This window comes from Fictibacillus arsenicus (assembly GCF_001642935.1).
GTDB lineage: Bacteria > Bacillota > Bacilli > Bacillales > Fictibacillaceae > Fictibacillus > Fictibacillus arsenicus_B.
Map to the genome: position 1 here is coordinate 344,250 of NZ_CP016761.1, position 57,671 is coordinate 401,920.

The window sequence follows — 57,671 nt, forward strand, 5'->3', positions numbered from 1 at the left end:
AATCGTTCAGATTCTGCCGATTGCTCATCTCAGTCATGCACTGCGTGAAACGATGAACGTCGGGGCGTCATTCATGGATCTTGGAATGGAAGCGATCATTCTAGGCTGCTGGCTCGTTGGAGCATTTATTGCCGCAAGTTTTACGTTTAAGTGGGAGTAATTTCATAGAGAAAGAGGAGAAAAGATGGAGACACAAAACTTTAAAAATCATGCACGCATGCACCCGATTTATCATTATGTGTTGAGTTTGCTGGTAGTTGGGGGACTGATTGCAAGTATCGTTTATCTGTTTAAAGCGGAGGATACTTTTTTAGGTGTTGTTCTTGTAGTAATGTCACTGAGCTTGGCGGTTACATTTGCTCTGCTGCGTTTATATCCATTGAAAGCGCAAGACCGTGCCATTCGTGCTGAAGAGAACCTGCGTTATTACGTGTTAACAGGGAAATTGTTAGACGCGAAACTTACACCCGGACAGATCGTGGCATTGCGTTTTGCACCAGACAACGAGTTTCCTGGATTAGCAGAAAAAGCTGCTGCCGAAAACATGAAACCCAAAGAAATTAAACAAGCGATTAACAACTGGAAAGCGGATCAATACAGAATCTAAGGAAAAAAGCAGGATATAAGATAAAAAACGCGGCTCAACAGGTTGAATGTTACCTGTTGAGCCTTTTTATCGTGTTGATAAATATGAAAATCTGACACCTTGAGCGAAAATCAGTAGGTTAACGGCGGTTCGACAAGCATCTTGAGCGAAAACCAGCATGTTAAGGGCGGTTCGACAAGTGTTTGGAGCGAAACCCAGGCCTTTTTGAGCGAACGTGAAATAAATAAAAGAACACGTACCGTAAAATTGCCATTTACAACATGCAGGATAAACCGATTCTTATAAGGAATAACCGCTTTAGAATAAATTTGAAACTTTTCCCGTGAACAGTTCCTCTAATAGGTGAAAGGAGGCACGGACTTGCTAAATATAAATACGGTAATAAAAGCGATAAATGGAAACGAAGATGCATTTGAACAGCTGATTAAACAGGAAAGCGAAAAGTTATACAGAACGGCATATCTTTATGTCCGAAACAAAGAAGATGCGCTCGATGTGCTTCAGGAAACAGTCTGTAAAGCTTTTGTAGGAATTCATAAATTAAAAGAACCAAAATTCTTCAGTACGTGGCTTGTGAAAATATTAATTCGCACAGCTTATGAGGTGCTTCAAAAGAAAAGTAAAACGGTCTTAACTGGTGAGGCGTTTATACATAGCCTGACTGAAAATACGAGTCACAGCCCTGAAGAGGATCTGGACCTGACTAATGCCATTTCAACCTTGGATCAAAACTATCAAACGGTGATTATCTTATTCTATTTTCATGATCTTTCAATAAAAACGATTGCCGAAAAGATGCAGAAACCAGAAGGGACTATAAAAACTTACCTTCATAGAGCGAAGGCGGAACTAAAAGGTTCACTGGAAGGAGCGGGATCATATGGACAAAGAATGGTTTGATAGAAAACATAATGAAGAATTGCCGAGAGATGAAATCATGAATGCCATTCAAAATGGTATGAATGCAGGCAGAAAGATGAAACGCAGAAACAAAGTGAAATCCGGGGTAAAACTGTCCGCATGGGTCTCAGGAACAGCAGCATCTGTTGTGCTAGCTTCGGGTTTTGTTTTTTCCCCGGTCAATACAGTGTTAGCCGATGTTCCATTGATCGGAAAGCTCTATGAACAGCTGAATCTTGAAATCGGGAAAGAGTTGGCTGCAAGTAACCTAGTAACAGAAATTAACGAAAAAGCTACAAGTAACGGGGTCGATGTTACGGTAACGAGTGCTTTTTATGATGGAAATATTATCGGAGTGACGATTAAAGCTGAGGGTGAAGACCTTTCTTTAGAGGCAATGGATAAAGAACGCAGCCCTGAAACGGGTTATTCGTTAGCCGGAAGTGATCAAGAACAGCTTCCAGGCACAAGAACCGTACTTGAAAAAGTGAAAGACGGAAGTTATGTTGCTGCGCTGGAATTTGAATTGTCAGGTAAAGAATTGCCGAAGAATTATACGTTGCCATTAACGTTTAATCTTATGGCCAACAAAAAAGGTACATGGAAATTTGATATTCCAGTAACACAGCTTCCTATGAAAAAAATAGAATTAAATGCATCAGGAGCTTCAAAAGACGGTGCACACAAAATGGAATTAACCTCGCTATCGATCGGGAAGGCAACGGCGACGCTAGATTTCATGGTTTCCCATCCTGTAGACGGAGTGGAGGAAAGCGTAAATATAAAAGTATTAGACGATAAAGGCAGAAGAGTGGAGGTTCGGGGTGCTGGACGAGCCACAATTGATCAAAATGAATTATTAATAAAAAAACAGAGAGAAACTCAGTTAGGAAAGATAGAAGATGATGCTGAATATTTAATGGTTTATCCTGAGGTGGTAAGAGACGAAATGCCTATAATAGAACCATTAAATCAATCATTTCCTTATGAAGTCAGTAGCCTGAACGGTGTTTTTAAGGCAGTTGTCCGAAATATTGAAAAGAAGGGGAACGAGCTGGTTATTGATTACGAGATTGTGAGTAGTAATAATGAGAAAATAAAAGAAGATTGGTACAAACAGTTTGCTGATGGCATCAATTTAATTCAAACTTCTAAAGTTATCAAAACAGATGATCTTCAGCCACAATATAATCTTTTATCAGATAGTCCTGATTCATTTTTAGTTATTAATAAAAGCAAAGAGCTAGAAAAAGATCACTTCCGAACAACGTTTAACCTAGATAGAGTAAAGAATTTTAATATTGATGAGTATTCCTTAATGCTGCCATTTGGTAATCTGAGTAAAGATGAAAGAATTAAGCTCGAACCGATAAAAGTACAAATAAATTAATAAAAAGAGTGACCCAAGAGTATTTTTTTGTACTTTGGGTCTCTTTTTTTAATCAGCGCCTTTCATTATAGTGCTTTAAACATGTTTGGGAAGTGAATTTGGCAGACTGGAGGGTCTCGGAGCAAGCAGTTTGAGCGAAAAACTGCACTTTAAGGGTGGTTCGACAAGCATCTTGAGCGAAAATCAGCATGTTAGGGGTGGTTCGACAAGCGTTTGGAGCGAAACACGACAATGTTTGAGCGAACGTGAATAAATAAAAGAACACGTACCGTAAACTAGCCATTAAACTCATAAAAAAGAACTAACTCAACTAATTTGAGTTAGCTCTCCTCTTAAACAGTCTCTCGCTCAATCAACTCAACAGCGATTTCTTCATGTGAAACGGTCTCTCCATCCATGGCTTGAAAAAATAGCTTCCTTCCAACTTCAACAAGCGGTATCTCCAGTGTCGTAATATGCATGACTTTCGAGATAGGCTGGTTATCGAACCCCATGATCGCTAAATCTTCAGGGATAAAGATACCATGTTCCTTGCAGCACGTTAGAATTCCTGCGGCAACCTGATCACTCGTAACGAGGAGAGCGGTGGGACGATCTTTCATCTGCACCAAATCGGTTACAACCTTTTCTCCGTCTTCAAAATTAAAACACCCTGAAAATATGAAATCGGGATTGTAGGTTAATGAGTTTTTCTTTAAAAAGTCTTTGTAGGCTGCATCTCTTTGCTCGCTGTTCGTTCCAGACTGCCTTCCAATACAATACCCAATCCGTGAATGTCCTTTTTGATGAAGATAATTTAGAGCTGCAGAAAAACTCTTATAATGATCAACAAAAGTAGAGGAAATATTTTTTTCTCGCGCATCCTCACAAAGGACAATCGGTCCGTATTCAATAAACTCCTCGATTACCCTCCAGTCACAGATCCTCGAACAGATAATAAGCGCATCGATTTGCTTATCCTTTAACATGGTCAAAGCTTCGATCTCTTTTACTTCCTCATAATTCGTTTGGATCAAAACTAGTTTGTAGTTATTATTTAAAGCTGCATTCGCTATTCCTTCAATAAGCAATCCGAAATAGGGATGGTTTGAGAAGGGAACGACAACTCCGACCAAAAAGGTTTTTCCTTTACTTAAATGGACCGCATTAATGTTCCGCTGATAATTGCACTTTTTCATAGCTTGTCTCACTGCTTCGGCTTTTTCAGCACTCACATATGGATAGTTGTTAATGACTCGTGAAACGGTTGTTACCGATACTCCAGCCATTTTTGCGATATCTTTTATATTTGCCATACTCAGACCTTCTTTTATAAAAAAGTTTTTCTTGCTTTGAAACGCGTTTCATAAATTATGCTCGGCTTATATAGAAAAAGGAGGAATAAAACATGGTGATTTTAGCAGGTATCATGTGTTTGATTTTCTTGTGCGGATCTATCGTTATTTTGTCATTGTTTCCGATTTCTCTGCATGAAAAAAGTGGTTTTATAAATAAGAAATCAGAAAGAGAAGATGCTTTCAGCTATTTGTTTGATGTTTATGGCAAATCACACTTCTAAATTTATTCTAGTAACATTTGCAAACTTGTTCAACTCCATTGCCCTCTAAACTCCAATCAGTTAAACTGTAAAAATATTAAATGTTCGATTTTGGGCAGAATGAATGTAAGTACGAAATTGGAGAGTATGCTTAATGGAGATGGAAAGACAAGAAACATACGACATAATGGCGGTTTGTTTGTTGGCGGGAAAAATTATGCTGCAAAGCGGAGCGGAAACGTATCGGGTCGAGGATACGATGATGCGCATTGCAGCTTCTTTTGGTGCACATCAATCACACCCTTATGTAACACCGACGGGTATACTTTTTTCAGTTGAAGGAACCGAACCTACTAAAACAAAGCTGATTCGGATTATTGAGCGTACAACCGACTTAGAAAAAGTAGCGAGTGTCAACGGAATCTCTCGTAAAATAAGTGCTGGCGAGTTCACGATCGAGGAAGCTTATAAAGAGTTAAAGAAAATCAGTGAGTCAGGTTCTCCCTATTCCCTCTGGGTTCATGTTCTTGCAGCTGCGATTTCATCTGGCTGTTTTTTAATCATGTTCCGAGGGAGCTGGGGGGACTTTTTTCCGGCATTCGTAACTGGCGGTCTAGGATTCCTTTCACTTCTTTATTTTCATCAGCTCGTACCGATTAAGTTTTTCTCGGAGTTTTCTGCTTCACTGCTAATAGGCTTGCAGGCTCTCTTTTTTGTTTCAACGGGTATAGGCGGAGAGCTGGATAAGATCATAATAGGATCGGTGATGCCGCTCGTTCCTGGATTATTGATTACAAATGCAGTTCGTGACTTAATGGCGGGACACCTGATCTCGGGGCTCGCAAAAGGTGCAGACGCCTTCCTTACTGCATTTGCCATTGGAGCCGGGATTGCTGTTACATTTTCATTCCTTTAGAAAGGAGCGTTCACGATGACGATTATTGAACAGCTTATAACAAGTTTTATCGCGTCGGCGGCTTTTGTTATTATTTTTAATGGGCCGAAACGCTCATTATTTCATTGCGGTCTTGTCGGAATGGTCGGCTGGATTTTTTATTTTCTCTTAGAGGCTAATGGAATGGATATGGTTCTGGCGACTGTGATCGCTTCATTTTCGATCGCAATAGCATCTCAATATTTTGCTAAAAAGTATAAAACACCTGTCATCATATACAGTGTTGCAGGTATCATTCCGCTTGTTCCAGGCGGTATTGCCTACAATGCGATGCGAAACTTCGTTCAGAATGATTACAATCTCGCAATTAATTTAGCAGCAAAAGCTTTTATGATATCAGGGTCGATTGCGATAGGACTTGTATTTTCTGAGGTAATTAATCAGATTATCAGAAAATCAAAGTTAAAGTCGATCGTAAATAAGTCGCAGTAGAAAATAATGTCAATAAGATTAAAACCAGCTGAATAGGACAGCTGGTTTTTTGTATGTGTACAATTTCAATTACATTCTACTATGAAAATGGCTGTTATTGGGATTCAACTAGTAACTTGTACGCTACTAAAGATACAAATGTACATACTGGAAAGAATTTTATCTTGTATTCTCAGTTATCCTCATCTCATAATAGAAAATACCTAAGTGATGCATCCTGTCACAATTTGTAATCATTTACGATTTATCTTATAATTACAAATAGCGTTAATTTTCAGTCAAATACAAGGGGGTAAAGTTTTTGAGCAACTTTGAAACGTTTGTAGGAGATGTAGTGGCGATTCTTTGGAGTCAGCCGATGATTTATTTCTGTTTAGGCGTAGGGCTATTATTTTCTATTTTAACGAGATTTTTGCAAGTAAGGCACTTCAAAGAAATGATTAAGTTGATGATGGAAGGCAAGAGCTCTAAAGCAGGAGTATCCTCTTTCCAAGCATTAGCTATCGCGCTGTCAGGTCGTGTCGGTACTGGTAATATCGCCGGTACAGCAACAGCGATCGGTTTCGGTGGACCAGGTGCAGTATTTTGGATGTGGATGATCGCGTTTATCGGTGCATCCAGTGCTTTTATTGAATCTGCGCTTGCTCAAGTTTATAAAGTAAAGCAGGACGGCGAGTATCGCGGTGGTCCTGCGTATTATATTGAAAAAGGGATTGGCTGGAAGTGGTATGGAATTATTTTTGCCGTTTCTGCATTAGCAGCTATGGCGCTACTAATGCCTGGGATTCAGTCAAACTCCATTGCTGCTGGACTTGAAAATGCATTTAATGTTAGTCCTACAGTTACTGGGATTTTCTTAGTAATCATTTTAGCTGCCATTATTTTTGGCGGTGTAAAACGGATCGCAAACGTAGCACAATATGTGGTTCCGTTCATGGCGATTGGGTACGTATTAGTTTCACTTATTATTGTATCTTTCCATATTCCACAGATACCTGAAGTACTTTCCCTTATTTTCAGAAGTGCATTTTCTTTTGATTCTGCATTTGGCGGAATTGTAGGTTCTGCAATAATGTGGGGCGTTAAGCGCGGGATCTATTCAAATGAAGCTGGGCAAGGTACTGGACCTCATCCAGCTGCTGCTGCAGAAGTATCGCATCCAGCTAAGCAAGGTTTAGTACAAGCATTCTCAGTTTACATCGATACTTGGCTTGTATGTACAGCAACTGCATTTATGATTCTTTTTACAGGTATGTATAACGTTCAAAACGAAGCAGACAATTCGTTTATTGTTGAAAACCTGCCTAACGTAGAAGCAGGGACTGCCTTTACACAAGAAGCGATTGAATCTGTTCTTCCTGGTTTCGGTTCTGGTTTTGTCGCTGTTTCCCTATTCTTCTTTGCTTTTACTACAATCATGGCTTATTACTATATTGCAGAGACGAATATTGCTTACCTTATGCGGGGGCGTAATAATAGAATTCCGATGTTCTTGCTAAAAATTGTATTGCTTGGAACTACGTATTACGGAGCTATAAAAACAGCTGATCTTGCTTGGGCACTTGGAGATCTAGGTCTTGGTGTCATGGTTTGGCTGAACTTAATTGCAATCTTAATTTTGGCTAAGCCAGCTCTGGCAGTGCTGAAAGATTATGAAGAGCAAAAGAAAGCTGGACTTGATCCGGTATTCGATTCCACCAAGCTGGGCATCAAGAATGCTGAGTATTGGGAAGGCGGATATAAGGAATCAAAAGGAGATAAAGTAGAAAAAGTTTCATAATCTTTGCATCTAAGACGGGTCGTTTTTTACGGCCCGTTTTTTATTGGGTTTAAATTATGCACTTTTCAGGAATTCTTATAAAAAGACATATAACAGGAGTGGAGGCAGACCTTTGATTAATCTACTTAAAAAAGGAAACAAATCGTCCGGAATCGCTGCATTAGGAAACACTGTACTCGCTATAGCTAAAGGTATTGCAGCCGCAGTCAGTGGAAGTGGTGCAATGTTTGCGACAACACTTCACTCGGCAGCTGATGCTTTGAATCAGGGCTTTGTTTTTTTCGGGAGTGCCCTTTCGGAAAAAGAGCCTACTAAAAAGTTCCCAGCGGGCTTTGGGCGTGTTGTGAATTTATTTGTTTTAGTTGCGGTCATCGTAGTTTCAATTATGGCCTACGAAACCATTTTAAAAGGATGGAAGCTAATTCAAGATCCGCATCCATCAACGAATTTAATGCTGAATATCGGAATTATGATTTTAGCCATTTTAGTCGATGGTTTTATTTTGATTAAGGCGATGAAAGAGATCGTTCATGAGACTAGAAGCGATGCTGTAGGTTTTGGTATCGTGAAAGAGTCGTTTAAGAATGTAAGTTTAGCAGCGCCGCCAACTCGTCTCGTTTTTTATGAAGATCTAATTGCAACTTCAGGTGCTTTTTTAGCACTTATTTCAATTGTCCTTGCCGATCTGACGGGTGCTTATATTCTGGATGGAATCGGAACATTACTGATTGGTATCCTTCTTGTGGTTGTTGCGTTTAAACTCGGTATTGAAAACACAAGAGGGCTGATAGGTGTTGCCGCACCTAAGGTTGTAGAGGACAGAATTGCTGAAACCATCCTATCTGATAAGGATGTAGTAGATATAAAAGAACTTAGAATTCTTCAAGAAGGAAGACGATATCATGTTGAAAGCTATATTGAACTAAAAGAAGGGTTCACATTGGCAGATGCAGATGATATCAAATTCCGTGTTAGGGATACCCTCATGGAAGATCCTGATATTGGAGACGTCACGATGGGCATCCTGGAAACCGACCATGTCAAAACTTGGCCTAAAGAAGCGGAAATTGAAGTGAACGGACATGAAGATGATACTGAAAAAACTCGCTAAGCTTTATTAGCGGGTTTTCTTTCGCAAAAAAATAGGATAAGAAGTCGAAATAGTTAAATATTTTCAAGAAAAAGGATAGAATAATAGTAGATTGTTAAGTTCGTTAAACATCTAGGGAGTACGGGGGATATATCTATGTGGAAAGTATTTTCTTATTTAAAGACTTACCGGGTGGCTATAGCGGCTGCTCTATTCCTGACGCTTTCTGAACTGGCAGTGGAGCTGATGCAGCCGTTAATCATGGCTAAGATCATTGATGATGGAATTTTAAAAGGCGATTTAGAAGTGGTTAAGTTCTGGGGTGCGGTCATGTTTGGTCTCGCTCTGGCTGCTTTTGCTGCAGGGATCGCCAATTCCTTTTTCTCCGCGCATGTCAGTCAGAGCTACGGGTTCGATATTAGGCGGCGTGTATTTGAAAAGGTCCAGGCTTTTTCGTTCGTTAATTTTAATAAATTTCCGACTTCATCCTTGATTACGAGAATGACTCATGATGTTACACAGCTTCAAAATACAGTTTTTATGAGCTTAAGGATTATGTTAAGAGCGCCATTGCTTTTGGCAGGCGGGGTAATTATGTCGCTCATCGTCAATTGGAAACTTGCGATGGTATTGGTAGTAGCACTTCCTTTTCTTCTGTTCTTCTTAAGGTGGGTGCTTCAGACCGCAGGGACGATGTTTCGGGATGTCCAAGATAGACTTGATGGTGTGAACCGAGTAATGCGGGAAAATCTGATGGGGATGAGGCTGATCAAAGCATTTTTACGAAGAGATTATGAATCTTCACGATTTGAAAAAGCAAGTGATGATCTGAAAGTCCAGACGGTATCATCACTTCGTCTTATTGAAGTTTCCATTCCTGTGTTGCTTTTGGTTATGAATATCGGAATTCTAGCCATTCTTTGGTTCGGGAGCAGGCAGGTGAATCTTGGTGCGATCGAAGTGGGTGAAGTGGTGGCGATTGTAAACTATTCATTTCGCATCTCATCCGTTTTAACGATTATCTCATTTATTATTATGGCATTTTCACGTGCGAAAGCGTCTGCTCAGCGCATAGGAGAGGTGCTGGATACAGAGATTGATCTCATTGAATCAGAAGATACGGATCAATCGGTAACCCTACAAAAAGGTCATGTTGAATTTAAGAACGTTTCTTTTAAGTATCCTGAGAGCGATGCATTCGTATTGCAGAATCTTTCTTTTTCAGTGAAAGCGGGTGAAACGTTAGCCATCCTTGGCTCGACAGGGTCAGGTAAAACTTCACTGTTTCAGCTTGTTCCGCGTTTATATGATGTAACAGACGGGGAGGTCCTTGTCGATGGCAAAAACGTAAAGGCGTATCCTATTGACACACTTCGAAAAGGAATAGGTGTTGTTCCCCAGGAAGCTGTTCTTTTTACTGGTTCAGTACTTGAGAATATAGGCTGGGGGAAAGAAGGGGCGACGGAAGAGGAGATTATTCAGGCTGCAAAAGATGCACAAATACATGAGACGGTCGAGAAATTGCCGGATCAATATGAAACACGTGTTGGACAGAGGGGCGTGAACCTTTCTGGAGGTCAAAAACAGCGTTTGTCCATAGCGCGCGCGTTAGTTAGAAAACCGAAAATATTAATGCTAGATGACAGTACGAGTGCACTGGATCTGAAAACGGAAGCAAAGCTTTTAGCTGCTTTAAGAAGGTATTCCTGCACAACGTTTATCATTACGCAAAAAATCAGTACAGCGATGGAAGCCGACCACATTTTGCTTTTAGATGATGGCCGTGTAGAAGCTTGGGGTACGCACGCCGAGCTGCTTGAAACGTCGCCGCTGTATGTGAAGATCGTACAATCACAGTTTGGGGAGGAGGATTTCCAGTATGTCAAAGGGTTCAAACAGACCTCATCCACATAATCATTTGTTCGGAGAAAAAATGAAACCGAAAAATTGGGCAAGTACGGTAAAACGTATTGGAGGCTACTTTTCTAATCAAAAAGTGCTATTAAGCTTGGTATTGCTCATGGTGGTCATCAGCTCAGCGTTAAGTTTGCTAGGACCCTTTTTAATCGGTGTAGCGATCGATTCATACATCGTTAAAGAAAACGCAGAAGGTTTGACGAAGCTGTTAATCGGTCTGATCTTTGTCTTTATCGGACAGTCCTTATCTATTTGGCTCCAGAACTATTGGATGATCGGAATTGCTCAGCAGACGGTTTATCGCATGCGCAATGATTTGTTTAAGCAGTTTCACAGACTCTCGATTTCCTTCTTTGATAAAAGGCAGCATGGAGAGCTGATGAGCCGTGTGACCAATGATATTGAGAATGTCAGTTCCACGCTGAATAGTTCTTTTATCCAGGTGTTTTCAAGTATTTTGACCCTTATTGGGACGATCGCTGTCATGATTTATTTAAGTCCGCTGCTTACTATTATTTCTCTTTCCATCGTTCCGCTTATGGTGTTTGGATTGAAATGGATTACGAAAAGGACAGGTGCCAGGTTTAAAGAACAGCAAAGAAATCTTGGGGAAATCAACGGATATATAGAAGAGATTACTTCAGGTCAGCGTATAGTTAAATCCTTTTCGCAGGAAAAGAGAGTTATGGAAGAATTCATGGTGAAAAATGAGCGTTTGAAGGAATCTGGCTATTGGGCTCAGACTTTCTCTGGGTTTATCCCAAAACTCATGAACGTACTCAATAACGGAAGTTTTGCATTGATAGCAGGTGTGGGTGGTGTGCTGGCTCTGAACGGAAAAGTTTCAATTGGGGTAATCGTAATATTTGTTGAGTATTCCAGACAATTTACGAGACCATTAAATGACTTAGCCAATCAGTTTAATACACTTCTTTCTGCTGTTGCCGGTGCAGAGAGAGTTTTTGAGATTTTAGATGAGTCTAGAGAAGAACGAGATGAAGATAATGCTATCGAGCTTTCATCAGTAAAAGGGAAAGTGGAATTTCGTAACGTTTCTTTTTCTTATGAAGGTGACGGTAAAACGGTATCTGGTCTTAGTTTTTCTGTAAAAGAAGGTGAAACGGTAGCTCTGGTGGGACCTACTGGAGCCGGAAAGACAACAGTTGTTAACTTGCTTTCTCGCTTTTATGATGCAGATAATGGACAGATTTTAATCGATGGACATGACAGTAAGAACGTAAAAAGAAGCAGTCTAAGAAGACATATGGCTTTTGTGCTGCAAGACTCTTTTTTATTTGAAGGTTCAATCTTTGAAAATATCCGTTATGGAAGGCTGGGTGCTTCCGATGAAGAAGTCATTAAGGCGGCGAAACTAGCAAATGCTCACTCGTTTATTCAAAAGCTTCCAAAAGGTTATCATACGATATTAAATCAAGAAGGAAGCGGTATAAGCCAAGGGCAGAAACAGCTTTTATCTATAGCGCGGGCCATTCTGGCAGACCCATCATTGTTGATATTAGATGAGGCAACAAGCAGTATCGACACGATAACGGAGATGAAGATTCAAGAGGCTTTGCAGAGATTGATGACTGGCAGAACAAGCTTTGTAATCGCACATCGATTAAACACGATTCAGCAGGCAGATCAGATTCTAGTCCTTCATGATGGCGGTATCTTGGAAAAAGGAACTCATGAGGAACTTTTAAATCATAAAGGATTTTACCATTCTTTATATAACAGTCAGTTGAAACAAGAAGCTTAGTATAATAAAAATTACAACTTTAGTCGTATTAGAACGATGCTTTTGTCATATTATCAGGGCGATTCTTGCAGGAATCTCCCTTTTTTTGTCGTAATTATAGTACACAAGCCATTTTACCCAGGGAGTAGAAAATGATCATTGAAAAGCTGCTTTTGCATGTATTGATTGTTATTGCACCAGTACTGAGCTATAGCTTTTTGTTCGAAAGCAGAAAGATAGGAAAATCCCCTTATTTTTTAGGCATTCTTTATGGTGTATCTGCTTCACTTTGCATGTATTTTGCCTATTTTAATTCAGGATTGTATTGGGATTTGCGGTATGTTCCTTTAGTGCTTTCTATTTTTTACGGCGGACCTATCTCAGGGATTATTACGCTCACTGCTCTTTTAGCAACCAGAACGGTAATGGGCGGAGAAACGCTTTACTTAGGATACATAAGTGCATCAGTAGCCTGTATTGTTCCTTTTATTCTTTATAAGTATTTTTGGAGATTTCCTCCGCGAAAAAGAATTTACATGTCTATCATAGCCGGACTATGGCCTGCTATTGTCCAGTTGCTAATTCTTCTAAGCTACCTTTACATAAATAGTGAAGTTTTGCAGGTAGACCAAGATATTTATTTATACATAGCTGTTTTCGGTATTATTCAAATTTTAGCCGTCGTTTTTGGCTCTATCTTAAATGAAGCTGTCATAGAAAGAAACTTAATGAAAGATGAGATCCGGCGTTCTGAGAAACAGCACACGCTTGGGGAACTGGCGGCTTCTATTGCTCATGAAGTCCGGAATCCATTGACTGTAGTAAAAGGTTTTCTTCAGCTTATGGAAGGTGAAGATGAACGGCATAAGCATTACTATCCGTTAATTTTAAGTGAATTAAGCAGAGCAGAAAGTATTATAAGTGATTACTTGAACTTTGCTAAACCGGAGTTTAAAAAGATCGAGACTTTTTCAATAGCTGAATTAGTAACGGAACTAAGTATTTTATTAAATCCGTACGCATTAAAAGATGGTATTTCGCTTACGCATCTGATTGAATCGGATGTAAAGATTACTACAGACCGAAATCAGCTAAAACAGGCGCTGATCAATATCTTAAAGAATGCTGTTGAGGCAACCCCGAAAGAAGGACGTGTATCCATTAAGCTTATTCCTGAAGGGGAACAGGTTAAGATTATCGTTAGGGATACAGGAAAAGGGATGACTAAAGAACAGCTGTCCCGCATCGGCTCTTTGTTTTTTTCAACTAAACAGCAAGGAACTGGATTAGGAACGATGGTATCCATTCGTATCATAGAATCAATGGGCGGCAAGGTGGAGTATACGAGCAAGATTGGAAAAGGTACGAAGGTTAGCGTCGCGCTTCCTTTAATCAGCTCATTTGAAGAAGATTCGGTTTAAAAAACGCTATAAAGGGGAAAATGCTGAAAAGAGGTGAAGCAGCATGGATAACTTTATGGCAGATATTTTTCGTTTTTTAGGCGGCTTCTTAAACGTCAGCTTATTGTTAGTAATCATTATTGTTATACTAATCGTGCGTCAGACAAAAAAGAAAAAGCCGAAAAATCAAGAAGAAGACTATCTCGAACATAATAATGATCATTCAAAAGATAATAATAAGTAAAGAAAGCCTGCATATCGATTGCAGGCTTTTTTGGTGCGTTTAAGATTATTTAAGAAAGAGAACCATTAGTTCTTCATCATAATATGTCTCATCTACTCTTAGTGCTTTTTCTTCTTTTCCATATGTCGTGAAACCTAGTGAACTGTAAAGTCCTTTTGCTTTTTCATTGCTGGAAACCACTGTTAGATTTAGCTTCAAAATGTCGGGAATCCCTTTAGCATGGTTGATCGCTGCTGTTACAAGGGCTTTACCGGCTCCTGAGCGGCGGTTTTCGGGCTTTACATACATAGCAAAAATGTTCGCGCGGTGCTTCATTTTTTCGATTTTGTCTTGGACTAATGTAACGGTACCAATCAGGGCATCTTCCTGAAATGCTCCGAAAGTAAAATCACCATCACCTTTAAGCCTGTTGGCCACTTGTTCAATTGGATTTTTACGCTCTAGAGCTTCTTCGTAACTTGTTGCAAAAGCTTCAGGATGATTTTTTAGGGCCTCAAGACGCATCTCCCAATACGCTTCGGCATCATCTGGTGTGAGCAAGCGGATCTCCATGCAAATAACCCCCAATAATTGTTTTATTTGGTAGTTTAACACAAATGGTACAGAGGGTGCTATTTGAAATTTAGTTTTTTGAAGGCTGAAAATGAAATGGGTATCAATGAAAGCGTGAAATGGAGTATTTCTATAGGGTGTTTGCTCGGTTTTGGAGCGGGAAATAAATTGTTGGGGGTCAGTCCCCCTAGCGTGAGCTGTTTAGAAGATGTAAAGTGTAATGGTATGGTTTTTGCGGGAAGATAGGAATAACAGCAAGAAGGGAGGAAATGAACTTGGATCATCCTAAAGATCTCACTGAGAAACGGAAAACGGAGCATATTAGGATCAGTCTTCATGAAGATGTTGAGGGGAAGAACATTACAACTGGGTTAGAGAACTATCGATTTATACCGAATGCTTTGCCCGAGATATCTTTTGAGGATGTGTCTCTTTCTGCTTCTTTTTTAGGAAAATTGATGAAGACTCCCTTTTTGATCAGTTCGATGACTGGCGGTACGGAAACTGCGCTTAAGATAAATCAGAACTTGGCTATTGCGGCACAGGAAAGAGGCTGGGCGATTGGCCTTGGATCAATGAGAGCGGCGGTGGAGAAAGAGGAACTTGCTTACACTTTTCAAATTAGAAAATGGGCTCCTGACATCCCTGTTATTGCAAACATCGGTGCTGTCCAGCTCAATTACGGTTATGGGCTGGAGGAGTGTAAGCGAGCGGTCGAGCTTGCTGAAGCTGATGCTCTCGTTCTTCACTTAAATACCCTGCAGGAAGTATTTCAGCCAGAAGGTGATACGAATTTTTCTCATTTATTAAGTAAAATTGAAAAGCTTATTTCGGGATTGCCTGTTCCAGTTGGTATTAAAGAAGTAGGCATGGGAATTGATAAAGAAACTGCTGAGAGGCTGATATCAGCAGGTGCTCAGTTTATTGATGTTGCAGGGGCTGGCGGAACATCTTGGGTTCAGGTAGAGAGTTATCGTTCAGAAGATGCTGCAAGGAAAAAAGCTGCAGAAGCCTTCCTGGACTGGGGTCTTCCGACTTCAGAAAGCGTAGCTGCAGTCAGGGAAGTATCAAAAAAAATACCCGTTATCGCGAGCGGAGGGCTGAAGCATGGTGTTGATGCTGCGAAATCACTTGCGTTAGGTGCCGACCTTGCTGGATTTGGCCGCAGTCTGCTACAGTCAGCTGTTGAAAATGATGCTGAAGCTTTGATTTTACAAATGGACCGGATTGAATTTGAACTGAGAGCTGCAATGTTTGGGATTGGTGCCGCGAACATTGGCGAACTAAAAGCTACGAGACGATTGCTGAAAAAGTGATTAAAAAACCCATAAGAAAAAACGCTCCTGAAAAACAGGAACGCTTTTTTATTTTGGCTCTTCTCTAAAAGATTGTTCTTTTTCTTCTCTTCAATGAAAAGTTGATTGGAGCGCAAGGTGCGAGACTCCAGCGGGAATCAGCATGACAGGTGAGACACCTAATGGCACAAAGCGCCAAGGTGGCGCACCGCATGCCCCGCGGAAAGCGAGCATCCTGGAGCGGAAATCAACCACTTTCAAAAACAACAATTTTTGCGAAAACAGCCTTTATTTTTACTATTAAGTTGTTTTGTTTTCAAGTGTTTCTTCCATGTCTTCGAATTGGTTTTGCACTTTATTCGATGGATCTTTCGTTACTAAGCTGACAAGAATGACAGCTAATAAGCTTAAGAAGAAACCAGGAATCATTTCGTACACTTCAGCTTTCAGGTCTGGGAACTGTACCCATATTAAAACGGTAATGGCACCAACGATGATACCTGCTAATGCGCCCCATTTTGTCATGCGTTTCCAGAAAAGACTTAACAAAATTAGTGGACCAAATGCTGAACCGAAACCTGCCCAAGCATAACCTACAAGGCTTAGGATCGTATCGTTCGGATTTAATGATAACAATACCGCGATTACAGCAACCGTTAATACAGCGAGTCTGCCGATTAATACAAGTTCTTTATCAGAAGCATTCTTCTTTAAGAACTGTTTGTAAAAGTCTTCGGTTACAGCTGATGACGTAACGAGCAGCTGTGACGAGATTGTACTCATGATGGCTGCTAGGATAGCTGCTAATAAGAACCCAGTAATGAACGGATGGAATAATAAGTTCGCGAATTGAATAAAAACTGTTTCTGGATCTGCAAGGTTGCGATTTTGCTGTTCGAACCAAGCGATACCAATAAATCCTGTAAGCAATGCACCAATTATAGAGATAATCATCCATCCCATACCGATTCGGCGTGCTGCTTTAATTTCTTTTACAGATGTGATGGCCATAAAACGGACAATAATGTGGGGCTGTCCGAAATAACCTAACCCCCAAGCTAACATTGACAATAGACCAACAAAAGAAAGTCCTTTTGTAACATTGAGCAGCTGCGGATCTACTCCACGTACTGTATCAACCAGTGTTTGAGTGTCGCCGACTTCAGTAAAGGCAACAATGGGTACCAATACAAGTGCGATAAACATGATACATCCTTGTACAAAGTCAGTCCAGCTTACTGCTAGGAATCCTCCAAACAATGTGTAAGCTACAACAACTCCGACAGTCAACAGCATTCCAGTCATATAATCAAGACCGAATGCACTCTCAAACAGCTTACCTCCAGATACTAAACCTGCAGAAGCGTAAAGAGTAAAGAAGATGATAATAACAATACCTGATACAATACGTAAAATTTTCTGAGTGTCGTTAAAACGGTTTTCAAGATAATCCGGAATTGTGATCGAATCATCTGCTACTTCTGTGTACGTACGCAAACGAGGTGCGACAAGAATATAGTTCAGATAAGCACCGATCGTTAAACCGACTGCAATCCAAATACTGCTTAACCCATCTGCGAACATAGCACCAGGCAGTCCCATGAGCATCCATCCGCTCATATCGGATGCACCAGCAGATAATGCTGTTACTCCAGGACCGAGTCCGCGTCCGCCAAGCATGTAGTCAGATAGATCGGATGTTTTTTTGTATGCCCAGTAACCAATGTACAGCATACCAATCATGTAAATAATTAAAGAAATAATTACTTCAATTTGCATGTAAAAAAATCTCTCCTTTTCTTTTTTCATGAAATGGGTCACGTTAGTTTGCTCAACGGATAACAAGTTTATGAAAAAATTGACAGGTTGTATAAAACTAGAGCTTTTTGTTTGCAAAAAGAGTTTGCGAGGAGTGACAAAAAAACTTGAAGTCAAAAGCGCGGTAGAAAAACGCATAACAAACATTGCCGGAAAAAATGTTACCCGGCATCAACAACAAGATAAAAGCCAAGCCGAAAAAAATCGAAAATAGCGGCATCCGTTTTGAGCAAAAAACGTGCCCACTCCTTTTCAGAACATGTTTATCACTATAACAAAGATTGAGAAAAAACCCAAATGATAACCGAAAGATGCTATTCTAGCGCCTTTAAGCTACAATAGAAATTAAGAATTTTAGCTTAAGGAATGATTTCATTTTGAGTATTTTACTAGTAGAAAATTTATATAAAACATATGGAGAGAAAACTCTCTTTGATAAAATTTCTTTTTCAATAAGCGAAAAACAAAGAATCGGGTTGATCGGTCCAAACGGCACGGGAAAGTCTTCTTTGTTAAAAGCTCTGTCAGGATTGGACCCCGCTGAACAGGGCAGCATCACTCACGCAAACCAGTTTCAGATTGAATACGTAGCCCAAGAGCCTGAGCTGGACGAAGAACTTTCTGTTTTGGAGCAGATCTATTATGGCGATTCAGCTATCATGCGTACGATGCGTGACTATGAGCAAGCTCTGCTGGATCTTGAAGCAGATCCTGCAAATGAGAAAAAGCTGCAGCGCTTAATGAATTGTCAGCAAAAAATGGACGAGCAAGAAGCATGGGAAGCGAACACCGTTGCGAAAACGGTTCTAACAAGACTTGGACTGCGCGATTTTTCAAGACAAGTGAAATTCTTGAGCGGCGGCCAGAAAAAGCGTGTAGCCATTGCTAAAGCTTTAATTCAGCCAGCTGACCTTCTAATACTGGATGAGCCGACAAACCATCTTGATAATGAAACAGTTGAATGGCTGGAAACATTTCTCGCTGGGTACAAAGGCTCGCTTTTAATGGTTACCCATGATCGTTATTTCCTAAACCGCGTGACGAATCATATTTTTGAACTAGATAACGGAAAACTCTATGTTTACGAAGGCAATTACGAAACGTATTTAGAGAAAAAGGCAGAGCGTGAAGAGCTCGCACTGCAGAATGAAGATAAGCGTCAAAACACGCTAAGACGCGAATTAGCTTGGCTGCGCCGCGGAGCAAAAGCACGTACGACTAAGCAAAAAGCCCGTATTCAGAGGGTGGAGAGTCTGCAGGAGGAAACAGGTCCTGCTGCAAAAGGTTCTGTTGAATTTGCAATCGGATCACAGCGTCTTGGCAAAAAAGTAATTGAGGTAGAAAGTCTGTCTAAAAGTCTTGATGGCAAGAAGTTGGTTGACGGTTTGGATTACTTGATTGTACCAGGTGAGCGTCTCGGAATCATCGGACCAAACGGCAGCGGAAAAACAACTTTGTTGAACATGCTTGCCGGTAGAATGAAGCCTGATTCTGGTTCAGTTGAAGTCGGTGAAACCGTGAAGATCGGCTATTACACTCAGGATCATGATGAACTCGATGGCAACCTTCGTGTGATCGATTATGTAAAAGAGACGGCACAAGTAATCAGTACAGTTGATGGCCAGACGATTACAGCTGAACAGATGCTGGAACGATTCCTCTTCCCGCGCTATATGCAATATACGTATATTCGCAAACTTTCGGGCGGAGAAAAGCGCAGACTATATATGCTGAAGGTGCTGATGGAAGAACCGAACGTTCTGTTTTTGGATGAGCCGACGAATGACTTGGATATTCAGACTCTCGGTATTTTAGAAGAGTATCTGGAAAACTTCCCTGGTGTCGTTTTAACCGTTTCGCATGATCGTTATTTCTTAGATCGTGTAGTGGATCATCTGCTGGCATTTGAAGGTGAAGGCAGGGTCGTCAGATTCCAGGGCAGCTACTCCGATTATATGGAGGAGAAAAAAGAGCGTGATGAGCGTGCAGCCTCTCTGAAAAAAGAAGCTGAGGCTGTCGCAGCTGAGGCGGCTGATGGCGGGAGCCAGCCGCGAAAAGAAAAGCGGAAAAAGCTATCTTATAAAGAGCAACAGGAATGGGACACGATTGAAGACCGCATTATGGCGCTTGAAGAGAAGAAAGAGCAGATCGAAGCTGAAATCGTTGCAGCGGGCAGTGACTTCGGACGAATCAGTGAACTGTATGCGGAACAGAAAAAAGTAGAGACAGAGCTCGAAACAACGATGGAACGATGGGAAGAGCTATCGCTGCTTGTGGAGGAACTGGAGAACTAATTTGAAAACACCTCTTGCGGCTGGCAAGAGGTGTTTTTTCTTTAATAAGGAACTCGGCATTGGCCGAGGAACAATTTCATACATCCATATTCGTCGAAAAGCCTATAAACAAAACTGTTGGCCCATAAAAATTTTTGGAGGCTTATAAAATTTTTTGTGGGCTCATAAATAAATTTGAAGGCTCATAGATCTCTTTTTAGGCTCATAAATGTAAAATCACCAAAATAAAAGCCCTCACTTTTAAAAGTGAGGGCTTAAAAATTCGATTAAAACACCTTCGTCGTCCAGCTTTCGCAGTTCCAGACTTCGTTTGCTACTTCTATATAGAATTCTGGTTCATGGGAGATCAAGAGGACGCTTCCTTTAAAGGCTTTCAACGCACGCATTAACTCGTCTTTTGCTTCAACATCCAAGTGGTTTGTCGGCTCATCGAGTACCAATACGTTATTTTCATGGTTGATCAGTTTGCATAAGCGTACTTTTGCTTTTTCGCCCCCGCTAAGAACTTCCACTTTACTCTCGATATGTTTTGTTGTTAATCCGCATTTCGCAAGAGCTGCGCGAACTTCATGATGAGAGAAACCAGGGAACTCGTTCCAGATCTCTTCGATACATGTGTTGTAGTTCGCAGATTTTACTTCTTGTTCGAAATAGCCGATCTCCAGGTTTTCACCGCGTTCAACTGAACCAGAAACAGGCTTGATTTCACCTAAAATACTGCGGAGCAAAGTTGTTTTACCTATACCATTCGCACCGACTAAAGCTATTTTTTGTCCGCGTTCCATGCGCAGGTTCAGAGGTCTCGACAATGGCTCATCATATCCGATCACGAGATCCTTCGTTTCAAAGATCAGCTTACTCGGTGTGCGGGATTCTTTAAAGTTGAACTCTGGCTTTGGCTTTTCTTTCGCCAGCTCAATTACATCCATTTTATCGAGCTTTTTCTGACGGGACATCGCCATGTTACGCGTTGAAACACGCGCTTTGTTCCGTGCTACGAAGTCTTTTAATCCGGCAATCTCTTGCTGCTGGCGCTTGAATGCCGCCTCCAGCTGGGATTTTTTCATCTCATGAACCGATTTAAAGTGATCGTAGTCGCCAACATAGCGGTTCAGCTCTTGATTTTCCATATGATAGATCAAGTTGATAACGCTGTTCAGGAACGGGATGTCATGCGAAATCAGGATAAACGCGTTTTCGTACTCCTGCAAGTAGCGCTTTAGCCATTCGATATGCTGTTCGTCCAGATAGTTTGTCGGCTCATCCAGCAATAGAATTTCAGGCTTTTCTAATAAAAGTTTTGCAAGCAATACCTTTGTACGCTGTCCGCCGCTCAAGTCGTGAACATCACGGTCAAGACCGATATCATCAAGTCCAAGACCTCGTGCGATTTCTTCAACTTTTGCATCTATTACATAAAAGTCGTTATTCGTTAGTGTATCCTGGATTACACCAACATCTTCAAGCAGCTTCTCAAGCTCTTCAGGAGTAGCTTCACCCATCTTTTCGTACATGCTGTTCATTTCTGTTTCCATGTCGAGCAGATATTGAAACGCACTCTTCAGCACGTCGCGAATCGTCATTCCTTTTTGAAGAACGGTGTGCTGATCCAGATAGCCGACGCGTACTTTTTTTGCCCATTCAACTTTTCCTTCATCTGGCTTCAATTTGCCAGTGATAATATTCATAAAGGTAGACTTACCTTCACCATTTGCACCGATTAAACCGATGTGCTCTCCTTTTAGTAGACGGAAAGAAACATCGTTAAAAATAGCACGGTCACCAAAACCATGGCTCAATCCTTGTACTGTTAAAATACTCATCTATATAACACCTTTTCTGTCAGTAATTTGTACCCTCTTGATTATAGTATTGAATGGGGAAGGAACTCAATAGGTGTATGACGAATCGTGACAATGAAAAAGCACCCAAGGAGAAAAATTCCATGAGTGCCTTCGTGTATTATTCTTGTTCTCCAGTACGATTTTTAAAAGCTTCTTTTGTAGCCAGGTTTGTTGAATCAGTCTCATCGCTTTTTTGAACGAGTCTGTTTTGCAGAGTGTTATCTGGAAAACGGCCAGGGTGGCCTTTTTTCTTATGTTCAAATTCTTTTCCGCGTGCCATGTGTTTTTCACTCCTCGTCTCTTTACACCATATTGTGTCCAAAGAGAGGGGATTTATGAACAACTAAAAAGGTTTTACGACCATTAAAACGATTAGTACAACAGCTAAACCGTGTAAAAGATAAACATAAGGGTCAAGCTGTTTATCAACGGTCCGATAAGAATCGGGCAGTTCGTCGCCTTCATGTGAGGCGAGAATCTCGCTCATTTGTTTTTGTTTCTTAGGAATGATACCAATAACAAGAATCTGTGCCAAAACATAAATAACCAGAGATGAGATGTACCAAACTTCACTAAAAAGTGCAGAATTTAAATAACCTAATAAAAGTCCAGTTGCAAGAAGTGTTAAGCTTCCAATCTTCGGCAAAGTTTCTATCTTTGCATTCACTTCAAGTGCATATCGCGCCTGTGCGGCTGTTTTTGCGAATTTCGTAACGACTGGCATTGCAAAGCTTGCGCCTAGACCGACAATCGCTGCAATAATGTGTATCAAGACAATTGTTCCATATAGTGTCATATAAATAATCCCCCATTTCAAAAAAATTTCTTTCCCCCACTCAATTTATTTCACTAAACAGGATAATAGTCCTTCTTTTTATTAATGACTTTTATCCTAAGAGAACAAAAGGAGATGCAATAATGAACCAAAAGGATGAAGTTTGGAACAAGCTGACCGAAGAAAAGCTCGGCAGATTTCCGTTTCCTTTAACAAATCGAATCCCAAATTTTAAAGGAGCAGAGGCTGCTGCAAAATACATAACCGATATGAAGGAGTACAAAGAGGCTAAAGTAATCAAAGTTAATCCTGATTCGCCTCAGCTGCCGCTTAGAACTCAAATTTTAAAGGATGGAAAAATGCTGCTCGTGCCGACGCCAAGGCTTAAGGATGGTTTCATTCAAGTGAAGCCAGAGTGGGTTCCGAAGGGGGAAGAAAGAAAAGCGGCAAGCCTTTCAAGCATTATGAACTATGGGAAAGTGCTCCCTTTATCACTGATGCCTTCAATCCACTTGATTGTAGTGGGATCGGTTGCCATTCACCGTGACGGCAGAAGACTTGGAAAAGGCGAAGGGTATGCGGACAGGGAATATGCGATTATCCGCGAACTTGGGAATAAAGAAGTACCCGTGATCACTTCCATTCAAAGTGCTCAGCTGGTTAATGATAATATTCCTGTACATGTGTTTGACTTAACCGTGGATTGGATTGCGACTGAAAAAGGATTGATCGAAACAAAATCACCTTATCCAAAACCGACAGGGATTGTCTGGGCAGAGGTAAGTGAAGAGGACATGGAAACCATGCCCGTTTTAAAAGAAATTAAAGAGTTGATCTCTAACAAATAATTATGACATAGAAGGTTCCTTAAAGTATTGCAAAGGACTTTTTTCATCTGCAGGTAGAATTTTTAGCTGACGCAATACTTCTTCAGCAAAGATAATATAGTTGGAGCCTGTAGCAGTGAGTACATTTTGATCTGTAACAAGATGTTCTTCTTTTTTGTTATTCCAGTTCATAACGGGCAGATACTGTGTGTCATTCTGAGTGAGGGAAGCGGTATATTTTACGTGGTTCAGAACTCCGGCAGCTCCCAGCAATGCAGGCCCTCCGCATATCGCTCCAATCAGTTTGTTGCTATCGAAAAAGGAACGAATCATGTTTGTCACACCAGCGTCTTCAAGCAAGTGATAAGGATTTCCGCCTGGAATGATAAGGGCTGAGTAATCATCTGAATTAACATCATTAACCGTTGTATCAGGCATGATTTTTAATTTGCCGGCTGATGTGATCGTTTTGCTGATTGAATAGGGTGAGCATGTTACAAGTTCATAATTTGAACCATTTAAACAAGTGATTAAGATTGAAATTTCAAATTCGGCAAAAGAATCATAAACAAACAGTAATACTTTTTTCATATAATGGCCCCCTTTGGTATATCCAAATTTTAGCACCAGCTCATATGAATTTGCTACAAAAACGAGCATAATTTATTTCTTGAAAGAATATATCTGAAACACAACTAAATAAACTCACAAAATAACGAAGACACAATCACACTATGGCTCGATCTTTCATTTTTGGAAAGGCTGGGCTTTTTATTGTGCAATAGAGGAGGTGGCTGCTAAAAGGATTCCCTCAGTAATTCCTACTTGACAGATAGGTTTTATTGTATTAATTTATTTTAGTTAACTAAAGGGGGGACTTGTAGGTGACTACTTACTTAGTTTTATCAAATATTGCTATTATGCTTATACTTTTAGGTGTTTTGTTTTATATGCAAAAGAAACACGTCTCGTTTTCTAAACGTGTATTCACAGGCCTTGGATTAGGGATTCTCTTCGGTCTTGTTCTTCAGTACGGCTATGGTGCTGATTCTGAAGTTGCAGCAAAATCTACTGATTGGTTCAATCTAGTAGGCGGCGGATATGTAACGTTCTTAAAAATGATCGTTATGCCGCTTGTGTTCATTTCTATCCTTTCAGCGTTTACGCGCTTAAATCTTAAAGGAAATATCGGAAAATTAAGCGGATTAATTATCGGAATCTTAGTAGGAACAACTGCAATAGCAGCGGTTGTTGGGATTGGAACGTCTGTTGCTTTCGATCTTGAAGCTGTTCAAATCGAACAGGGTGACGCAGAAACTGCGCGCGGTGAGCAGATGGAAGGTACTTTTGCAGAAGTGAAAGACTTAACATTGCCGCAGCAGATTCTATCATTGCTGCCAGCTAATCCGTTTTTAGATTTTACAGGTGCTAGACCAACTTCAACGATTGCAGTTGTTATTTTTGCAGCATTCCTTGGGATTGCTTATCTGGGTGTGAAGCGCAAGCAAGAAGAACATGCTGAGCTTTTTGCGAAGATTGTGGATGCTTTTTACTCGGTTATCATGCGTGTTGTTACATTAATTCTTCGTTTAACACCATACGGAGTACTTGCTTTAATGACAAAGACTGTCGCACTTAGTGATATGGGTGCAATCGCGAAGCTCGGTAAGTTCGTCATTGCTTCTTATGTAGCACTTTTGATCATGTTTGGAATTCACTTGTTGCTGCTGACGTTTGCTGGGTTAAACCCAATCACATATATGAAAAAATCATTCCCGGTACTATCTTTTGCCTTTACATCTCGTACAAGTGCAGGGGCGCTTCCTTTAAACATCCGTACACAAAAGAGCATGGGTGTACCTGATGGAATTGCGAACTTTTCAGGTTCTTTCGGACTTTCGATCGGCCAGAATGGATGTGCCGGAATCTATCCAGCGATGCTTGCTGTAATGATCGCTCCAACTGTCGGAATTGATCCGCTGTCACCATCGTTCTTGTTGACGCTCGTGGTAGTTGTAGCGCTTAGCTCTTTTGGTGTAGCAGGTGTAGGTGGCGGAGCGACATTTGCAGCGATTCTCGTATTATCTGCGATGGATCTTCCGATTGCTCTTGCAGGTCTATTAATTTCTGTTGAACCATTGATCGACATGGGCCGTACAGCGGTGAATGTCAGCGGCGCGATGACATCGGGACTATTAACAAGTAAAGTTCAGAAACAATTAGATACGGATGCTTACAATGACAGTGAAAATCAAGTTGAAGTAAGTGCATAAGGAATTAAGTGAGACGACCTTGCCTTCGGGCAGGGTCGTTTTTTAATGGATTACAGAATAATAATAGAACGGAATAAATAATACGCGCAGGATAATAGGATCCTGCGTTTATTTATGTTTGTAAAAATTCGCTAAAAAGGTGTGAAGCCTTTCCAATTAGGGTAAAAATTAAAAACTGAACTTTCTAAAAGAGGGGCATCCCATTACCAGCAGATGAAGGCTCTTCCAAATTCGTGAACATTGTATGTCAAAACTGTGATAAACTTGTGAGCTTTATTTGAAGTTCTCGTGACATTTCGTTACGGATAAGCCACATTTCAAGGGATTCTGATACTATGAGGGCAAAGGTTTTTTGTCATTTTGTTTTGCCTTTGATATCCATTGTGATTTTTTTCACAATGTACTATAATCACTTGTGGTTCGATGTATAAAAGGCAAAATGAATGCTTTTAAATAGAGAAAGGAAGGTGGACCTGGTGATGCAACGGTTAAAGCCGTTTTTAACATTCGGGTTATTGATAGCCGTGTTTATGCTAAGCGGCTGCAGCGATATGGTGGTTTTAGATCCTAAAGGACCTGTTGGTGAACAGCAGAAGGATCTTATTATGTATTCGATCTGGTTTATGTTATTTATCCTGCTGGTTGTATATGCACTTACAGCTTTTATTGTTTATAAATATCGTGACCGCAAAAATCATAAGGGATATGATCCTGATAATGAAGGAAGTCATTTGCTTGAGACGATTTGGTGGATCATTCCTATTATTATTACCATTGCATTGGCTGTTCCAACGGTTAAAACGATCTACTCTCTAGAAGGACCTCCTGAAGAGACGAAAGATCAAAAACCATTGGTTATTCATGCAACATCTGTGGATTGGAAATGGGTTTTCACATACCCTGAGCAAGACATTGAAACAGTAAACTATCTTCATATCCCTGAAGATCGACCTGTTCTATTTAAATTGACTTCAGCCGATTCTATGGCATCATTTTGGGTTCCTCAACTAGGCGGCCAAAAGTATGCGATGGCTGGTATGGAGACAAAGCTTTACTTGCAAGCTGATGAGCAAGGAACGTATGAGGGACGAAACTCCAATTTTACAGGAGAAGGTTTTACAGATCATACGTTTGATGTGATGGCTATGTCTGATGAAGAGTTTGAAAAGTGGGCGAGTGAAACGAAAGCTGATGCTCCTGAACTGACGAAGGAGCAGTACGATAAGCTGATGCTTCCTGGCCACGTGAAAGAAATGACGTTCTCTTCTACTCACTTAGGTTTTGTTAACCATGCTGATGAAGCTGATTATGCGATTAAAGCTCGTGAGCGATTAGGCTATGAGCCGTTAATTCCTCACTCCAAAGCAGCAAAAGAAAAGCGTGAAGAAGAAAAGGAAAAGAAACAACAAGAACAAGAAGAATCAGAGTCTCATGGGGATTCACATGCCCATTAACAGAGGAGGCAACTTAATATGAAATGGGATGAATTTTTCGTAACAGGCGACCCGCTCATCTATGGCGCTGACGTTTCCATTGTCTTAACAATGGCGGGAATCCTGTTTTACATGACTAGATATAAAAAGTGGAAATGGCTTTGGACTGAATGGCTTACAACTGTTGACCATAAAAAACTTGGTATCATGTATATCGTTTCTGCAGTTCTTATGCTTTTCCGCGGTGGTGTCGATGCGCTCTTAATGCGTACACAGCTCGCGGTTCCTGAGGCGAAGTTCCTCGATTCGCAGCACTATAACGAGATTTTTACAACTCACGGTACGATCATGATCATCTTCATGGCAATGCCGTTCTTAATAGGTATTATAAACGTAGTTGTACCATTGCAGATTGGAGCTCGTGATGTAGCTTATCCATATTTAAACGCCGTAAGTTTCTGGACGTTCTTTATCGGTGCTATGCTGTTTAACATTTCATTTGTTATCGGTGGATCACCATCAGCAGGCTGGACGAGTTACATGCCGCTTGCAAGTAACGAACTTAGTCCGGGACCAGGGCAGAACTACTACTTATGGGGTCTGCAGATTGCGGGTATCGGTACATTATTAACCGGTATTAACTTCCTTGTTACGATTCTTAAGATGCGTGCACCGGGAATGACATTATTCCGTATGCCGATGTTCACTTGGTCATCGCTTGTAACAATGGTTATTATCATTTTTGCTTTCCCAATTTTAACAGTAGCACTAGCACTTATGTCATTTGACCGTTTATTCGGAAGTCATTTCTTTACTCTTCAAGGGGAAGGGATGGATATGCTTTGGGCAAACCTCTTCTGGTTATGGGGTCACCCAGAGGTATATATCGTAATCTTGCCGGCATTCGGTATTTTCTCAGAAATTATTTCTACGTTCTCTAAAAAAACGTTGTTTGGTTATAAGGCCATGATCTGGTCTATGCTTCTTATCGCTGGATACAGTTTCTTGGTATGGGTCCACCACTTCTTTACGATGGGCTCAGGAGCAGCCGTTAACTCTGTATTCTCCATTACAACAATGGCGATCGGTATTCCGACGGGGGTTAAGATCTTTAACTGGCTGTTCACGATGTACAGAGGTAAGATTCAGTTTACAACACCGATGCTCTGGTCACTAGGCTTTATTGTGAACTTCGTAGTCGGCGGGGTTACAGGTGTCATGCTTGCAATGGCAGCTGCTGACTATCAGTACCACAACACATACTTCCTGGTATCTCACTTCCACTATGTGCTGATCGCAGGTACAGTGTTTGGCTGTTTTGCAGGTCTTATCTACTGGTACCCTAAGATGTTTGGCTACAAGCTGAACGAACGTATCGGTAAATGGGTATTCTGGCTGTTCACAATCGGATTTAACGTATGTTTCATGCCTCAATACTTCCTAGGTCTTGATGGTATGCCTAGACGTGTGTACACGTACAGCGAAGAGTCTGGCTGGGGTCCATTGAACATGGTTTCTACACTCGGCGGATTCATGATGGGTATCGCGTTCTTAGTTCTTGTTTACAACATGTACTACAGCTTCCGTTTCGCGAAGCGTGAAACAACTGGTGACGCATGGGATGGCCGTACGCTTGAATGGTCTACTCCATCAGCAATGCCGCCATTTTATAACTTTGCTAAAATTCCAGAGGTTACTGGTCTTGACCATTTCTGGAGACAGAAGCAAGCAGGCAAGGTAGAGAAGTTAACTGCTAAAGATATTAAAAAGATTCATATGCCTAGCAACTCTGGTGTACCGTTCATTATGGGATCGTTCTTCTTCGTTCTCGGATTCGGTTTTGTATTTGACTGGATGTGGATGGCGATTCTCGGTGGAATTGGTGTTATCGGAACATTGATTTACCGTTCATTTGAATATGATGACGGGTATTATGTAAGTGTTGAAGAAGTACTCGAAACAGAAAAGATTTCTAAATAAGGAGGCGTGAAAAAATGGCACATGCAGAAACACACGACCCCAACACGCCTTTAGAGTATCGTTCGGAGGTCGGGCGTTTAAATATTCTCGGTTTCTGGATCTTCCTAGGGGCAGAGGTTGCGTTATTCGCAACGCTATTTGCAACGTATATGGTTTTAACGCATCGAATTGCAGACGGTCCGGCTCTTGGTGAACTGTTTGAAGTAAAGAGTTTGTTGATTCAAACCTTCTTGCTTCTAACAAGTAGTTTCACTTGCGGACTCGCTGTTCACGAAATGCGCCGTCATAATGTAAAAGGCTTGATGCTTTGGATGATTATAACTCTTGGGTTAGGTCTCGGATTCCTTTACTTCGAGATTCAGGAGTTCTTGCACTTCATTCATGAGGGTGCAAACATTGGTACAAGTGCAGCATGGTCAGGATTCTTCGTTCTTGTAGGTACGCACGGTGCCCACGTAACGTTCGGTATCTTCTGGGTAACGATGGTCTTGATCCAAGTGGCTAAGCGCGGTTTGACGCCAGCCACTTCTGCAAAAGTTTTCATCACTAGTCTATACTGGCACTTCTTAGACGTTGTGTGGATTTTCATCTTCACTGCCGTTTATCTGATGGGGATGGTGATGCATCATGGCTAATAAAACTGCAGCTAATGGACATGGCGGATTCCCTTGGAAACACTTAATTGGATTCGTGCTCTCCATCGTGTTGACGCTAGTCGCACTATGGGTCGCATTGGAAACTGATTTATCACTGACTTGGATTTTAATTATCATTTTCGGATTTGCGTTCTTGCAGGCTGCCTTGCAGCTCTTGATGTTCATGCACTTAACAGAGAACTCAACTAGCACTAAGCTTACGGGCCGCGTACAGGTAGGTAACATCCTATTTGCAGCGTTCGTAGCCATCGTGATCGTTATCGGCTCTGTCTGGGTAATGACAGCAGGCCACGCAAAACACGAAAAACATGACGTACCGAAGACTGAGAACCATGAAAACCATGGCGGTGGAAATGATTCTGAGGAGCATGGAAGTCATTAATATGTGTGAGAAAGCCTCTTGCTTATTGAAGCAGGAGGCTTTTTTGTGTGGGAATTGGATGATGTGGGCTCTCGTTGGGCGAGAGCCTTTCATTTTTTGAGATTATGCTCGCTCTGGGGGATTTATGCTCGCCCTGAGGGATTTATGCTCGCCCTGGGGGATTTATGCTCGCCCTGGGGGATTTATGCTCGCCCTGGGGGATTTATGCTCGCTCTGGGGGATTTATGCTCGCCCTGAGGGATTTATGCTCGCCCTGAGAAGTTTATGCTCGCCAAAAGAACTTTAGCCCTCTTGAACTTATATGGGTAGTTGAAGTTGATATCGTCTTCCTTTACCTGAACCTATGTATGGCAAGTTCATTGAAGAAAATATTCGCGTAGCCACATGTCTAGACGAGATCTGCAAAAAATCACAAGCTTCCTTATTTGAAATAGAAGTTCCATACAGGAGGGCGTAATCATCAAGAGTAGGCAAATGGAGGTTCATGGACTTCAAAGAACACTTCGAACAATACCAAGTCCCATATTTCCTAACCACTGGCATATAAAAGCACTTAGTACAATAAACCCCTTTGATAATATCCTTTTCTTCAATCTGATACCTTTTTAATAAGTCGGGATTATCGGGAGTATGTTGGCGTACGAGCAGCTTCGAAAGTTTTGTAATCTCTTTTTTCGTCAGCTTCTCAACGGAATGCATCTTTTCGAAAACTTGAATTCGTTCTTGTAGATAAGGACTATGGGTGACATATTGAAGTACGTCTTTATGAGAGGGAAGGGATTTGATGATGGTTCTGGGGTTACTCATTACAACCAGAGAATGAATAGGGATATTAGGAACACGGTTTCTAGACAGCCAATCGGTTAATTGCGATCGCTGGCGCTTTACTTGATAAATGGGATTTTGGAATGCTTCTTCACTGCCGTCATCTCTTGCTCGAATAACCTGATTGAGGTGATCAAAATGTAAAGTTCCAGTGATATATTTTATTTCGAGGATTAAAATATAGCGTGTGGATATAAGAAGCGTATCAATCTGAAAAAAACTATCGTTGGCAGCAAGCCTTAAATCATGAAGAACAGAATAGCCCTTACTCAAGAAAGGTTTTAAAAAATAATCGTTCGATTGTTCACCATGATGTCCTGCGAGTCTTCCGCCTAATTCATCTGAAATGGTTAAAAGTTTGGGATGGTTTTGAATCAAACGCCGCTGAAACACCTCTAGCTTTTTGATTCTAAGCGACTTTGAGCGATCTTTAACTAGCATTGATGACCTCCTTTGCTACATACCTATTCTCTTCAACTGAAGTTTTACCTGCCGGAAAACAACAAAAAAAACAGGCCCGCAAATGCGAGACTGCTTATACAAAATGTAGCTTATATTACCTAATCTGCCCATCACCAGTCATACGATATTTAATCGTAGTCAGTGCAGGTAACCCCATCGGCCCGCGGGCATGAAGCTTTTGTGTCGAGATTCCGATCTCAGCTCCAAATCCAAGCGCTGAGCCGTCTGTGAAGCGTGTTGAAGCATTATGGTATACGGCAGCTGCATCAACGGCATTCAAGAACGTCAGCGCTGTCTCAGCGTCTTCTGTCACCACAGCTTCAGAGTGCTTCGTGCCATAACGCTCAATGTGAGCCACAGCTTCTTCAACTGATCCAATTACTTTCACAGCTACAGCCAGGCTTAAATATTCTTCAGCCCAGTCTTTCTCAGTAGCTGGAATAACGTCTGGCAGTATCTCACCAGCATTTTCGTCACCATGAACTTCAATACCATGCTTATCAAATAAAGCTGCAACACGATCTTTGTTCTTTTCCAACCATGCTTCATGAAAGATAAACGTTTCGGCTGCATTACACACGGCAGGGCGGTCTGTTTTTGCATTCTCTAAAATTTCCAGTGCTTTTTCAACGTCTGCAAATTGATCGACATAGATGTGGCAGTTACCGACACCTGTTTCGAGCACAGGTACTGTTGCATTCTCAACCACTGTCTGGATCAGCGTTCCACCGCCTCGAGGAATCAACACGTCAATGTGCTCTTTCATCGTAAATAACTGTCCGGCAGCTTCGCGGTCTGTTGAAGCGATGAACTGTACAGCATCTTCAGGGATCTTTGTATCAGCTAATGCTTTATGAATCACAGATACAATTGCGGAGTTGGAATGAATCGCGTTCGATCCGCCTTTCAATACGATAGCATTCCCCGATTTAAGTGCTAATCCAGTAGCATCAACGGTTACATTCGGACGTGCTTCATAAATCATTCCGATTACACCTAATGGAACTCGGACTTGTTCTACTTTTAACCCGTTATCTAAAGTCCATCCTGATAAAATTTCTCCGACAGGATCCTGAAGTTCAACCACTTCACGAAGGCCGTCAGCGAATTCTTTAACACGGGCAGAAGTTAGACGCAGACGGTCCATAAGGGCGTCTGAAAAACCTTTTTCTTCACCATTAACTAAATCCTTTTTGTTCTCGTTTAAAATGAAATCCGATTCTTTTTCTAAAACATCTGCGATTACTAATAAAGCTTCGTTTTTCTCTTTTTCAGTCAGTAAGGCAAGCTTTTTAGAAGCTTTCTGTGCCAGCTTTGCCTGGTCTTTTACATTCAATGGTTTGGTTGTACTATTAAAAGTACTCATCCAACGCCTCCTTGTAATTTTTAAACGTTTGTTTAATTTTCATCAAAAAATCTTAGTGAATCGGTACTGCTAAACGTGTGTGACACACTAAATCATCATTGTTGATCGCTTCTTCTGGACCAACGTCTTCAAGTTCGTCTGTTGAGAAGCCTTTGATTTTAATGAGCTGTTTCGATGAATAATTAGAAACACCTAGTCCAACTTCATTGCCATCAAGGTCTTTGATGCGGACGACAGAACCTTTTTTAAAGTGTCCACTTACGTAATGAATTCCAGTAGGATAAAGGCTCTTAAGGTCATCGATTCCTTCTTTCGCTTTATTGGTTACGACAATTTCGCCTTCAGGACCTGAATGGAACGCAATCCATTGCAATTTTGTATCCAGGTTGAATTCGTTCTTTTTAGGAACAAAATAAGTCCCTCGTGCGTCTCCTGTTACTGCTTTATGAATGATGTCATTTGCTGTTGCGTTACCAAGGAATGATGAGATGCCTGAAGCCATTGCAATCTTGACTGCATCAATTTTAGAACGCATTCCGCCTGTGCCGACAGCACTGCCGGGTTCGCCAGCGGATTCCTCAATTTCTGGTGTGATTTCGCTCACTTTCGTTAAAAGCTTAGCTTCCGGATTTTTTCTTGGGTCTTCCGTATATAGACCGTCAATATCTGAAAGGATAATCAGTTGATCCGCATCTACAAGTCCTGCCACTTTTGCAGAAAGTGTATCGTTATCTCCAAACTTTAATCGTTCAACTGTTACCGTATCATTTTCATTCACGATTGGAATGATGCCGCGGTCTAATAGAACATTTATTGTATTTCGTGCATTGTGATAACGATTGCGGTCAGAGAAGTCACTTCTTGTGATCAAGATTTGTGAAGCTGTATATCCATGAGACACAAATCTTTCGGAATAAGCTTCCATGAGAAGACCTTGCCCGATTGAAGCAGCTGCTTGTTTTTCAGATAAGGTAGTTGGACGGTTTAAGCATCCTAATCTTCGGTAGCCTGCTGCAACAGCGCCGGAAGAAACCAGCAATACTTCGTGTCCTTCATCTTTTAATTTAACGACTTCATCTACAAGACGCTCTAACTTACGTCTGCTAATATCACCAAGTCCGCTCGTCAATGAGCTGGAACCAATCTTAATTACAATACGTTTATTTTTTGTTTCATTAAAATCCATATTTGTTGTTAATCACTCCTGTTTTGTTAGTTAGTTTTTTGTATTTTTTATTTTACTTGTCCGGTCAAAAATTCAACGTTACTGAGTATAACATGGTCAGATTTTATGACAACAGGGTTTGGTGAGATAGTGTAGAATACGGGCAAAAAGTGAAGAAAATCGAAGAAAAGAGTGATATATACGCTATAGAGGGTGAGGGGAGATGACAAGGTGATGAGCCGCGGTATACAGTGAAATTTTCAGGTTTAATTTACCAATAAATGCAAAAACCCCTCTAAATGATAGAGGGGAGCAATGTTTTATCTCAATATTCTTTTTCCATTTTGCGTTTCGCCAAGTATGGACGGCCCCAAACAACGTATGCTGCATAATGAGCAAAAACGACGTTTGCAATGAATACCGTTATAAAGAAACTATGAACAAACAGGCTTAAACTGTCATATGCCATAAATAATCCAACGTAAGTCCATAACAGGGCGATAAACGGTATCTGTGCAAGTGCGAGCTTACGGCTATCATGCCACAAGAATAGAGGTGTCGCAGTTGCTACAAACAAATAAACCATAAAAACATCCATTACATATCAACCCCTTGAAGTAGTGTACACGCTTACAATTTTGACAAATTAGCGTCTAAAATGTGAACGATTTGTTACATTTAGTATACCACAATAGGAGAAAAATGCCACATGGATTTGTACATTTTTTTGAAAATTCAAGTTATTAAGTATAAAAAAGAATCCGAAAGCCCAGCAAGGCAACGAATTCTAAGACTTAAAAATTATAACGGATACCGCCAAAATCTTTCTTTTTGAACCCATTCGAGCATCGCAGGATCTTTTTCTACGCTATTAACAAGCCATTGCGTCTGGGAGCGATGCGCTTTGATGCAGTTCATTTTATCTTCAAAAACATCAGAAACATCTGTAACGATGTGAGGTGCACCAAGGTTTTCTTCAGAATTCCTGGCAAAAGCCACACATAAAAGCTCTGGCCGCGCCGACTCATCCATGCTCTTAACCGCACGCACTACGGCTCTTCCCGTTGCTTCATGATCGGGGTGCACACTGTATCCTGGATAAAAGGTAATAATCGTTGCTGGCTTCACTTCATCAATGACAGATAAAAATTGTTCAGCGAGAAGCTGTTCGTCTTCAAACTCGATCGTCTTATCGCGAAGTCCAAATTGACGCAGATCTTCAATGCCAACTGCCGCACAAGCATTCTCCAATTCTTTTTGACGGATAAGAGGGAGGGATTCACGGGTTGCGAAAGGCGGATTTCCCATGTTTCTTCCCATCTGGCCTAGAGTAAGGCAAATATAAGTAACGGGTGAACCCTTTTTCGTATGTTTGGCAATTGTCCCTGATACTCCAAAAGCTTCATCATCCGGATGAGGAAAGATGACTAATAAGTGATCGTTCATGAATGATAACCTCCTTTATACATCAAATGGGGAAGAACTGAGCTGAAGAGCGACAGCCAGACGGCCTTCCTGATCGTGACCCGCAAGAAGAAGCCTTCCTTCTGAGTCGATTTCCCAATGTGTTAATCCTTCTGCATAGATCCAGCCAAGTTCAATCTTTAAACCGACACGAAAAGGACCGATTCCCATGATCTTTCCAGACAAAGGTGTTACTTTTCCGTTTCGGATATATGCATTAACAGTAAGTACTGATTCATTATTGTGATTGGCATAAGCGCCATTTGTCGTTTCCAAATGCAAGTAAAGGTCTTTACCGATAAGTTGATCCAGTGCGTTCTGGACGTCATTAGCTTGAATAGGCTGCATACTTCACACTCCTGCTTATGATAGATGTACTTATTATAATTCAAAACAGCAGAAATCGTGTATGATATGCCTGCCATAAAAAAGAGAGCCGATTTTATCAAACCGGCTCATCTATAAAAGTATTACTTATTTAGTTTATCGCGGTATGCTCCGTGCCATGTTGGTCCTACATATTGATTAAGTTCAAAACCTGATGCGATTGCTTCTGTAATAAAATCTTTTGCAGTAAGAATCGCTTCACGGGCAGGCTTTCCTTTTGCAAGTTCAGCTGTGATTGCAGCTGAGAACGTGCATCCTGCTCCATGCGTCCACGTTGTTTCAATTCTTTCTGATTCTAATACTTCGAACTCGTCTCCATCATATAAAACATCTACTGCACTTTCGTGATCCAGCTTGCCGCCGCCTTTTACGATAACGTATTTTGCACCGTTTGATTGAATCTTGTGAGCTGCTTCCATCATCTGTTCAACCGTTGTGATTGGTTCCATGCCAGCAAGTTGAGCTGCTTCAAAAAGGTTAGGAGTAACAACGGTTGCTTTTGGTACAAGGACGTTCTGCAGTGTGCTTGCCAGTTCAGGGTGCAATGGTTCTGCTCCCTTACAAACCATTACTGGATCAATTACTACGTTTTGAAGAGTATGCTTGTCAATGAGATCAGCTGTTATTTGAATTGCTTCCACAGAGGCAAGCATACCTGTTTTTAATGCGTCCACTCCAATTCCTGATACGACAGTTTCCAGTTGCTTTTTAAACATATCAACCGGAAGTAAAAATACTTCATGGAACCAGTCGCGATGCGGATCTTGAGCGACTACAACGTTAAGTGCTGTCATACCGTAAACGCCAAGCTCCTGGAACGTTTTTAAATCTGCTTGAATACCTGCTCCGCCGCTAGTATCAGAGCCTGCAATAGTAAGTGCTTTTTTAGGTGACATTCTATGATCTCCTTTTCAGTTCGTTTCTGCTTCTGTAACAGATTATATCAAAAGAAAATGGGAAAAGGAAAAGTTGCGTTTATTAGTAAATAACACCAATCAAGCGAAAGAGTTGACTTATTTGTATATACAGGTTAAATTGTTTTTTGTAATATGTATATACAAGTTTTATGATTCTTTGGAAACGCTTCATGCAGCAGTTTGATTAAAGTAATAGTTTTCATCACATGATAATTAAGGGTATAGAAACGATAAGTCCTTTTTTATCAGCATAAATGGAAACGGTTTCTAGGAGGGAACATTAATGAGCAAAATCCGCGAAACAGCTGAACAAATCGTCGAGGCTCTCGGCGGTAAAGATAATATATCTGCAGCTACACACTGTGTCACACGGCTTCGCCTCGCATTGAAAGACGAAGGGAAAGTAGATGAGAAAGCACTTGAAGATATTGATCTCGTTAAAGGATCATTCTCAGCAAACGGCCAGTATCAAGTCGTGATCGGACAAGGAACCGTTGATAAAGTGTACAACGAATTTATCGACATCACTGGTACAGGACGGGCTTCAAAGGAAGACATTAAAGATGAAGCAAGCAAGAAATTGAATCCGCTTCAACGAGCGATCAAAGCATTAGCGGATATTTTTATTCCGATCCTTCCTGCCATCGTTACTGCAGGTCTATTGATGGGTATCAACAACATTCTGACTGGGCCGGGAATTTTTTATGATGAAAAATCTTTTATTGATGTTCATAAAAACTGGGCAGATCTCGCCGGAATCATTAACCTGATCGCAAATACTGCTTTCGTGTTCCTGCCTGGTTTAATCGGATGGTCAGCCGTTAAGAAATTTGGCGGAAGTCCTTTGCTTGGTATCGTACTTGGTCTGATGCTCGTCCATCCAGATCTTTTAAATGCTTGGGACTACGGTAAAACAAAGGATATTCCGACATGGAATCTGTTTGGTCTGCCGATTGAAAAAGTCGGTTATCAAGGTCAAGTATTGCCAGTCTTGATCGCATCTTATGTATTGGCTAAAATTGAACTCTTTTTGAAAAAGCGTATTCCTGATTCACTGCAGCTGTTGTTAGTTGCGCCAATCACATTGTTAGTAACAGGATTTTTAGCATTTATCGTTATCGGTCCAATTACGTTCTCGATCGGAAATGCTGTGACAGACTTTTTCGTATCTATTTTTGATAACTTTGCTTGGTTAGGCGGATTGATTTACGGAGGATTTTACGCACTTCTCGTTGTGACGGGAATGCACCATACGTTCTTAGCTGTCGATCTGCAGCTTATCTCAAATACGGGCGGAACGTTCTTATGGCCGATGCTAGCATTATCAAACATCGCTCAAGGTTCAGCTGCACTTGCCATGTTCGTTGCTTCACGCGATGAGAAGCTTAAAGGTTTAGCTGGAACATCAGCTTTATCAGCTTATCTCGGAATCACAGAACCTGCGATGTTCGGGGTTAACTTACGCTTTAGATATCCATTTATCTTTGCGATGATCGGTTCTGCAATCGCAGGTATCGTGATTACAATCGCCGGCGTAAAAGCATCTTCCATTGGTGTAGGCGGAATTCCTGGATTCCTTTCAATCCTTCCTGGAAGCTGGGGGTCATTCTTTATCGGAATGGGAATCGTAATCGTCGTGCCATTTGTACTGACGTATTTCTATGCGAAATTGAAAAAAGAAAAGAAGTAAACTAAAACAATTAAAACAAAACAACCGGATGAACTTTGATTTCCGGTTGTTTTCATTCATTATAGAAGGCTCTTTTCAAAAAGCTGCTTTCAAAAGAAGATTGTTCTCCGAGAGATTTTGAAGAGCACATCTTTGAAACGGTTAATTGGAGAGGAAGGGCGAGACTCCTCGAAAATGAAATTCACATTTTCTTCGTGCGATGTAATGCTGTCGCAGACTTCCTTGTCCTGCAGGATGAGTGGGACAGGTGAGACCGATCATGTCGCTATGCGACGATTGGGCTCACCGCACACCCTGCAGAAAGCGAGTCCTGTAGCGGAAATTAACCTCATTCAACGGAGATCAACCACTTTCAAGAACAACAAAGAATACGAAAACAGCATTATCGAAAATAATTATGGCGGTGAAAAAATGAAGAACGAACCATGGTGGAAACGATCAGTTGTCTATCAGATCTATCCGAAAAGCTTTAACGATACAACTGGAAACGGAACCGGAGATATTCAGGGGATTATTGATAAGCTCGATTATCTGAAGAACTTAGGGGTCGATGTATTATGGCTGACTCCGATCTATGATTCTCCGCAGCGTGATAACGGATATGACATCCGTGATTATTATAAAATTTTTGATGAATATGGAACGATGGAAGACTTTGACCGTTTGCTTGAGGAAGCGCACAAACGTGATTTGAAAATCATCATGGATATTGTCGTAAACCACACGAGCACCGAACATGATTGGTTTCAGCAGTCACGTTCTTCTAAAGACAATCCATATCGAGATTTTTACATTTGGAAAGATCCTGCTGATGGCGGCGAACCGACAAACTGGATTTCCAAATTCGGAGGTTCTGCGTGGAAATTAGATGAGGAGACAGGACAATATTATCTTCATCTCTTCGACGTGACGCAGGCTGATCTAAACTGGGAGAATGAAGAAGTCCGACAGAAGGTATACGAGATGATGAACTTCTGGTTTGAGAAGGGTGTTGATGGCTTCCGTCTGGATGTTATTAATCTAATCTCAAAAAATCAGGAGTTTCCTGATGATGATGGATCAGTGGCACCTGGTGACGGGCGTAAATTTTACACAGATGGACCTCGTGTTCACGAATATATGCAGGAAATGAACAGAGAGGTTTTCTCAAAGTATGATGTATTGACCGTAGGAGAAATGTCATCCACAACGATCGATAATTGTGTAAAGTACACGAATCCAGAACGTAAAGAGTTAAGCATGACTTTCAACTTTCATCACCTAAAAGTGGATTATCCGAACGGTGAAAAGTGGAGTGTTGCCGATTTTGATTTCTTGAAGCTTAAAGAAATCTTATCCACATGGCAGGTCGAGATGCATAAAGGCGGAGGATGGAATGCGCTCTTTTGGTGCAACCATGATCAGCCAAGAATCGTATCCCGTTATGGGAATGATGGAAAGTACCGTGTAGAATCAGCAAAAATGCTTGCGACAACAATCCATATGATGCAAGGTACGCCTTACATCTTTCAAGGTGAAGAGTTCGGTATGACAAATCCGAAGTTCGATTCGATCGAGCAGTATCGCGATGTGGAGTCCTTGAACATGTTCAAGCTTTTAAAAGAAGAGGGACTGAGTGAAGAGCAGATTTTAGAAATTCTGAAGCATAAATCGCGTGATAATTCGCGTACGCCTGTTCAGTGGAACGATGAAGAGAAAGCCGGATTTACATCAGGCGAGCCTTGGATTCCGGTTGCGAAGAACTATAAAGAAATTAATGCAGAAGCGGCTGTAAAGGATGAGAATTCTGTCTTTTATCATTATCAAAAACTGAATAAGCTCAGAAAAGATCTGGACATTATGACTTATGGCGATTATGAGCTTATTTTAGAAGATCACCCTGAAATTTTTGCTTATTTCCGTAATGGTGATAATGGCGAAAAACTGCTTGTTGTTAATAATTTTTATGGCAAGGAAACTAAGTTCACTTTGCCTGAAGAAAATGTGGCTGAAGGCTATAAAGCGTATGTGCTGATAAGCAATTATGATTCTGAGCCAGAAGATTTTTCTTCATTTACGATGAGACCTTATGAATCAGTTGTTTTTCACTTGAAAAAATAATTGTGAATACGCTTCGTTGACAAGTTGATTGGAGCGGAAATCAACCTCCACTTCTTACTAGCAACTAAATAACGAAAACAGCCAAAAATAATGCTACAATAAGCATGGTGAATGATGATGCGAAAAAATAAATTTCAAGAAATCTATCAAGAACTTTCTTCACAAATTGCAGAAGGTATTATAGCGGCTAACACCCAGCTTCCATCTGAACACGAGCTTGCAGATCGCTACGAAACATCAAGAGAAACGGTTAGAAAAGCGTTGAACCTTTTATCACAAAATGGATTTATTCAAAAAATCCGGGGGAAAGGCTCGATCGTCCTTGAGACGAACAAGTTCAGTTTTCCTGTTTCAGGATTAGTCAGCTTTCAAGAGCTGTCAGAAACGATGGGGAAAAGCAGTGTAACGACCGTTCATGAGTTTGGATTGATTGAACCAGACAGTTTCTTACAGCAGCAGTTGCAGGCTGATTCGAATGATCTCGTTTGGAAAGTGATCCGTTCCAGACAGATTGATGGGGAAACCATTATTTTGGACAAGGATTTCTTTTTGAAAAAATACATTCCGAAGCTGTCGAAAGAAATCGGTGAAAAATCAATTTACGCGTATTTAGAAAAAGAGCTAGGATTAACAATCAGCTTTGCGAAAAAAGAAATCGTAGTCGTTGAGTGTACAGAAGAAGATAAACATCTGCTGGACCTAGACGGATTTCAGCACATCGTCGTTGTTAAAAACTATGTGTATTTAGACGATGCGAGTCTTTTTCAATATACTGAATCCCGCCACAGATTAGATAAGTTTCGCTTTGTGGATTTTGCGAGGCGGGGAAGATAGAAGAAGGAGTGATGAGGAAATTGCCTCGCTCCTTTTTTTGTTGGTTTTATAGCGTGCGGGCATGTCGGTCTTTGTCGGCAAATGTAAACTCGTGGATAAACCCCTAAAATTTCTGGATTGAAGGGCAAAATTTTTGGATTCACCCCACAAACTCGTGGATTCAACAGCAAAACTTTTGGATTCATCTTAACTAGCCACTAATTAATATCTCCCACATACACTTCAAAGTTACCTTTACCGCTATTTAGCCCTTGAATCATCGGGATCAGCTCCTGGGGATAGAAGTTATACTCCGAAAGCTCGCCAACCGGCAGCCAAACAACACCTGTTTGAGTAGAATCCGGCTCCATTGGCTCAAATTTCTCTGGAATTTCCATCAAACAAGTTTCAAAAATATGCTCCACAATGTGTCCCTGATTATCCATAGGCTGATCAGAAATGTGATTTTTACTAATAAACTCTCGCACCCAAAGAAGCCTGCCAGTTACAGCCTTCACACCAAGTTCCTCCATGCATTCTCGGACTACTGCATCTGATAATGTTTCATTAAAATCCTGCCCGCCGCCGGGTATTATGTATTTTTTAATATTACCGCTTTGCTTTTCAATCGTGAGTAAGTGCTGATTATGTATGATTAACGCCTTCACCGAACTTCGAATTTTATACAAATGAACACCCTCCAATACTAGTCTTTACTTTAATTTACCACTCTTAATGTGTTGACAGCATCTGTAAAGTCCGTTAGTATGTAAAACAGTTACTCATTTACTTCAACGCATAAAAGCGTTTAAGCATGTAAGTGAAATTATGATTCATATGAACGGAGAGATACATCATTATGAAAAAACAGATCTCATTACCGATAGCGCTCGTTTTGTTTGCTGCGATTTTTGCTGTTATGTTTACGAGTCTTGTTTATATAAAAGTAGAGCCGCACATTCCGCTGCTCGCTTGTTTAATTTTACTGTCTGCAGTCGGTGCACTATTTGGAGCCAGCTGGAAAACCCTCGAAAAGGGAATGTTCAACGGAATCATTGCTGGTCTTCAGCCGATCATGATTCTCTTAACCGTTGGTCTTGTCATTGCTAGCTGGATGTTAAGCGGAACGGTTCCAACGCTGCTGTTTTACGGTATGGATATCATTCAGCCAGAATGGTTCGCTGTCAGCGCACTCCTTATTACAGTGATCGTTTCATCGTTTACGGGAAGTTCTTTTACAACTGTTGGTACGGTTGGAGTCGCTCTAATGGGAATCGGACACGTGTTAGGTGTGAATCCGGCATTGGCAGCAGGAGCAGTTGTTTCGGGAGCATGCTTTGGAGATAAAATGTCGCCTTTATCAGATTCCACTAACTTTGCACCAGGTGTTGTCGGTGTGAACATGTTCGAACACATTCGCCATATGATGTGGACAACTGTGCCCGCATTCATACTAACGGCAATAGCATTTTTTGTTCTTGGTGGAAAAGGTACAGGAGCCACTAATTTTGAAGAAATTCAGCAGATTCAATCGGTTCTTTCAAATGAATTTCCCATCCATGCAGTAACGCTTATTTCACCGATTGTTGTACTTGTTTTAGCGTTTAGAAAACTTCCTATCATTCCAATTTTATTAGCAGGTGTGGTCGTATCCATTGCGGTTTCATTTTTCCTAGTGCCTGATCTGACTGTACAAAAAGTGATGAGCGTTATGCAGAATGGTTTACAGACGGAAACCGGAAACGCAACAGTAGACAGCATCGTAAACAAAGGCGGATTATTGTCGATGATGTGGTCGATTTCACTTGTACTCATTGCATTAGGATTAGGCGGAGTGATTCAAGCACTTGGATTGTTCGATCTATTGTTTGGTGCTGTAAAAAACACTGCGCAAAAAGCAGGGAAGCTTATTGCAACAACATTAGCTTCTTCAGTAGGAATAAACTTGCTTGCAGGCGAGATGTACTTATCGATTCTTTTGCCGGGGCAGGCGTTAAAAGACGCATACGTAAAATCAGGTGTACCATTAAAGAACTTGTCACGAACAGTGGAAGATGGGGGAACACTCGTGAATCCGCTCGTACCTTGGAGTGTGAGTGGGGCTTTCTTCGCGTCAACACTGGGAGTCTCAGTCATTGACTACATCCCATACGCATTGTTCCTATGGTTATCACCAATGTTTACATTGCTGCTCGCGTACACAGGCTGGAGCATCGGCCAGAAGAAATCACAAACAGATAAAGGCGAACATGAAGCTGCATAAAGTATTAATAGTGAGACTCATCAGGTTATGGAAGAAGCCTTTTGAGTCTTTTTCTTAGCTTCTTATGAAATTTTTGTATTTTTGACGCTCTTATATGGGAATTGTAAGCTCGAAAACAAACTTGGGGCGAAGATAAAGCTTCACGGGGCGAAACTTTAAATAGATGGGGCGCAACGTACCATAGTAAAACTGTAAGAGTTCGGGTGAAACTCCATCGCTATTGGGCGAACGTGTAATAGATAAAAGAACACGTACCGTAAAAGCCCCACCAAAATGAAAGAATGGTCAACATAATGAAAGAGGGTTCCCTTCCATGGGACACCCTCTTTTTGTTCTTTATTCTTTTACTTCTTTCTTTAAAAGTCCAGCGATAAACGCGGTAACCGCTGCACCTATTAAAATCGCTAATACATAAAGCAGAGGGTTGCCGTTTACGATCGGAATAACGAATGCTCCGCCATGCGGTGCTGGCAAACCGATGCCAAACACCATGGAAAGTGCCCCAGCCACAGCTGAACCTGCGATTGCTGCAGGTATGACACGTCCTGGATCGGCAGCTGCAAAGGGAATAGCTCCTTCCGTAATAAACGAAGCACCCATGATGTAGTTTGTCTTTCCGGCTTCTCTTTCAGCTTTCGTATACTTCTTTTTAAATAATGTTGTTGATAATGCAAGCCCAAGCGGCGGTACCATACCGCCGGCCATAATGGCAGCATGAGGCGCGAAGTTTCCAGCATCAATCATCGCGATTCCAAATGTGAAGGCAGCTTTATTGATCGGACCGCCCATATCGATTGCCATCATACCGCCTAAGATCAATCCAAGCAATACGAGGTTCCCAGTCCCCATTCCTTTCAGCCAAACAGTCAGCCCATCATTCAGTGCTTTTACAGGTTCGATTACAATGTACATCATAATAAGGCCAGTCAGTAAAATACCGAACAATGGATAAAGAAGAACAGGCTTGATGCCTTCCAGTGAATCTGGCAATGTACTGAACGCTTTCTTTAAGCCAAGAACGAGATAGCCAGCTAAGAAACCAGCAATCAATCCGCCTAAAAATCCAGCTCCGCCTGTTGCAGCCATGAAACCGCCGACCATACCAGGAGCAAAACCAGGTCTGTCCGCAATACTCATCGCGATGAATCCCGCAAGAACAGGAATCATTAATGCAAAAGCATTCCCGCCTCCAATCGTATTCAATGCTTCAGCGATCGGATGATAGGAAGGATCATTAGGATCAAAGGCTTTAATTCCAAAAATGAATGAGATAGCGATCAAGATACCACCGCCGACAACGAATGGAAGCATGTTTGATACACCGCTCATTAAATGCTTATAAAATCCTGATCTTCCACTTTTTGAAGTGTTATTTTTTTCATCTGATCGAGAGGTTCCTGTGCTTTTATAAACAGGTGCATCTTGATCAAGTGCTTGCTGAATAAGTTCTTCAGGTTTTCTGATCGCTTGAGCAACGGGAACCTGAATCACATGCTTGCCGTGAAAACGGTCCATTTCCACCTGTTTATCGGCTGCTACAATGATCGCGTCGGCTTCTTCAATATCTTTTTTTGTAAGACCATTCTTGATTCCACTCGAACCGTTTGTCTCAACTTTTAGATTTACGCCCATTTCCTTTGCTTTTGCTTTAAGAGAATCGGCAGCCATATATGTGTGGGCGATACCTGTCGGGCAGGCAGTAACCGCTAAGATCTTTTGTCGTGATGCGGATACGATTGGGTCTTCTTCTGTTTGCATCTCTTTTTCTTTTGCATCAATAGCCTGCAGAATTTCTTCTTTTGTTGCAGCGGTTTCGAGTTTTTTTCTGAATTCCGTATCCATTAAAAAGCTTGAAAGTCTTGAAAGGGTGGCTAAGTGATCATTGTTTGCGCCTTCATAAGCTGCAATCATGAAGAACAAATGAGCGTTCTGACCATCCAATGATTCATAATCAATACCGTCTTGAGAACGGCCAAATGCGATTGCGGGCTGGCTGACGGCATTTGTTTTAGCATGCGGGATTGCGATGCCTTCACCAATACCTGTTGTGCTCTGGCTTTCACGTGCTAGAATCGCTTTCTTATACTCTTCTTTATTATTTAACTTGCCCGCAGCATCCAGCTGTTCGATTAGTTCGTCGATCACTGACTCTTTCGAACGGGCGTCCAGGTTTAATATAATGGTATCTTTCGTAAGTAAATCTGTGATTTTCATAGTACTACCTCCCCAAAAGGTAAAGCTTTATATCTCTTTAATAGAGATTTCTTTTACTAATTTCTCAACTAGCTCTTTTGTACAAAGATCTTCCGAAAATGCAGTAGCACTACCAGAAGCGACTCCGTAATTAAATGCGGTTTGAATATCGTTATGCTGGATAATCTGTGACAGAAAACCAGCTACTACTGAATCTCCAGCGCCAACAGAATTTTTTACGATTCCAGCTGGTACATTAGCAAGAAGAGCGTGCTGCTTATTAAGGAAAATTGCACCCTCACCAGCCATAGAAACGATGACATTCTCCACACCTTCATTCAGCAATTTCTTCCCATAAAAAACCGCGTCTTCAACACTCTCAATCTTAGTTTGAAAAAGAGCGCCCAGCTCGTGATGATTAGGTTTTATTAAAAATGGACTATGAGGAAAAGTCTTTATAAGTGCTGTTCCTGCTGTATCAATAACAGCTTTTACACCTTTTTGAAGGCATTTTTTTGCAATCTCTCCGTAAAAATCTTCTGAGATAGATTGAGGGATACTTCCCGCTAAAACGAGAAAGTCACCTTCATTCATACTGTTTATCTTTTCAAGCAGTTTTTTCTGATTAGAAGAAGAGATACTTGGGCCAAGTCCATTAATCTCTGTTTCTTTTTCGGATTTGAGTTTTACATTGATTCTTGTAACATCCGAAACTGTTATGAAATCGTGGATAATCGTTTCATTTGTGAGAAATTCTTTTATGAATTCTCCCGTAAAGCCACCGGTATATCCTAAAGCAGTACTTTCAATCCCTAGACGTTTAAGGACTCTGGAAACATTGATTCCTTTTCCGCCAGGATACATTTGCGCTGATTCTGTCCGGTTCAGATGACCTTCTTTAAAGTATTTTACTCTTGCGACGTAATCAATGGATGGATTGAGTGTGCAAGTATATATCATGATGTCACAACCCTTATTTCTGTTTTATCTTCAAAATCATAGGCAGCGTCTTCGTCCATTTCGTTTGTTAAAATGACAGCTTCGTTTAAATCAGCAACTTTGGAGAACGAAGCTTCGTTGAACTTGCTGTAATCAGCTAAAATAAAAGCTTCTTGTGAAAGAGAGATCGCAAGCCGTTTTACTGCTGCTTCCTCAGGGTCAGGTGTAGTGAATCCCGCCTCAAGATGTACGCCGTTTATCCCCATGAAGCATTTATCGAACCTGTATGAGCTTAAGCTGTTAAGTGCTCCGCTGCCGACAAGTGCTTTTGTTTTGGGTTTAACGAGACCGCCAACCAAATACGTAGTAATTTGGTGTTCAGTCAAAGCCTCCAGGTGAGAAATGCCGTTCGTGACCACAGTTATCGCTTTATCCTTCAAATGAGGGATCATCAGGTGTGTTGTCGTACCGGCATCAATGTATATACAGTCGCCATCATTGACGATCGTTGCGGCAAAGTTTGCGATTTTCTCTTTTTCTGAAGAATTTCTGGCTGTCTTTTCGACCACGCTTAACTCTTCACTTTTTTGGTGCAGAAGAGAAGCGCCGCCGTGTACTCGTTTAAGTTTCTTTTCTTTTTGAAGCTGGCTCAAATCTCTCCGGATTGTTGATTCGGAAGAAGATGTGGCCTCTACTAGTTCTTGTATCGTAACGACTTGCTTTTCGCCTAATCGTTCAATGATTTTACGATGCCTTTCAGGAGTTAACATTTTATAAACCTCCAACAATCTTCATTCATTGACCTCAGTTTAACGTAAGCCCTTACATTTTTCAATCAAAAACATTCAAATTCAATCAAAAACAATCAATGATATCATCAACAAATTTATCCAATTGCTTGTTATAATGGTAGGTACAACATAATAAAAGGCTGTTTTAGTAAACATTGTTGCTGTTTGAAAGTGGTTGATTTCCGCTCCAGGATGCTCGCTTTCCGCGGGGCGTGCGGTGAGCCTCCTCGCGCTTTGCGCCTTTAGGAGTCTCACCTGTCCCGCTGATCCCGCAGGAGTCTCGCACCTTGCACTCCAATCAACTAGGCAAAGAAGCTTCTTAACAAAAAAATTTGAATAGCTACAAACTTTTTTTAAAAAGCCTAAAGAAAGAGTGAACAGAATGGATACTGATTTTCCAAAAACGAGGTCTTCTTTAGCTGAAGATTTCCGCAATCTTGGTTTGAAAGAGGGCATGACTGTAATTGTGCACTCTTCCCTTAAATCGCTAGGCTGGGTAGTGGGCGGACCGGTTGCCGTTGTACAAGCTTTGATGGACGTACTAACAGAAGAAGGAACACTTGTGATGCCTGCACATACTGCTCATTATTCAGATCCCGCTGGCTGGCTGAATCCGCCGGTACCTGAAGAATGGTGGCCAGTCATTCGTGATGAAATGCCGGCTTTTGATCCTGAGATTACACCGACATATTTTATGGGAGCGATTGTTGAAGCTTTTCGAACGTTTCCTGGAGTAATAAGAAGCAACCATCCTACTGAATCTTTTGCGGCGTGGGGGAAAAATAAAGAAACGATCATAAACGGTCAAACTCTTGATTTTGCTTTAGGAGAGGATTCACCGCTTGGGAAAATGTATGAACTGGGCGGCCACGTTCTTTTAATTGGCGTGGGTTATGAATCTAATACGACGATGCATCTGGCAGAACACCGTGTTCCTAACCCAAAAACAGAAGAGAACGCAGGACCATATTATCTGGATGGCCAGCGCGTTTGGAAGACTTTTACTCAAGTTTCTTATCGTGAGGAACTTTTTGAGGAGATCGGCAATGCATATGAGGAAGCAGGTCACACAGTAAAAAAAGGGAAAGCAGGATTAGCAGAATGCCGTCTGATTCCGCAAGTGGAACTAGTGGACTTCACGAAACAATATCTTGTAAACTACGATAAGGCATTAAAGCCTGCAACGAATGCTTAATTTGTAGAATTTACGGGTATCTTAAGAGCAAATCCACTGAAAAGAGGGAATTGTTATGAGACGTTCCGTACCTGCAACGATTATTTCATTTATTGTAGGCATCATTCAATTAATTTTAGTTTTACGTTTCATTTTTCAATTGTTCAACGCAAATGAAGGAGCCGCCTTTGCTCAGCTAATATATGGATTAAGTGAGCCGCTGCTGCTGCCTTTCAAAGCTATATTCCCGAACATCGAACTCGCAAATGGTTTTGTTGTAGAGCTGTCGACCATCATAGCGATTATTGTCTATGGAGTGGTGGGTATGCTGCTTAAGCGACTTTTCACAGTCAGAAAAGACCCCGTGCACCGAGAGACAGTGATCAGGGAAGAGCCGACATCGCACGAGAAGAGAATTATTGAAGAGAAGCGCAGATAAATTGAAAGGCTGTTTTCATAAACTTTGTTGTTCTCGTAAGTAGTTGATTTCCGTTCCAGGATGCTCGCTTTTCCGCGGGGTGTGCGGTGAGCCTCCTAGCGCTTTGCGCTTTAGGAGTCTCACTGCCCCACTCATCCCGCAGGACAAGGAAAGTTTCGACAGCGTTACATCTCACGAAGAAAATGTGATTTTTCATTTTCGAGGAGTCTCGCACCTTGCACTCCAATCAACTTGTCAATGAAGAGAATGGACGTAAGAAAGCAACATTATTTTAGAAAAGAGCTAATTAAAAACGCACTCTCCCGACATTGGGGGTGTGCGTTTTTTGATTCGGTTACCATCGATTAATTTATGTATTAAGCAATCGTAATGACTTCATATTGCGCCGATAGTTCAACGAAATGCGCCATTCCAGAGATTTCTCCAGCTGCCAGTTCATTCTCCACATTGTAATGATCCACGCAAGTTTTGCATCCAAACACTTTTACACCCTTTTCTTCGATTTCTTTCAGGTGAAGGGAGCACAATGATTGTTCTGTCAGGCAGTAAACACCGCGATTCATAAAAAAGATTGCTGCAGGCAGGTCTGTTTGCTGTTTCAGTACAGTAAAATATGTTTCCATCACATTTTCGCCTAGGGCAGGGTCGTTGCCAGTACCAAAAGAATCTGTAGTGACTAGAATGATTTTATTTTGCATAAAAAATCACGCCTCTCTTTTTTTATGTGAATTATACCATGCTTTGACTAGGTTAAGAGACTCTTTGGTATCCTAGTTAGGAGGAGGGTGATAACATGAATGATTCTCTATTTACAGTAATAGAAAAACAAGAAGGACGCCGTGCCACGTTTGAAGTCCTTGAATATAAAGAATTGCCTGTAACGAGTGCCGGGTCCAGTTCATCTTATTATGCAAAGGAAACGGGCGTTAAGCTGAAACAAGTCCGGATTACACTTCGCCAAGGTGCGGTACAAGCTGAGGCGGGTGCTCTTCAGTTTATGAAGGGTGATCTGCAGCTGAAAAGCAACGCAGGCGGTGTTGGCGGTTTTATGAAAAAAATGGCTTCTAATATTCTTACGGATGAGTCTTTGTTCAAGCCTCTCTATGAGGGTACGGGTGAGATTTATTTAGAGCCTTCCTATGGACATTACCTTTTAATGAACCTTAACGAAGAAGAAGTAGTTGCAGATAAAGGAATGTTTTATGCCGCGGAGCCTACAGTGCAGCTTGGTGTCTCAAGACAAAAACTAACATCTTCTATAAAAGGTGATGATGGGCTGTTTCAGACAAAATTAAAGGGTTCGGGCTTTTGCGTCCTGCAAAGTCCAGTGCCGCTAAATCAGATTATGAAAGTTCAATTGAATGATGAAAAACTGCAAGTAGACGGTACGTTTGCTCTTCTTAGAAAAGGTGACATCGACTTTTCGGTTAAGCGTGCATCTTCTTCCATTGTCGGATCCGCAACGAGCGGGGAAGGCTATTTACATGTTTTTGAAGGAACAGGTGAAGTGTGGCTGGCTCCTACATTAGGCAGATAAAACGAACAAAAGGCTCCTCATGGTATATTGAGGAGCTTTTTCATTCTTATTCTTCAAATTTTCCTTCGTCATTCTCGTTCGGAACCTCAATTGGAACAGTAGGATTAGCAGTCTCTCCACCACTCTTGTTAACGGTTATCATTAAAATTCCATTATTGTATTGAGCTTTAATATCTTCATTTCTAAACATAAAAGGCAGCTGCACAAATCGTTCTGTCCGTTTCATTGATTTTCTCTCTTGGAAATGACCGGTACGTTTATTCTTCATTGACCGAAGTTCTTCTTTTTGAGCTTTAATCTGAAGTCCCTGGTTGAGCACTTCGATTTGGATATCTTTAGGCTCATATTCTTTTAAGTTTGCGTAGATCCTGTAATCCTGAGTTGTTTCTTCTGTTTCCACCTCAAATGACAGCTGATCTGCGTATTGCTCGAATTGGGTTATTCCCTTGTTAACAAACTGTTCAAATGACTTTAGCCAGTCATCCATAGAACGGTTATTAAAGAAAGGCATCAATGGACCTTTTCCAAACATCCGCAATACCCCCTACGCATTTCCGGCATTATTAGAATCAAATACATCAGGGTCCAGTGTGTTTGTTGCGCTGACAACATTAATCGTCTGAATAAAGTTCCCTGTATTTCCGCCGCCAGAGCCGTTATATCCTTTTCCTGTTGTCTTAGGATTGATTACTAACGTATCGCCGAAATTCACAACCCCTTCTGCCGCATTGATGTTGATAGGTGCAACAATCAAACAGGGCACTTTAACACCCCCTTCTTAAAAAAAGGTTTACGAGTGTGACGTCGTCCCTTTGAGATAGCTTATGTAGGTAGAAGCCTAAAGGTGAATAGATGTTTTTTATCACAGAAAGATGGGCGTATGCATAGCATATGAGGAGAACCTAACAAAGGACTGAACGTATATGCCGGCTATCGTAGGAAAGATTTCTGTAAACTCCGTATCTAGCGGTTCCGTATTTCATGTAGGTGACGTCCAGACGATCTGCCCGGTTAGTTATGCCAAAACTTATGCGGGTGCTGGTTCATTTAATACAGGTGATAATCTTCGTTTGCATAATGGATATAACGTTACATTTACGCAAGATCCGGACGTTAATGACAATAACAACGCTACAAATTTTTAAGCGACATGCAAATTCCTTAGAAAGAAGGCATACATCTTACTAAGGAGCTGATTGTATGAACGAGGAGAGCAACTATTATTTAAGCAAGATGAAGCAGATGCTCGAGGACCAGAATGACAGAATTAAAGAATTGGAGCACCAAATAAAAAAGCTTAAAAGGCAGGTTAATGTACTCGCTGATGAACCTAAAACGGTAGAATACAAGTTTGATCAATTAAAAGTAGAAAAGCTTGAGGGAACCCTTCACATCGGAATAGGGCATTCGGCTGAAAGCAAAGATTTAATCGAGCAATTCAATATCGGCCAGAATACGGTTCAAATGCCAGGACAAATGAAGCGCAGTGTCATAGAAAATCCTAATTACCGTGAAATGATAAAAGCGATGGATGAGTTTTTTATAAAAGAAGCTCCTGTATATTTGCAATCTCTTGAAACGAAAATAAATGTTCCGCTAGATGAATCGTACCGTGTTTTTATCTTGGAAGATGTTCAGCGTCAGGTGCCGGGAAGAATTAAGCATTATCTTACAAAATATGAACCAAAAGATGAGAGGGGACGCAAAGAAATTCTTCAAAAGACGAAAGAAGATATCTATCGGGGAATTGAAACCTTCATTGTTCACTTAAAAGATTCAAAATCAGACGGAGGTGGAGAGAGTGAAATTTTGCGTAACCAACCATGAGTTGTTTGTAGGTGAGATCAACATCATCGGGGTTGGTCTATCATCTGTTGTTTTAGTGGGCGATGCAGACTGCATCAATCTTGGATCAGCGTTTGACACACCTCCTGAGTCACTTGTTTTAGGAACATCGCTCGTTCCGCTATAGAGGTGAGAAAATGTACAGAACATCTGCAGTTGATGAAGTGATCTTAAATTCACTTGCCTCATCTTCCATTTTACAAACAGGTGATACAGAGAAAATTCAATGTTTTTCTGCTGCTCTTGCTATTCAAAGAGAACGTACAGATTTTGGCAGGTTTGATATCCCGTTAAACAAGTACGACATTTTTTCACAGCCAGTCGTTGTTCCTGTATGTCCGTCAGTACAAATCAAAAAAACGTTTAACGCTTGTCCTTTTATAAGAGTGGGAAAAATTGATATTCTCGGTGTATCAAGTTCCGCTCTTCTTCATATAGGCTCAGTCAACGAGATGACGCTGCAATCCCGTGTAAAGCATATTCGTAACTTTCTTAAAAATCCTTATCCAGAAATTGAGGAGGAGGAATCATGAATCTGTTTGTCAGTCAGACAATTGTAATTCAGCAATTAAAAGTAGAAGGCATTCAAAATTCCTCAGTACTCCAGATCGGCAGCGCTGGCGTTATACAACCGGTCTCGCAATTATTTAACACAGGCGGTCATATAGGTCCGGCTCCTCAACTTCCTGATCCTGATCTTCCTTCAGTTCCTTTAGGGCCGCCTTCATAAGAGGTGAATATGAATGGACACTTGGAAACAAATGATGGACTGGAAAAGGATGGCGGAAGAATACTTTGGCGACCAGTTCTTTGCACCTAATCAAGCACCGAGTTCTGAGATAAGGAACGAAAATCCGCTTTGCAACATATACGAAACACCTCAGGAAATCTGCTGTGTACTTGCGCTGCCTGGATTGAACCGCACCGAGGACGTTGAAGTACTTGTAGATCCATTCAAATTGACGGTGCAAGGGAAATTATCTATTTCTCTTGATTCCTATCGTTTGAATACCGAAGAATTTCAGCTTGGGGAATTTAGGCGGGAGATCACACTTCCTGTCAGGGTACACCAAGATCCTGTTCAAGCGCATTACAGAAAAGGGCTGCTTTTTATCCGGATGCTGAAAGATACAAGACCTGGTGCCAATCAAAGAAAAGTAAATCTGCATTGGGTACAGGAATAAGTAATGAAGCTTGACGAGCGCTTAGGTTATCGCTTACAATTTAGAAAAATAACGGAAGGAACAGGTGTATACGTCCAATGAGCAAATAATCTTATTTTTAGCCATTTACTTGAATAATTAAGTAGAACGCTAGATAGGATTACTCTGCCCATTTTTAGGACTTAACTACAGGCCTGTTTTTTTGTTGCCAAAAAACCGTTTTTTCACGCGGTTTGTATGGTGATATTCGGCGTGGGCAGACCTCTCTAGTAAAACTGGGAGGTTTTTTTATGCTTTTATTAGAATCAATCGGACTTGAAAAGTCATACAAAGGAAAATTAATTTTAAAACAAACTGAGCCGTTTCAGCTCTTTAATAAAGATCGTATTGGGTTAGTGGGGTTGAATGGAACAGGAAAATCAACATTCTTAAAGCTGCTTTCTCTGATGGAAGAAGCAGATTCTGGATTTGTTCAGCATTATGGCACGTTTGCTGTTGTCAGCCAGTTTGAAGAAAGTGCACAAAAGATTACAGCAAGAAGTGAAGGTCAGTGGAACCTTAAAGGGAAAAACTATGAAACAATGAGCGGCGGTGAAAAAACACGTACTCAGATAGCGGCAGCTCTTGAGCAGCAGCCAGACATTCTTATTTTAGATGAGCCGACGAGCCATTTGGATGTTGAAGGGATGGATCAGCTGGCAAAAGTTCTTCATCATCATAAAGGTGCCGTGTTGCTCGTGTCCCATGACAGAACTTTTCTTGATATGGTTTGCACAAAAATAATCGAACTTGATCAGCAAACATTTACGTTGTATCACGGAAATTACGCAGAATATCTCATTCAAAAAGAGCAAAAACAAGAGCGGCAGCAGTTTGAATATGAGCAATATGTAAAAGAAAAAACGAGGCTGGAGAATGCTGCAAAGGAGAAATCATCAAAAGCCAAGGGCATGAAAGATAAACCAGCTCGCATGTCATATAGTGAGGCGAAATTAGGGAAAATGAAGGTTCGAAGTGCAAAAAGGTCTTTGGAGAAAGCTTCGAAGGTAATTGAAAAAAGAATCGAGATGATGGATAAGAAAGAAAAGCCAAAAGAACAGCCAAAAATCGATTTTGATATTCAGCAGTTTTCAGTCATACATGGCAAACAAGCGCTGGCGGTTAAACAACTTTCCGTTGGGTTTGACGAGCGTCAGCTTTTTATTGACCTATCTTTTACTGTAAAGCCAGGTATGAAGGTTGTTTTAACAGGTAAAAACGGAACAGGAAAATCAACCCTTTTAGAAGCAATATATAGAGGGAATGAACAAATAGAAAAATCAAAGCAGCTAAAAATTGGCTATTTTCATCAGCATCTAAATATCCTTGATGAGACAAAAAGTATTTTAGAAAATGTCATGGAAAACAGCTTGTATGAGGAGACATGGGTAAGGACGATATTAGCGAGGCTTTTATTTAAACGTGAAGATGTATTTAAAAAGGTTGAGGTGCTTAGCGGCGGAGAAAAGATGAAAACCGCATTAGCGAAGCTTTTCTTGAATGATTATAATTTGTTATTGCTTGATGAGCCGACGAATTATCTGGATTTGTTCACGAGAGAAGCATTAGAAGAAGTGTTAATCGCTTATCCGGGTACATTTATCCTTGCGACACATGATAGAAGATTAATGGAAAAAGCAGCAACACATGTTTTGGATCTTCAGCCTCCAGGAGCTTATTGGTTTGAGGGGAGCTATAAGGAATATCTTGAAAATAAGAATGGCGATATAAAAACAGGTCCAAAAACCATAGATCACAAAGATCATTTACTGAAGCTTGAACTTGAAATGACAGATTTAATCGGACAGCTTTCATTAACTTTGAATGAAGAAGAGAAAATAAGACTTGATCAAAGGTATCAAGAAGTATTAAAGGAAATCAGACTTATAAAGGCTCAATAATACTGGAGATGCAGTTGAAAGGTTTAGCTTTACTCTTAAAAAGGTACAGAATAATCGTATTACCTATTAGGAGGCGATAAAATGGAATTAAGAGATATTATGACTTCAGATATTGAGACGTGTGAACCAAGTACGAAAATTACTAAAGTTGCCGGTTTAATGAAAAGTTTAGGAATAGGCTCTATTCCGGTCTCTGAAAATGGGGAACTAAAAGGAATTGTTTCCGATCGGGATATCGTCATTCGGTGTGTAGCTGACGGGAATATTGAAGGGACAGTCAGTGATGGTATGACATTAGATCCTGTTACAGGGACACCTGATATGACGATTGATGAGGCTAAGAAGCTAATGTCTGAATATCAAGTACGCAGACTTCCTGTTTTGGATAATGGAAATGTGGTTGGTATTGTTTCATTAGGAGACCTTGCTGTTAAACATGAAGACAACGATAAAGCAGGAGACGCACTTACTGAGATTTCTAAGCCTTTGTAAAATACCAAAAGGGGCTGACCCAAAAGTGTAAAAACTTTTGAGGTTATGCCTCTTTTTTATATAGTTGGTTTTTATAAAAAAATAATTGACTCGTTTCGCTTTTAGGCGGCCTTTTTGGCCGCCGATTTTAATAGGTTGTGGGCTAAACTGATCAGCCCAATCTCAATATTTACCTTCGGTAAGCCCCTGAGGAAAAACCTCCGGAACGACCGATTGCCCTTGAACTGACCGAAAACACTCTCTATGTCGATTTTTCTTCTCGCATAGAGTTGTTTTCCTTCGTCTGTCCAAAGGCGTTCTTTTACTTTCGATTTTAGTTCCTGGTAGGCTTCATTCACCTGTGTACTTCTGCCATACTTTGAGGTTGTGCAATCTTTTCGAAATGGACAACCCTCGCATTCGTTACACTGGTAAACTCTGATCGTGGATTCATACCCCGATTCCGTTGTTTGCTTCTTCTCCCCGGTGAAATAAAGATATTTGCCTGCAGCACAAGTGAACGTGTCTTTTTCTTCATCATAAACCCAGTTCGATTGGTGATGAGGATTTTTTTTAAAGGACCTTTTTTGTTCCTTCTCAAACAGGCCATATTTAATGTATGCTTCCTGCTTTTTCTCTTCTAAATACGCATAGTTTTCTTCTGAACCATAACCTGCATCTGCGATAATGCGTTTTGGATCAATATTAAATTTCGCTTTGACTTCTTGAAGATGCGGGATAAGACACCGTGTGTCTCCTGGGCGTTGGTGCAGGGTATACGATAAGATGAACTGTTCGTTTGATGCCATTTGAACATTGTACCCAGGCTTCAATTGCCCGTTTTTCATATGGTCTTCCTTCATACGCATGAAGGTCGCATCTGGATCTGTTTTTGAAAAACTTTTTCGATCACCACAGATGGATAAGTTCTTCTTATACTTAAGACTTCTTGGCAGATAGTCTTTTTTCATGACCTTTATAGCTTTCTTAAGTTCTTTATTCTTTGGTTCTTTCTCCAGTTTTCCTTCCCATTCTTTTACTTTGTTTTGAATCTTCTCAGGTGAAATAACCGTCTTTTCATTCTCTTCACAAGACGCTTCTTCTTTCCAGACACCATCGATCTGTGTAATGAGCTCCTCTACTTTACCCTCAAGTTTTTCTTTATATTTTTCCGTGCTCTTCCTCCAAACAAATGTATACCGATTGGCGTTCGCTTCAATCTTTGTTCCATCTAAAAAGTAAGAATCGAGTTGAACTTGTCCTTCTTCTACTAGTAATACAATCACTTGTTTAAACAAGTCGTCTATTAATCCCTTTAATCGTTCGGAACGAAACCGATTAATTGTACGGAAATCAGGCGTTTGAAAACCACTCAGCCACATAAGAGGAAGGTGAACGGTTAGCTGATGAGCAATTTCTCGGCCAGAATACATGCGCTGTGTATAGGCATAGACAAGAATCTTCGCCATCATTTTTGGATGATATGTACTTCGCCCGCCTCCGGGATAATACTTAAGGAAGTGTTGGTCAGGAACACGCTCGATCATTTCGTTTACAACGCGTGCCACACTATGCGAGGGAATTAATTCACTTATATCCATTGGA

59 protein-coding genes (2 of these 59 cut by a window edge) are annotated in these 57,671 nt (G+C 41.0%); 37 read left to right on the forward strand and 22 right to left on the reverse strand.

What is annotated here, in order from left to right:
* From ABE41_RS01955 to ABE41_RS01970, 4 genes are all read left to right on the forward strand, one after another.
* Positions 1-160: the 3' portion of an ABC transporter permease gene (locus ABE41_RS01955; RefSeq protein WP_066285965.1), read on the forward strand. The gene continues 938 nt to the left of window position 1, outside the view; the window shows 160 of its 1,098 coding nt (coding positions 939-1,098); its start codon lies beyond the left edge, outside the window; its stop codon occupies positions 158-160.
* A 24-nt stretch (positions 161-184) separates the two neighbouring features.
* Positions 185-607 carry a DUF6526 family protein gene (locus tag ABE41_RS01960; RefSeq protein ID WP_066285967.1) on the forward strand — a complete coding sequence of 141 codons (423 nt, stop codon included), beginning with the start codon at positions 185-187 and terminating at the stop codon, positions 605-607.
* A gap of 360 nt (positions 608-967) precedes the next feature.
* Positions 968-1,507: a sigma-70 family RNA polymerase sigma factor gene (locus tag ABE41_RS01965; RefSeq protein ID WP_066285970.1), complete on the forward strand. Its 540-nt coding sequence runs from the start codon at positions 968-970 to the stop codon at positions 1,505-1,507.
* Positions 1,488-2,897, forward strand: coding sequence for a DUF4179 domain-containing protein (locus tag ABE41_RS01970; RefSeq protein ID WP_066285972.1), 1,410 nt, complete (start codon positions 1,488-1,490; stop codon positions 2,895-2,897). Before ABE41_RS01965 ends, ABE41_RS01970 begins: the two co-directional genes overlap by 20 nt.
* Positions 2,898-3,229: 332 nt before the next feature.
* Here the strand turns inward: ABE41_RS01970 and ABE41_RS01975 are convergent, their stop codons facing one another.
* A complete protein-coding gene (locus ABE41_RS01975; RefSeq protein ID WP_066285973.1) occupies positions 3,230-4,192 on the reverse strand; it encodes a LacI family DNA-binding transcriptional regulator in 963 nt (320 codons plus the stop codon).
* A 92-nt stretch (positions 4,193-4,284) separates the two neighbouring features.
* Between ABE41_RS01975 and ABE41_RS20860 the strand changes: the two genes are divergently transcribed.
* From ABE41_RS20860 to ABE41_RS02015, 9 genes are all read left to right on the forward strand, one after another.
* Positions 4,285-4,455, forward strand: a complete 171-nt coding sequence (locus tag ABE41_RS20860) for a hypothetical protein (RefSeq protein WP_156774204.1) — start codon at positions 4,285-4,287, stop codon at positions 4,453-4,455.
* A gap of 133 nt (positions 4,456-4,588) precedes the next feature.
* Positions 4,589-5,350, forward strand: coding sequence for a threonine/serine exporter family protein (locus ABE41_RS01980; protein WP_066285975.1), 762 nt, complete (start codon positions 4,589-4,591; stop codon positions 5,348-5,350).
* Positions 5,351-5,365: 15 nt separating this feature from the next.
* Positions 5,366-5,821, forward strand: coding sequence for a threonine/serine exporter family protein (locus tag ABE41_RS01985; RefSeq protein ID WP_066285977.1), 456 nt, complete (start codon positions 5,366-5,368; stop codon positions 5,819-5,821).
* A 358-nt stretch (positions 5,822-6,179) separates the two neighbouring features.
* Positions 6,180-7,601, forward strand: coding sequence for an alanine/glycine:cation symporter family protein (locus tag ABE41_RS01990; RefSeq protein WP_066294518.1), 1,422 nt, complete (start codon positions 6,180-6,182; stop codon positions 7,599-7,601).
* A 112-nt stretch (positions 7,602-7,713) separates the two neighbouring features.
* Positions 7,714-8,712: a cation diffusion facilitator family transporter gene (locus ABE41_RS01995; protein ID WP_066285979.1), complete on the forward strand. Its 999-nt coding sequence runs from the start codon at positions 7,714-7,716 to the stop codon at positions 8,710-8,712.
* 135 nt (positions 8,713-8,847) lie between these two features.
* Complete coding sequence (locus ABE41_RS02000; RefSeq protein ID WP_066285980.1) at positions 8,848-10,605, forward strand: ABC transporter ATP-binding protein; 1,758 nt, start codon at positions 8,848-8,850, stop codon at positions 10,603-10,605.
* The gene (locus ABE41_RS02005; RefSeq protein WP_066285982.1) at positions 10,571-12,370 is read left to right on the forward strand and encodes an ABC transporter ATP-binding protein; all 1,800 of its coding nucleotides are present in this window, start codon (positions 10,571-10,573) and stop codon (positions 12,368-12,370) included. Before ABE41_RS02000 ends, ABE41_RS02005 begins: the two co-directional genes overlap by 35 nt.
* Before the next feature lie 131 nt (positions 12,371-12,501).
* On the forward strand, positions 12,502-13,770 hold the full coding sequence (locus tag ABE41_RS02010; protein WP_066285984.1) for an ATP-binding protein: 1,269 nt from the start codon (positions 12,502-12,504) through the stop codon (positions 13,768-13,770).
* Between the two features lie 43 nt (positions 13,771-13,813).
* Entirely contained in the window at positions 13,814-13,993 is a 180-nt protein-coding gene (locus tag ABE41_RS02015) for a hypothetical protein (RefSeq protein WP_066285987.1), read from the forward strand.
* A gap of 45 nt (positions 13,994-14,038) precedes the next feature.
* Here the strand turns inward: ABE41_RS02015 and ABE41_RS02020 are convergent, their stop codons facing one another.
* A complete protein-coding gene (locus ABE41_RS02020; RefSeq protein ID WP_066285990.1) occupies positions 14,039-14,545 on the reverse strand; it encodes a GNAT family N-acetyltransferase in 507 nt (168 codons plus the stop codon).
* Between the two features lie 269 nt (positions 14,546-14,814).
* On the opposite strand from ABE41_RS02020, the gene fni reads away from it, so the two are divergent.
* Positions 14,815-15,861, forward strand: coding sequence for a type 2 isopentenyl-diphosphate Delta-isomerase (gene fni, locus ABE41_RS02030; RefSeq protein WP_066285995.1), 1,047 nt, complete (start codon positions 14,815-14,817; stop codon positions 15,859-15,861).
* Between the two features lie 279 nt (positions 15,862-16,140).
* Here the strand turns inward: fni and putP are convergent, their stop codons facing one another.
* On the reverse strand, positions 16,141-17,619 hold the full coding sequence (gene putP / locus ABE41_RS02035; protein WP_066285999.1) for a sodium/proline symporter PutP: 1,479 nt from the start codon (positions 17,617-17,619) through the stop codon (positions 16,141-16,143).
* 70 nt (positions 17,620-17,689) lie between these two features.
* Here putP and ABE41_RS20865 point away from each other — a divergent pair, with 70 nt between their 5' ends.
* Positions 17,690-17,872: a hypothetical protein gene (locus ABE41_RS20865; protein ID WP_156774205.1), complete on the forward strand. Its 183-nt coding sequence runs from the start codon at positions 17,690-17,692 to the stop codon at positions 17,870-17,872.
* A gap of 163 nt (positions 17,873-18,035) precedes the next feature.
* Positions 18,036-19,952: an ABC-F family ATP-binding cassette domain-containing protein gene (locus ABE41_RS02040; protein WP_066286001.1), complete on the forward strand. Its 1,917-nt coding sequence runs from the start codon at positions 18,036-18,038 to the stop codon at positions 19,950-19,952.
* Positions 19,953-20,218: 266 nt separating this feature from the next.
* On the opposite strand, the gene ABE41_RS02045 is transcribed toward ABE41_RS02040, so the two are convergent.
* The 3 genes from ABE41_RS02045 to ABE41_RS02050 form a co-directional block, all read right to left on the reverse strand.
* Complete coding sequence (locus tag ABE41_RS02045; protein ID WP_066286005.1) at positions 20,219-21,775, reverse strand: ABC-F family ATP-binding cassette domain-containing protein; 1,557 nt, start codon at positions 21,773-21,775, stop codon at positions 20,219-20,221.
* 139 nt (positions 21,776-21,914) lie between these two features.
* Positions 21,915-22,076, reverse strand: coding sequence for a hypothetical protein (locus ABE41_RS21185; protein ID WP_172827321.1), 162 nt, complete (start codon positions 22,074-22,076; stop codon positions 21,915-21,917).
* A gap of 63 nt (positions 22,077-22,139) precedes the next feature.
* On the reverse strand, positions 22,140-22,592 hold the full coding sequence (locus ABE41_RS02050) for a DUF2269 family protein (RefSeq protein ID WP_066286010.1): 453 nt from the start codon (positions 22,590-22,592) through the stop codon (positions 22,140-22,142).
* Positions 22,593-22,714: 122 nt separating this feature from the next.
* Here ABE41_RS02050 and ABE41_RS02055 point away from each other — a divergent pair, with 122 nt between their 5' ends.
* Positions 22,715-23,419, forward strand: a complete 705-nt coding sequence (locus ABE41_RS02055; RefSeq protein WP_066286012.1) for a 5-formyltetrahydrofolate cyclo-ligase — start codon at positions 22,715-22,717, stop codon at positions 23,417-23,419.
* On the opposite strand, the gene ABE41_RS02060 is transcribed toward ABE41_RS02055, so the two are convergent.
* Complete coding sequence (locus ABE41_RS02060; protein WP_066286016.1) at positions 23,420-23,989, reverse strand: DJ-1/PfpI family protein; 570 nt, start codon at positions 23,987-23,989, stop codon at positions 23,420-23,422.
* Positions 23,990-24,318: 329 nt separating this feature from the next.
* Here ABE41_RS02060 and ABE41_RS02065 point away from each other — a divergent pair, with 329 nt between their 5' ends.
* The 5 genes from ABE41_RS02065 (at position 24,319) to qoxD (ending at position 30,122) form a co-directional block, all read left to right on the forward strand.
* On the forward strand, positions 24,319-25,671 hold the full coding sequence (locus ABE41_RS02065) for an L-cystine transporter (RefSeq protein ID WP_171978959.1): 1,353 nt from the start codon (positions 24,319-24,321) through the stop codon (positions 25,669-25,671).
* A 476-nt stretch (positions 25,672-26,147) separates the two neighbouring features.
* Positions 26,148-27,125, forward strand: coding sequence for a cytochrome aa3 quinol oxidase subunit II (qoxA, locus tag ABE41_RS02070; RefSeq protein WP_253805420.1), 978 nt, complete (start codon positions 26,148-26,150; stop codon positions 27,123-27,125).
* 18 nt (positions 27,126-27,143) lie between these two features.
* The gene (gene qoxB / locus ABE41_RS02075; protein WP_066286022.1) at positions 27,144-29,084 is read left to right on the forward strand and encodes a cytochrome aa3 quinol oxidase subunit I; all 1,941 of its coding nucleotides are present in this window, start codon (positions 27,144-27,146) and stop codon (positions 29,082-29,084) included.
* Positions 29,085-29,098: 14 nt separating this feature from the next.
* Entirely contained in the window at positions 29,099-29,719 is a 621-nt protein-coding gene (gene qoxC / locus ABE41_RS02080) for a cytochrome aa3 quinol oxidase subunit III (protein WP_066286024.1), read from the forward strand.
* On the forward strand, positions 29,712-30,122 hold the full coding sequence (gene qoxD, locus ABE41_RS02085) for a cytochrome aa3 quinol oxidase subunit IV (RefSeq protein ID WP_066286028.1): 411 nt from the start codon (positions 29,712-29,714) through the stop codon (positions 30,120-30,122). The genes qoxC and qoxD overlap by 8 nt, the downstream gene beginning before the upstream one ends.
* Before the next feature lie 297 nt (positions 30,123-30,419).
* Here the strand turns inward: qoxD and ABE41_RS02095 are convergent, their stop codons facing one another.
* The 7 genes from ABE41_RS02095 to pdxK all read right to left on the reverse strand — a co-directional run bounded on the left by ABE41_RS02095 (position 30,420) and on the right by pdxK (position 36,687).
* On the reverse strand, positions 30,420-31,388 hold the full coding sequence (locus ABE41_RS02095; protein WP_066286034.1) for a nuclease-related domain-containing protein: 969 nt from the start codon (positions 31,386-31,388) through the stop codon (positions 30,420-30,422).
* A 115-nt stretch (positions 31,389-31,503) separates the two neighbouring features.
* Positions 31,504-32,775: a glutamate-5-semialdehyde dehydrogenase gene (locus ABE41_RS02100; RefSeq protein WP_066286036.1), complete on the reverse strand. Its 1,272-nt coding sequence runs from the start codon at positions 32,773-32,775 to the stop codon at positions 31,504-31,506.
* A 52-nt stretch (positions 32,776-32,827) separates the two neighbouring features.
* Positions 32,828-33,961 carry a glutamate 5-kinase gene (proB, locus tag ABE41_RS02105; protein WP_066286039.1) on the reverse strand — a complete coding sequence of 378 codons (1,134 nt, stop codon included), beginning with the start codon at positions 33,959-33,961 and terminating at the stop codon, positions 32,828-32,830.
* Positions 33,962-34,265: 304 nt separating this feature from the next.
* Positions 34,266-34,538 (reverse strand): spore morphogenesis/germination protein YwcE, encoded by a 273-nt coding sequence (locus ABE41_RS02110; RefSeq protein ID WP_066286041.1) that lies wholly within the window; start codon positions 34,536-34,538, stop codon positions 34,266-34,268.
* Positions 34,539-34,741: 203 nt separating this feature from the next.
* The gene (bshB2, locus tag ABE41_RS02115) at positions 34,742-35,386 is read right to left on the reverse strand and encodes a bacillithiol biosynthesis deacetylase BshB2 (protein ID WP_066286048.1); all 645 of its coding nucleotides are present in this window, start codon (positions 35,384-35,386) and stop codon (positions 34,742-34,744) included.
* A 15-nt stretch (positions 35,387-35,401) separates the two neighbouring features.
* The gene (locus ABE41_RS02120) at positions 35,402-35,752 is read right to left on the reverse strand and encodes a YojF family protein (protein ID WP_066286050.1); all 351 of its coding nucleotides are present in this window, start codon (positions 35,750-35,752) and stop codon (positions 35,402-35,404) included.
* 122 nt (positions 35,753-35,874) lie between these two features.
* Positions 35,875-36,687, reverse strand: a complete 813-nt coding sequence (gene pdxK, locus ABE41_RS02125) for a pyridoxine/pyridoxal/pyridoxamine kinase (protein WP_066286051.1) — start codon at positions 36,685-36,687, stop codon at positions 35,875-35,877.
* Positions 36,688-36,991: 304 nt separating this feature from the next.
* On the opposite strand from pdxK, the gene treP reads away from it, so the two are divergent.
* From treP to treR, 3 genes are all read left to right on the forward strand, one after another.
* Positions 36,992-38,398 carry a PTS system trehalose-specific EIIBC component gene (treP, locus tag ABE41_RS02130; RefSeq protein ID WP_066286052.1) on the forward strand — a complete coding sequence of 469 codons (1,407 nt, stop codon included), beginning with the start codon at positions 36,992-36,994 and terminating at the stop codon, positions 38,396-38,398.
* A 411-nt stretch (positions 38,399-38,809) separates the two neighbouring features.
* Positions 38,810-40,498: an alpha,alpha-phosphotrehalase gene (gene treC, locus ABE41_RS02135; protein WP_066294521.1), complete on the forward strand. Its 1,689-nt coding sequence runs from the start codon at positions 38,810-38,812 to the stop codon at positions 40,496-40,498.
* 117 nt (positions 40,499-40,615) lie between these two features.
* Positions 40,616-41,332 (forward strand): trehalose operon repressor, encoded by a 717-nt coding sequence (gene treR / locus ABE41_RS02140; protein WP_066286054.1) that lies wholly within the window; start codon positions 40,616-40,618, stop codon positions 41,330-41,332.
* A 197-nt stretch (positions 41,333-41,529) separates the two neighbouring features.
* Here treR and ABE41_RS02145 read toward each other — a convergent pair whose 3' ends face one another.
* Positions 41,530-42,000, reverse strand: coding sequence for an NUDIX domain-containing protein (locus ABE41_RS02145; protein ID WP_066286056.1), 471 nt, complete (start codon positions 41,998-42,000; stop codon positions 41,530-41,532).
* Positions 42,001-42,170: 170 nt separating this feature from the next.
* Here ABE41_RS02145 and nhaC point away from each other — a divergent pair, with 170 nt between their 5' ends.
* A complete protein-coding gene (gene nhaC / locus ABE41_RS02150) occupies positions 42,171-43,574 on the forward strand; it encodes a Na+/H+ antiporter NhaC (RefSeq protein WP_066286058.1) in 1,404 nt (467 codons plus the stop codon).
* A 336-nt stretch (positions 43,575-43,910) separates the two neighbouring features.
* Here nhaC and ABE41_RS02155 read toward each other — a convergent pair whose 3' ends face one another.
* The 3 genes from ABE41_RS02155 to ABE41_RS02165 are packed head-to-tail and all read right to left on the reverse strand — an operon-like array spanning position 43,911 to position 47,476.
* Positions 43,911-45,788 carry a PTS fructose transporter subunit IIABC gene (locus ABE41_RS02155; RefSeq protein ID WP_066286062.1) on the reverse strand — a complete coding sequence of 626 codons (1,878 nt, stop codon included), beginning with the start codon at positions 45,786-45,788 and terminating at the stop codon, positions 43,911-43,913.
* 27 nt (positions 45,789-45,815) lie between these two features.
* On the reverse strand, positions 45,816-46,727 hold the full coding sequence (pfkB, locus tag ABE41_RS02160) for a 1-phosphofructokinase (protein WP_066286065.1): 912 nt from the start codon (positions 46,725-46,727) through the stop codon (positions 45,816-45,818).
* Positions 46,724-47,476, reverse strand: coding sequence for a DeoR/GlpR family DNA-binding transcription regulator (locus ABE41_RS02165; RefSeq protein ID WP_066286067.1), 753 nt, complete (start codon positions 47,474-47,476; stop codon positions 46,724-46,726). The genes pfkB and ABE41_RS02165 overlap by 4 nt, the downstream gene beginning before the upstream one ends.
* Before the next feature lie 403 nt (positions 47,477-47,879).
* Between ABE41_RS02165 and ABE41_RS02170 the strand changes: the two genes are divergently transcribed.
* Together ABE41_RS02170 and ABE41_RS02175 are read left to right on the forward strand one after the other, a co-directional pair.
* Positions 47,880-48,692 (forward strand): AAC(3) family N-acetyltransferase, encoded by an 813-nt coding sequence (locus ABE41_RS02170; protein WP_066286071.1) that lies wholly within the window; start codon positions 47,880-47,882, stop codon positions 48,690-48,692.
* A 55-nt stretch (positions 48,693-48,747) separates the two neighbouring features.
* The gene (locus ABE41_RS02175) at positions 48,748-49,110 is read left to right on the forward strand and encodes a YggT family protein (protein ID WP_066286073.1); all 363 of its coding nucleotides are present in this window, start codon (positions 48,748-48,750) and stop codon (positions 49,108-49,110) included.
* 356 nt (positions 49,111-49,466) lie between these two features.
* On the opposite strand, the gene ABE41_RS02185 is transcribed toward ABE41_RS02175, so the two are convergent.
* Positions 49,467-49,808, reverse strand: a complete 342-nt coding sequence (locus ABE41_RS02185) for a DsrE family protein (RefSeq protein WP_066286079.1) — start codon at positions 49,806-49,808, stop codon at positions 49,467-49,469.
* Positions 49,809-49,903: 95 nt separating this feature from the next.
* On the opposite strand from ABE41_RS02185, the gene ABE41_RS02190 reads away from it, so the two are divergent.
* Positions 49,904-50,647 (forward strand): AIM24 family protein, encoded by a 744-nt coding sequence (locus ABE41_RS02190; protein WP_066286082.1) that lies wholly within the window; start codon positions 49,904-49,906, stop codon positions 50,645-50,647.
* 46 nt (positions 50,648-50,693) lie between these two features.
* Here ABE41_RS02190 and ABE41_RS02195 read toward each other — a convergent pair whose 3' ends face one another.
* Both ABE41_RS02195 and ABE41_RS02200 read right to left on the reverse strand, forming a co-directional pair.
* Complete coding sequence (locus ABE41_RS02195) at positions 50,694-51,179, reverse strand: Hsp20/alpha crystallin family protein (protein WP_066286084.1); 486 nt, start codon at positions 51,177-51,179, stop codon at positions 50,694-50,696.
* Positions 51,180-51,191: 12 nt separating this feature from the next.
* Positions 51,192-51,410: a spore germination protein gene (locus ABE41_RS02200; RefSeq protein ID WP_066286086.1), complete on the reverse strand. Its 219-nt coding sequence runs from the start codon at positions 51,408-51,410 to the stop codon at positions 51,192-51,194.
* Positions 51,411-51,570: 160 nt separating this feature from the next.
* Here ABE41_RS02200 and ABE41_RS02205 point away from each other — a divergent pair, with 160 nt between their 5' ends.
* The 8 genes from ABE41_RS02205 (at position 51,571) to ABE41_RS02240 (ending at position 56,087) form a co-directional block, all read left to right on the forward strand.
* Positions 51,571-51,792 (forward strand): spore germination protein, encoded by a 222-nt coding sequence (locus ABE41_RS02205; RefSeq protein ID WP_066286087.1) that lies wholly within the window; start codon positions 51,571-51,573, stop codon positions 51,790-51,792.
* Between the two features lie 55 nt (positions 51,793-51,847).
* Complete coding sequence (gene gerPC / locus ABE41_RS02210) at positions 51,848-52,474, forward strand: spore germination protein GerPC (protein ID WP_066286089.1); 627 nt, start codon at positions 51,848-51,850, stop codon at positions 52,472-52,474.
* Entirely contained in the window at positions 52,449-52,619 is a 171-nt protein-coding gene (locus ABE41_RS02215) for a spore gernimation protein GerPD (RefSeq protein WP_066286091.1), read from the forward strand. The genes gerPC and ABE41_RS02215 overlap by 26 nt, the downstream gene beginning before the upstream one ends.
* A 10-nt stretch (positions 52,620-52,629) precedes the next feature.
* Entirely contained in the window at positions 52,630-53,025 is a 396-nt protein-coding gene (locus ABE41_RS02220; protein WP_066286093.1) for a spore germination protein GerPE, read from the forward strand.
* Positions 53,022-53,222, forward strand: coding sequence for a spore germination protein GerPB (locus ABE41_RS02225; protein ID WP_066286096.1), 201 nt, complete (start codon positions 53,022-53,024; stop codon positions 53,220-53,222). The genes ABE41_RS02220 and ABE41_RS02225 overlap by 4 nt, the downstream gene beginning before the upstream one ends.
* A gap of 13 nt (positions 53,223-53,235) precedes the next feature.
* Positions 53,236-53,676: an Hsp20/alpha crystallin family protein gene (locus ABE41_RS02230; protein ID WP_066286098.1), complete on the forward strand. Its 441-nt coding sequence runs from the start codon at positions 53,236-53,238 to the stop codon at positions 53,674-53,676.
* A gap of 269 nt (positions 53,677-53,945) precedes the next feature.
* Positions 53,946-55,595: a ribosomal protection-like ABC-F family protein gene (gene abc-f / locus ABE41_RS02235; protein WP_066286100.1), complete on the forward strand. Its 1,650-nt coding sequence runs from the start codon at positions 53,946-53,948 to the stop codon at positions 55,593-55,595.
* Between the two features lie 81 nt (positions 55,596-55,676).
* Positions 55,677-56,087, forward strand: coding sequence for a CBS domain-containing protein (locus ABE41_RS02240; protein ID WP_066286101.1), 411 nt, complete (start codon positions 55,677-55,679; stop codon positions 56,085-56,087).
* A gap of 101 nt (positions 56,088-56,188) precedes the next feature.
* Here ABE41_RS02240 and ABE41_RS02245 read toward each other — a convergent pair whose 3' ends face one another.
* On the reverse strand, positions 56,189-57,671 hold the 3' portion of the coding sequence (locus ABE41_RS02245) for an IS1182 family transposase (protein WP_066286103.1). It continues 53 nt past the right edge of the window; the window shows 1,483 of its 1,536 coding nt (coding positions 54-1,536); its start codon lies beyond the right edge, outside the window; the stop codon is at positions 56,189-56,191.

Coding starts and splice junctions, on each gene's coding strand:
- ABE41_RS02065 (WP_171978959.1), top strand. CDS start 24,319: ATGCTTATACTTTTAGGTGTTTTGTTTTATATGCAAAAGAAACACGTC.
- qoxB (WP_066286022.1), top strand. CDS start 27,144: ATGAAATGGGATGAATTTTTCGTAACAGGCGACCCGCTCATCTATGGC.
- ABE41_RS02220 (WP_066286093.1), top strand. CDS start 52,630: ATGTACAGAACATCTGCAGTTGATGAAGTGATCTTAAATTCACTTGCC.
- gerPC (WP_066286089.1), top strand. CDS start 51,848: ATGAACGAGGAGAGCAACTATTATTTAAGCAAGATGAAGCAGATGCTC.
- ABE41_RS01970 (WP_066285972.1), top strand. CDS start 1,488: ATGGACAAAGAATGGTTTGATAGAAAACATAATGAAGAATTGCCGAGA.
- ABE41_RS21185 (WP_172827321.1), bottom strand. CDS start 22,076: ATGGCACGCGGAAAAGAATTTGAACATAAGAAAAAAGGCCACCCTGGC.
- ABE41_RS01990 (WP_066294518.1), top strand. CDS start 6,180: ATGATTTATTTCTGTTTAGGCGTAGGGCTATTATTTTCTATTTTAACG.
- ABE41_RS02095 (WP_066286034.1), bottom strand. CDS start 31,388: ATGCTAGTTAAAGATCGCTCAAAGTCGCTTAGAATCAAAAAGCTAGAG.
- abc-f (WP_066286100.1), top strand. CDS start 53,946: ATGCTTTTATTAGAATCAATCGGACTTGAAAAGTCATACAAAGGAAAA.
- ABE41_RS02165 (WP_066286067.1), bottom strand. CDS start 47,476: ATGTTAACTCCTGAAAGGCATCGTAAAATCATTGAACGATTAGGCGAA.
- ABE41_RS02155 (WP_066286062.1), bottom strand. CDS start 45,788: ATGAAAATCACAGATTTACTTACGAAAGATACCATTATATTAAACCTG.
- ABE41_RS02050 (WP_066286010.1), bottom strand. CDS start 22,592: ATGACACTATATGGAACAATTGTCTTGATACACATTATTGCAGCGATT.
- ABE41_RS02110 (WP_066286041.1), bottom strand. CDS start 34,538: ATGGATGTTTTTATGGTTTATTTGTTTGTAGCAACTGCGACACCTCTA.
- ABE41_RS02225 (WP_066286096.1), top strand. CDS start 53,022: ATGAATCTGTTTGTCAGTCAGACAATTGTAATTCAGCAATTAAAAGTA.
- ABE41_RS02240 (WP_066286101.1), top strand. CDS start 55,677: ATGGAATTAAGAGATATTATGACTTCAGATATTGAGACGTGTGAACCA.
- ABE41_RS02055 (WP_066286012.1), top strand. CDS start 22,715: ATGAACCAAAAGGATGAAGTTTGGAACAAGCTGACCGAAGAAAAGCTC.
- nhaC (WP_066286058.1), top strand. CDS start 42,171: ATGAAAAAACAGATCTCATTACCGATAGCGCTCGTTTTGTTTGCTGCG.
- qoxC (WP_066286024.1), top strand. CDS start 29,099: ATGGCACATGCAGAAACACACGACCCCAACACGCCTTTAGAGTATCGT.
- ABE41_RS02230 (WP_066286098.1), top strand. CDS start 53,236: ATGGACACTTGGAAACAAATGATGGACTGGAAAAGGATGGCGGAAGAA.
- fni (WP_066285995.1), top strand. CDS start 14,815: ATGAACTTGGATCATCCTAAAGATCTCACTGAGAAACGGAAAACGGAG.
- ABE41_RS02015 (WP_066285987.1), top strand. CDS start 13,814: ATGGATAACTTTATGGCAGATATTTTTCGTTTTTTAGGCGGCTTCTTA.
- ABE41_RS02175 (WP_066286073.1), top strand. CDS start 48,748: ATGAGACGTTCCGTACCTGCAACGATTATTTCATTTATTGTAGGCATC.
- ABE41_RS02060 (WP_066286016.1), bottom strand. CDS start 23,989: ATGAAAAAAGTATTACTGTTTGTTTATGATTCTTTTGCCGAATTTGAA.
- ABE41_RS01960 (WP_066285967.1), top strand. CDS start 185: ATGGAGACACAAAACTTTAAAAATCATGCACGCATGCACCCGATTTAT.
- ABE41_RS02005 (WP_066285982.1), top strand. CDS start 10,571: ATGTCAAAGGGTTCAAACAGACCTCATCCACATAATCATTTGTTCGGA.
- ABE41_RS02100 (WP_066286036.1), bottom strand. CDS start 32,775: ATGAGTACTTTTAATAGTACAACCAAACCATTGAATGTAAAAGACCAG.
- ABE41_RS02205 (WP_066286087.1), top strand. CDS start 51,571: ATGCCGGCTATCGTAGGAAAGATTTCTGTAAACTCCGTATCTAGCGGT.
- ABE41_RS02190 (WP_066286082.1), top strand. CDS start 49,904: ATGAATGATTCTCTATTTACAGTAATAGAAAAACAAGAAGGACGCCGT.
- treP (WP_066286052.1), top strand. CDS start 36,992: ATGAGCAAAATCCGCGAAACAGCTGAACAAATCGTCGAGGCTCTCGGC.
- ABE41_RS02000 (WP_066285980.1), top strand. CDS start 8,848: ATGTGGAAAGTATTTTCTTATTTAAAGACTTACCGGGTGGCTATAGCG.
- ABE41_RS01985 (WP_066285977.1), top strand. CDS start 5,366: ATGACGATTATTGAACAGCTTATAACAAGTTTTATCGCGTCGGCGGCT.
- ABE41_RS01975 (WP_066285973.1), bottom strand. CDS start 4,192: ATGGCAAATATAAAAGATATCGCAAAAATGGCTGGAGTATCGGTAACA.
- bshB2 (WP_066286048.1), bottom strand. CDS start 35,386: ATGAACGATCACTTATTAGTCATCTTTCCTCATCCGGATGATGAAGCT.
- treR (WP_066286054.1), top strand. CDS start 40,616: ATGCGAAAAAATAAATTTCAAGAAATCTATCAAGAACTTTCTTCACAA.
- ABE41_RS02010 (WP_066285984.1), top strand. CDS start 12,502: ATGATCATTGAAAAGCTGCTTTTGCATGTATTGATTGTTATTGCACCA.
- ABE41_RS02045 (WP_066286005.1), bottom strand. CDS start 21,775: ATGAGTATTTTAACAGTACAAGGATTGAGCCATGGTTTTGGTGACCGT.
- putP (WP_066285999.1), bottom strand. CDS start 17,619: ATGCAAATTGAAGTAATTATTTCTTTAATTATTTACATGATTGGTATG.
- ABE41_RS02170 (WP_066286071.1), top strand. CDS start 47,880: ATGGATACTGATTTTCCAAAAACGAGGTCTTCTTTAGCTGAAGATTTC.
- ABE41_RS02020 (WP_066285990.1), bottom strand. CDS start 14,545: ATGGAGATCCGCTTGCTCACACCAGATGATGCCGAAGCGTATTGGGAG.
- proB (WP_066286039.1), bottom strand. CDS start 33,961: ATGGATTTTAATGAAACAAAAAATAAACGTATTGTAATTAAGATTGGT.
- ABE41_RS02120 (WP_066286050.1), bottom strand. CDS start 35,752: ATGCAGCCTATTCAAGCTAATGACGTCCAGAACGCACTGGATCAACTT.
- ABE41_RS02195 (WP_066286084.1), bottom strand. CDS start 51,179: ATGTTTGGAAAAGGTCCATTGATGCCTTTCTTTAATAACCGTTCTATG.
- pdxK (WP_066286051.1), bottom strand. CDS start 36,687: ATGTCACCTAAAAAAGCACTTACTATTGCAGGCTCTGATACTAGCGGC.
- ABE41_RS01980 (WP_066285975.1), top strand. CDS start 4,589: ATGGAGATGGAAAGACAAGAAACATACGACATAATGGCGGTTTGTTTG.
- qoxD (WP_066286028.1), top strand. CDS start 29,712: ATGGCTAATAAAACTGCAGCTAATGGACATGGCGGATTCCCTTGGAAA.
- ABE41_RS02185 (WP_066286079.1), bottom strand. CDS start 49,808: ATGCAAAATAAAATCATTCTAGTCACTACAGATTCTTTTGGTACTGGC.
- treC (WP_066294521.1), top strand. CDS start 38,810: ATGAAGAACGAACCATGGTGGAAACGATCAGTTGTCTATCAGATCTAT.
- ABE41_RS20860 (WP_156774204.1), top strand. CDS start 4,285: ATGGTGATTTTAGCAGGTATCATGTGTTTGATTTTCTTGTGCGGATCT.
- pfkB (WP_066286065.1), bottom strand. CDS start 46,727: ATGATATATACTTGCACACTCAATCCATCCATTGATTACGTCGCAAGA.
- ABE41_RS20865 (WP_156774205.1), top strand. CDS start 17,690: ATGAAAAAATTGACAGGTTGTATAAAACTAGAGCTTTTTGTTTGCAAA.